The organism is Chromatocurvus halotolerans (genome assembly GCF_004340525.1).
GTDB lineage: Bacteria > Pseudomonadota > Gammaproteobacteria > Pseudomonadales > Halieaceae > Chromatocurvus > Chromatocurvus halotolerans.
Map to the genome: position 1 here is coordinate 1 of NZ_SLWX01000010.1, position 57,671 is coordinate 57,671.

Annotated in this window: 50 protein-coding genes and 2 tRNA genes (1 of these 52 running past the window's edge); 25 read left to right on the plus strand and 27 right to left on the minus strand. The window is 60.5% G+C overall.

Translation table 11 applies throughout. From position 1 onward, the window contains the following. Positions 1 to 265: 265 nt before the first annotated feature. A complete protein-coding gene (locus EV688_RS11600; RefSeq protein WP_117318613.1) occupies positions 266 to 1,498 on the plus strand; it encodes an ISL3 family transposase in 1,233 nt (410 codons plus the stop codon). Here EV688_RS11600 and EV688_RS11605 read toward each other — a convergent pair whose 3' ends face one another. From EV688_RS11605 to EV688_RS11615, 3 genes are all read right to left on the minus strand, one after another. After that, entirely contained in the window at positions 1,499 to 1,759 is a 261-nt protein-coding gene (locus EV688_RS11605; protein WP_117318611.1) for a hypothetical protein, read from the minus strand. A gap of 861 nt (positions 1,760 to 2,620) precedes the next feature. Continuing rightward, positions 2,621 to 3,022 carry a GFA family protein gene (locus tag EV688_RS11610; protein ID WP_117318608.1) on the minus strand — a complete coding sequence of 134 codons (402 nt, stop codon included), beginning with the start codon at positions 3,020 to 3,022 and terminating at the stop codon, positions 2,621 to 2,623. Positions 3,023 to 3,209: 187 nt separating this feature from the next. Next, entirely contained in the window at positions 3,210 to 4,322 is a 1,113-nt protein-coding gene (locus EV688_RS11615) for an alpha/beta hydrolase family protein (RefSeq protein WP_117318606.1), read from the minus strand. Between the two features lie 741 nt (positions 4,323 to 5,063). On the opposite strand from EV688_RS11615, the gene EV688_RS11620 reads away from it, so the two are divergent. Continuing rightward, positions 5,064 to 6,050, plus strand: a complete 987-nt coding sequence (locus tag EV688_RS11620; RefSeq protein WP_117318604.1) for an integron integrase — start codon at positions 5,064 to 5,066, stop codon at positions 6,048 to 6,050. A 3-nt stretch (positions 6,051 to 6,053) separates the two neighbouring features. Further along, the gene (locus EV688_RS11625) at positions 6,054 to 9,155 is read left to right on the plus strand and encodes an error-prone DNA polymerase (protein ID WP_117318602.1); all 3,102 of its coding nucleotides are present in this window, start codon (positions 6,054 to 6,056) and stop codon (positions 9,153 to 9,155) included. A gap of 47 nt (positions 9,156 to 9,202) precedes the next feature. Here the strand turns inward: EV688_RS11625 and EV688_RS11630 are convergent, their stop codons facing one another. The 3 genes from EV688_RS11630 to EV688_RS11640 form a co-directional block, all read right to left on the minus strand. After that, a complete protein-coding gene (locus tag EV688_RS11630; RefSeq protein ID WP_240624385.1) occupies positions 9,203 to 9,937 on the minus strand; it encodes an esterase/lipase family protein in 735 nt (244 codons plus the stop codon). 113 nt (positions 9,938 to 10,050) lie between these two features. Next, complete coding sequence (locus EV688_RS11635) at positions 10,051 to 10,623, minus strand: peroxiredoxin (protein ID WP_117318600.1); 573 nt, start codon at positions 10,621 to 10,623, stop codon at positions 10,051 to 10,053. 221 nt (positions 10,624 to 10,844) lie between these two features. Continuing rightward, complete coding sequence (locus EV688_RS11640; protein ID WP_240624388.1) at positions 10,845 to 11,024, minus strand: zinc ribbon domain-containing protein; 180 nt, start codon at positions 11,022 to 11,024, stop codon at positions 10,845 to 10,847. A 102-nt stretch (positions 11,025 to 11,126) separates the two neighbouring features. Between EV688_RS11640 and EV688_RS11645 the strand changes: the two genes are divergently transcribed. Beyond that, positions 11,127 to 11,948: a DUF6502 family protein gene (locus EV688_RS11645; RefSeq protein WP_240624387.1), complete on the plus strand. Its 822-nt coding sequence runs from the start codon at positions 11,127 to 11,129 to the stop codon at positions 11,946 to 11,948. Next, the gene (locus EV688_RS11650; protein ID WP_117318594.1) at positions 11,945 to 13,690 is read left to right on the plus strand and encodes a DUF5666 domain-containing protein; all 1,746 of its coding nucleotides are present in this window, start codon (positions 11,945 to 11,947) and stop codon (positions 13,688 to 13,690) included. Before EV688_RS11645 ends, EV688_RS11650 begins: the two co-directional genes overlap by 4 nt. A 77-nt stretch (positions 13,691 to 13,767) precedes the next feature. Here EV688_RS11650 and EV688_RS11655 read toward each other — a convergent pair whose 3' ends face one another. Then, a complete protein-coding gene (locus EV688_RS11655; protein ID WP_117318591.1) occupies positions 13,768 to 15,297 on the minus strand; it encodes a flavin-containing monooxygenase in 1,530 nt (509 codons plus the stop codon). A gap of 28 nt (positions 15,298 to 15,325) precedes the next feature. Next, entirely contained in the window at positions 15,326 to 16,546 is a 1,221-nt protein-coding gene (locus tag EV688_RS11660; RefSeq protein ID WP_117318589.1) for an argininosuccinate synthase, read from the minus strand. Positions 16,547 to 17,222: 676 nt separating this feature from the next. Here EV688_RS11660 and pyrC point away from each other — a divergent pair. Together pyrC and rnt are read left to right on the plus strand one after the other, a co-directional pair. Next, positions 17,223 to 18,263: a dihydroorotase gene (gene pyrC, locus EV688_RS11665; protein WP_117318587.1), complete on the plus strand. Its 1,041-nt coding sequence runs from the start codon at positions 17,223 to 17,225 to the stop codon at positions 18,261 to 18,263. Continuing rightward, the gene (gene rnt, locus EV688_RS11670) at positions 18,260 to 18,901 is read left to right on the plus strand and encodes a ribonuclease T (protein ID WP_117318583.1); all 642 of its coding nucleotides are present in this window, start codon (positions 18,260 to 18,262) and stop codon (positions 18,899 to 18,901) included. Before pyrC ends, rnt begins: the two co-directional genes overlap by 4 nt. A 15-nt stretch (positions 18,902 to 18,916) precedes the next feature. On the opposite strand, the gene EV688_RS11675 is transcribed toward rnt, so the two are convergent. The 4 genes from EV688_RS11675 to mpl are packed head-to-tail and all read right to left on the minus strand — an operon-like array spanning position 18,917 to position 23,826. Next, the gene (locus tag EV688_RS11675) at positions 18,917 to 19,534 is read right to left on the minus strand and encodes an LON peptidase substrate-binding domain-containing protein (protein WP_240624384.1); all 618 of its coding nucleotides are present in this window, start codon (positions 19,532 to 19,534) and stop codon (positions 18,917 to 18,919) included. Next, complete coding sequence (locus tag EV688_RS11680) at positions 19,531 to 19,788, minus strand: YkgJ family cysteine cluster protein (protein ID WP_117318582.1); 258 nt, start codon at positions 19,786 to 19,788, stop codon at positions 19,531 to 19,533. Before EV688_RS11680 ends, EV688_RS11675 begins: the two co-directional genes overlap by 4 nt. Before the next feature lies 1 nt (position 19,789). Continuing rightward, the gene (locus EV688_RS11685; RefSeq protein WP_117318580.1) at positions 19,790 to 22,444 is read right to left on the minus strand and encodes an efflux RND transporter permease subunit; all 2,655 of its coding nucleotides are present in this window, start codon (positions 22,442 to 22,444) and stop codon (positions 19,790 to 19,792) included. Further along, positions 22,441 to 23,826: a UDP-N-acetylmuramate:L-alanyl-gamma-D-glutamyl-meso-diaminopimelate ligase gene (gene mpl / locus EV688_RS11690; protein ID WP_240624383.1), complete on the minus strand. Its 1,386-nt coding sequence runs from the start codon at positions 23,824 to 23,826 to the stop codon at positions 22,441 to 22,443. Before mpl ends, EV688_RS11685 begins: the two co-directional genes overlap by 4 nt. 127 nt (positions 23,827 to 23,953) lie before the next feature. Between mpl and EV688_RS11695 the strand changes: the two genes are divergently transcribed. Together EV688_RS11695 and EV688_RS11700 are read left to right on the plus strand one after the other, a co-directional pair. Beyond that, complete coding sequence (locus tag EV688_RS11695) at positions 23,954 to 25,219, plus strand: 6-phosphofructokinase (protein ID WP_117318576.1); 1,266 nt, start codon at positions 23,954 to 23,956, stop codon at positions 25,217 to 25,219. A gap of 136 nt (positions 25,220 to 25,355) precedes the next feature. Beyond that, positions 25,356 to 25,994: an inorganic pyrophosphatase gene (locus EV688_RS11700; protein WP_117318574.1), complete on the plus strand. Its 639-nt coding sequence runs from the start codon at positions 25,356 to 25,358 to the stop codon at positions 25,992 to 25,994. Positions 25,995 to 26,043: 49 nt separating this feature from the next. Here the strand turns inward: EV688_RS11700 and EV688_RS11705 are convergent, their stop codons facing one another. Further along, complete coding sequence (locus EV688_RS11705) at positions 26,044 to 26,832, minus strand: M15 family metallopeptidase (protein ID WP_117318573.1); 789 nt, start codon at positions 26,830 to 26,832, stop codon at positions 26,044 to 26,046. Continuing rightward, a complete protein-coding gene (gene sfsA / locus EV688_RS11710; protein ID WP_240624382.1) occupies positions 26,829 to 27,563 on the minus strand; it encodes a DNA/RNA nuclease SfsA in 735 nt (244 codons plus the stop codon). The genes EV688_RS11705 and sfsA overlap by 4 nt, the downstream gene beginning before the upstream one ends. 195 nt (positions 27,564 to 27,758) lie before the next feature. Here sfsA and dksA point away from each other — a divergent pair, with 195 nt between their 5' ends. The 11 genes from dksA (at position 27,759) to acs (ending at position 40,811) form a co-directional block, all read left to right on the plus strand. Next, the gene (gene dksA / locus EV688_RS11715) at positions 27,759 to 28,262 is read left to right on the plus strand and encodes an RNA polymerase-binding protein DksA (protein WP_205686666.1); all 504 of its coding nucleotides are present in this window, start codon (positions 27,759 to 27,761) and stop codon (positions 28,260 to 28,262) included. A gap of 15 nt (positions 28,263 to 28,277) precedes the next feature. Further along, positions 28,278 to 29,171, plus strand: a complete 894-nt coding sequence (gene gluQRS / locus EV688_RS11720) for a tRNA glutamyl-Q(34) synthetase GluQRS (RefSeq protein WP_117318567.1) — start codon at positions 28,278 to 28,280, stop codon at positions 29,169 to 29,171. Between the two features lie 82 nt (positions 29,172 to 29,253). Then, on the plus strand, positions 29,254 to 29,430 hold the full coding sequence (locus EV688_RS17430) for a hypothetical protein (protein WP_162883934.1): 177 nt from the start codon (positions 29,254 to 29,256) through the stop codon (positions 29,428 to 29,430). Continuing rightward, complete coding sequence (locus EV688_RS11725; protein ID WP_117318565.1) at positions 29,420 to 32,398, plus strand: ATP-binding protein; 2,979 nt, start codon at positions 29,420 to 29,422, stop codon at positions 32,396 to 32,398. The genes EV688_RS17430 and EV688_RS11725 overlap by 11 nt, the downstream gene beginning before the upstream one ends. 67 nt (positions 32,399 to 32,465) lie before the next feature. Continuing rightward, positions 32,466 to 33,884, plus strand: a complete 1,419-nt coding sequence (locus tag EV688_RS11730) for a sigma-54-dependent transcriptional regulator (RefSeq protein WP_117318563.1) — start codon at positions 32,466 to 32,468, stop codon at positions 33,882 to 33,884. Positions 33,885 to 34,359: 475 nt separating this feature from the next. Further along, on the plus strand, positions 34,360 to 35,646 hold the full coding sequence (gene pcnB / locus EV688_RS11735) for a polynucleotide adenylyltransferase PcnB (RefSeq protein ID WP_240624381.1): 1,287 nt from the start codon (positions 34,360 to 34,362) through the stop codon (positions 35,644 to 35,646). Continuing rightward, positions 35,646 to 36,176 (plus strand): 2-amino-4-hydroxy-6-hydroxymethyldihydropteridine diphosphokinase, encoded by a 531-nt coding sequence (gene folK / locus EV688_RS11740; protein WP_205686665.1) that lies wholly within the window; start codon positions 35,646 to 35,648, stop codon positions 36,174 to 36,176. Before pcnB ends, folK begins: the two co-directional genes overlap by 1 nt. Continuing rightward, complete coding sequence (locus tag EV688_RS11745) at positions 36,173 to 36,859, plus strand: deoxynucleoside kinase (protein ID WP_117318559.1); 687 nt, start codon at positions 36,173 to 36,175, stop codon at positions 36,857 to 36,859. Before folK ends, EV688_RS11745 begins: the two co-directional genes overlap by 4 nt. A gap of 8 nt (positions 36,860 to 36,867) precedes the next feature. After that, on the plus strand, positions 36,868 to 37,659 hold the full coding sequence (gene panB / locus EV688_RS11750; RefSeq protein WP_117318557.1) for a 3-methyl-2-oxobutanoate hydroxymethyltransferase: 792 nt from the start codon (positions 36,868 to 36,870) through the stop codon (positions 37,657 to 37,659). Between the two features lie 218 nt (positions 37,660 to 37,877). Next, positions 37,878 to 38,762, plus strand: coding sequence for a pantoate--beta-alanine ligase (panC, locus tag EV688_RS11755; protein WP_117318555.1), 885 nt, complete (start codon positions 37,878 to 37,880; stop codon positions 38,760 to 38,762). A 114-nt stretch (positions 38,763 to 38,876) separates the two neighbouring features. After that, positions 38,877 to 40,811, plus strand: a complete 1,935-nt coding sequence (acs, locus tag EV688_RS11760) for an acetate--CoA ligase (protein WP_117318553.1) — start codon at positions 38,877 to 38,879, stop codon at positions 40,809 to 40,811. Between the two features lie 127 nt (positions 40,812 to 40,938). On the opposite strand, the gene pnp is transcribed toward acs, so the two are convergent. From pnp to EV688_RS11800, 8 genes are all read right to left on the minus strand, one after another. Further along, entirely contained in the window at positions 40,939 to 43,083 is a 2,145-nt protein-coding gene (gene pnp, locus EV688_RS11765; protein ID WP_117318551.1) for a polyribonucleotide nucleotidyltransferase, read from the minus strand. A 61-nt stretch (positions 43,084 to 43,144) separates the two neighbouring features. Then, the gene (rpsO, locus tag EV688_RS11770) at positions 43,145 to 43,414 is read right to left on the minus strand and encodes a 30S ribosomal protein S15 (RefSeq protein WP_117318549.1); all 270 of its coding nucleotides are present in this window, start codon (positions 43,412 to 43,414) and stop codon (positions 43,145 to 43,147) included. Between the two features lie 102 nt (positions 43,415 to 43,516). After that, positions 43,517 to 44,446, minus strand: a complete 930-nt coding sequence (gene truB / locus EV688_RS11775) for a tRNA pseudouridine(55) synthase TruB (RefSeq protein WP_117318547.1) — start codon at positions 44,444 to 44,446, stop codon at positions 43,517 to 43,519. A 3-nt stretch (positions 44,447 to 44,449) separates the two neighbouring features. Continuing rightward, positions 44,450 to 44,881 carry a 30S ribosome-binding factor RbfA gene (gene rbfA, locus EV688_RS11780; RefSeq protein ID WP_117318545.1) on the minus strand — a complete coding sequence of 144 codons (432 nt, stop codon included), beginning with the start codon at positions 44,879 to 44,881 and terminating at the stop codon, positions 44,450 to 44,452. Between the two features lie 20 nt (positions 44,882 to 44,901). Next, on the minus strand, positions 44,902 to 47,613 hold the full coding sequence (gene infB, locus EV688_RS11785; protein ID WP_117318543.1) for a translation initiation factor IF-2: 2,712 nt from the start codon (positions 47,611 to 47,613) through the stop codon (positions 44,902 to 44,904). 66 nt (positions 47,614 to 47,679) lie between these two features. Beyond that, complete coding sequence (gene nusA, locus EV688_RS11790; protein WP_117318541.1) at positions 47,680 to 49,173, minus strand: transcription termination factor NusA; 1,494 nt, start codon at positions 49,171 to 49,173, stop codon at positions 47,680 to 47,682. Between the two features lie 30 nt (positions 49,174 to 49,203). After that, a complete protein-coding gene (rimP, locus tag EV688_RS11795) occupies positions 49,204 to 49,659 on the minus strand; it encodes a ribosome maturation factor RimP (RefSeq protein WP_117318539.1) in 456 nt (151 codons plus the stop codon). A 112-nt stretch (positions 49,660 to 49,771) separates the two neighbouring features. Beyond that, positions 49,772 to 49,848, minus strand: a tRNA-Met gene (locus EV688_RS11800). Positions 49,849 to 50,274: 426 nt separating this feature from the next. On the opposite strand from EV688_RS11800, the gene EV688_RS11805 reads away from it, so the two are divergent. From EV688_RS11805 to pstB, 4 genes are all read left to right on the plus strand, one after another. Next, positions 50,275 to 51,258, plus strand: coding sequence for a PstS family phosphate ABC transporter substrate-binding protein (locus EV688_RS11805; RefSeq protein WP_117318537.1), 984 nt, complete (start codon positions 50,275 to 50,277; stop codon positions 51,256 to 51,258). A gap of 70 nt (positions 51,259 to 51,328) precedes the next feature. Next, on the plus strand, positions 51,329 to 52,261 hold the full coding sequence (gene pstC, locus EV688_RS11810) for a phosphate ABC transporter permease subunit PstC (RefSeq protein WP_117318535.1): 933 nt from the start codon (positions 51,329 to 51,331) through the stop codon (positions 52,259 to 52,261). Between the two features lies 1 nt (position 52,262). Then, the gene (gene pstA / locus EV688_RS11815; RefSeq protein ID WP_205686664.1) at positions 52,263 to 53,216 is read left to right on the plus strand and encodes a phosphate ABC transporter permease PstA; all 954 of its coding nucleotides are present in this window, start codon (positions 52,263 to 52,265) and stop codon (positions 53,214 to 53,216) included. 31 nt (positions 53,217 to 53,247) lie between these two features. After that, a complete protein-coding gene (gene pstB, locus EV688_RS11820; RefSeq protein WP_240624380.1) occupies positions 53,248 to 54,093 on the plus strand; it encodes a phosphate ABC transporter ATP-binding protein PstB in 846 nt (281 codons plus the stop codon). A 54-nt stretch (positions 54,094 to 54,147) separates the two neighbouring features. Here the strand turns inward: pstB and EV688_RS11825 are convergent, their stop codons facing one another. After that, the gene (locus EV688_RS11825; protein WP_117318533.1) at positions 54,148 to 55,197 is read right to left on the minus strand and encodes a class I fructose-bisphosphate aldolase; all 1,050 of its coding nucleotides are present in this window, start codon (positions 55,195 to 55,197) and stop codon (positions 54,148 to 54,150) included. Between the two features lie 204 nt (positions 55,198 to 55,401). Between EV688_RS11825 and EV688_RS11830 the strand changes: the two genes are divergently transcribed. Then, a complete protein-coding gene (locus EV688_RS11830) occupies positions 55,402 to 56,001 on the plus strand; it encodes a DUF4136 domain-containing protein (RefSeq protein WP_117318531.1) in 600 nt (199 codons plus the stop codon). A gap of 17 nt (positions 56,002 to 56,018) precedes the next feature. Here the strand turns inward: EV688_RS11830 and EV688_RS11835 are convergent. The 4 genes from EV688_RS11835 to glmM form a co-directional block, all read right to left on the minus strand. Continuing rightward, positions 56,019 to 56,104, minus strand: a tRNA-Leu gene (locus tag EV688_RS11835). A gap of 26 nt (positions 56,105 to 56,130) precedes the next feature. Further along, entirely contained in the window at positions 56,131 to 56,520 is a 390-nt protein-coding gene (gene secG, locus EV688_RS11840; protein WP_117318529.1) for a preprotein translocase subunit SecG, read from the minus strand. Positions 56,521 to 56,548: 28 nt separating this feature from the next. After that, positions 56,549 to 57,295: a triose-phosphate isomerase gene (gene tpiA / locus EV688_RS11845; protein WP_117318627.1), complete on the minus strand. Its 747-nt coding sequence runs from the start codon at positions 57,293 to 57,295 to the stop codon at positions 56,549 to 56,551. 81 nt (positions 57,296 to 57,376) lie between these two features. Then, positions 57,377 to 57,671, minus strand: the 3' portion of a protein-coding gene (gene glmM, locus EV688_RS11850) for a phosphoglucosamine mutase (protein ID WP_205686670.1). The gene runs 1,058 nt beyond the window's last position; the window shows 295 of its 1,353 coding nt (coding positions 1,059-1,353); the start codon falls outside the window, past its right edge; the stop codon is at positions 57,377 to 57,379.

Here is a 57,671-nt window from a genome sequence, read left to right on the forward strand (position 1 = left end):
CGCACTCAGAACCACCAGAAGCAAAACTAACAGCTTTGAACCGTTACCACGACTTTAAACCGTGTCTGTCGGACGTGAGTCCGACAGACTGCTAGGCGCTAACGCCGCTAACACGCGCAGCTTTGTAACGCAGGCGAAGCCGTAACGAAAAAGCTGTCGCTGTGATTCCATAAGTGCGCAAGCCGGATTTCTCTTTGCTGACGATGGTGTTGGTCTCTTTATTTGGGCCTTCACCAAATCGAGTGGGTAGATTAGCCTTGTGTGCATGAAAGATACACAGCTCTATAGCCAGATACTCGGTATCCAGAAGCCCTGGAAGGTGTCCTCCGTCAATGTCTCGCTCGCAGACGATGAAGTTGAGGTTGAGGTGAACTATGCCGGGGATAAACTCAGTTGCCCCAGGTGCGGAACCGCATGCCCGAGGTACGACAAGCGGCGGCGACGCTGGCGACACCTGGACACCTGTCAGTTGAAAACGCTGCTGGTGGCAGACGTGCCGCGAGTGGAATGCCAAGAACATGGCGTTGTGACGGTCGATGTGCCCTGGGCGGAACCGGGAAGCGGGTTCACAGCCCTGTTCGAGGCATTAGTGATCGATTGGCTGAAGACGGCAGCGGTCAGTGCGGTAGCCGAGCGACTGCGTCTGAGCTGGAACGCTGTCGATGGAATTATGCAGCGCGCTGTCCGGCGCGGCTTGTCGCGTCGGGAGGCCATGGCACCGAAGCGATTGAGCGTAGACGAGACCTCCTACCGCAAGGGCCACGATTACATCACGGTGGTGACGGATCAGGCGTCCGGCACTGTTCTTCACGTCGCCGACGATCGCGTAACAGCGAGCCTGGGTAGCTTCTACGAGCAACTGGATGAGGAGCAGCGCAACGGAATCGAGGCGGTCTGCATGGACATGTGGCCGGCCTACATCAAGGCAACGCGAGCGGCGATTCCTGATGCCGACCAGAAGATTGCGTTTGATCGCTTTCACGTCGCGCAGTACCTGGGCAAAGGCGTCGATCAGGTCCGCCGTGATGAGCATCGTCAGCTGGTCAAGGGCGGCGACCAGCAGCTGAAGGGTACCAAATACCAGTGGCTGCGAAACCGCGGCAACATGAGCTGGCATCAGCGGCGAGCGTTCACCACGCTGCGCCAGTCCAGCCTGAAAACTGCCCGCGCCTGGGCCATGAAAGAGTTCGCGGCGCAGTTATGGCATTACCAGCACCGCACCTGGGCGCTAAAGGGCTGGAAGCGGCTGATCAACTGGATGGTTCGTAGCCGCCTTGCACCCATGAAGAAAGTGGCGGGCACGCTGAAGAAGTCCCTGTGGGGCATTATCAACGCGGTGATACTGAAAGCCGACAACAGCTTTGCGGAGAGCATCAACAGTCGCATCAAGACGGTGAAGGTACGTGCCCGCGGATTCCGGAACAAGCAACGATTCCGCAACGCCATTTACTTCCACCTGGGTGGGCTTGAGCTTTATCCTGCCGGAACGGCGCGATGATTACCCACCATGACTGGGGAAGACCCCTTTATTTATGCTCACCAATTGGATTGTGTGGCGGCCCAGAGGAATGACTTTAAGAAAGTACAGCTTCAGCGAATACGGAATCCCGACTTGCCAGTCACCGGAAAGAGCACCTTGCTGCAAAGGCTCAAAGCTCACGAGCGGTGACGCGACGAACTGTAATGACTTTGGCTCGATGATCTTCCGCCAAAGATCTCGTTCCGAGCACGCCAGTCGAATAGAAATGCGGGCAATCATGGTTTTTCTTCTCTTCGTGCGGCTAACGCCCGCAACAGCGGTGCTGCGTTAGCAGCGCCCGTTGACTGAAAGGAGCAGACTGCTTGCACTGGTTAACTACCTGCAGGCCTATACAGTTCAAGAGCATTCTTCTCCAAGACGGCTGTTACTAAATCTGCTTCGATACTGTCTACTAATAGCAGCAAATCTTCATCTGTGTATAGTTTAGGCACCCTAGTCGATGGCTGGTCTGTTCCAAACATTAATGACTGTGGGTTTGCAGTGCAAATATCTCTTAGGGCCTGATGCACATCGAAATCAACCCGACCAAAGCCTGTTGCTTTTACTCTGACGCCTTTTTCCACGAATTTGAGAAGATTAGGTAGCAGGCAGAGCCCCGCAAAGATCATTGAACTCTTCGTAAGTCATCTCGGAGCGTGCAAGACTCATAACGCTGCAGGCAGCGGCGGCTAAGCCGCCCGCTGCCGTGCCTGGTTATTGAAGCTCAGAGAAAGGCAATCCGATTGCCACGTTGCCGGAGCGTAGGCGGAGGCCTCAACCCGACAGAAGCAGCGTGAACGAAACTGCTCGCCCCCCGTGAACGACTGACTTTGCAGGCGGCATCGTTGAAGACGAAGTAACGTCTCCGCGGAGACGTTTTTCCGTTATAAATGGCACCAGGAACAGACTCGCCGAGATATAAGCCAAACCAAGGTTTTGAGGCCGGGTTCCCTAATCGAAGTACCTGACTTGCCGTGACCTGCATTTCGCGATTCCTTGCGGGGATCGCTCAATAACGCCCGCATAAACGGTACCCGACTAGGGCGTCCGTTGGAGGCCCATCGGGCCGGAACGAATTTAATGCACTGGTTATGTGGTGATTCACGTTGGCAGGCCCTCGAACTTCGGTACCTCCGCCAACCGCTCATCCCAAACGGCTTTGCTGGATGAGAATATATGCGCCGTTGGCAACATCGTTAATTGAGAATCCAAACACCCTGCAGGAACAACGACTAAATTCGTGACTGGCGAATTCGGCAATGCTGAACCACACAACTTACAAAAGCTCCGGCTATGATCCGTATCTGGAAGCGTAAAGGAAGCCACGACATCTGCACCCGATTGCCAGATCAATTTAGCAGAATGCGAGAATAAATTTGCCGCATGGGCCGAACCCGTATCTTTTTGGCAATGCCTACAATGGCACAAGTAGAAGCTATCGAATTCACCTTTGACCCAAAAGCTCACCGTGCCGCACAGACAAGAACCGAAATGATCAGTCATCAGAACCTCTTCCGTGGCCTAGAGGTGAAATGCGCATAACGCCCGCCATAAACGGCGCGAGCTTGCGAGCGTCCGGCGACGGAAGGGAGCGAATTTAATGGCTTGGTTATGCGCCAGCTTCTGACACTCCGTTTGAGTGATATCAGCATCTCACCCGATCACCTACACCTGAAACACCCTAACGACATCAATTGGATGAACCGCTTTCTAAAACGGTTTCTAAAAGCCATTTTAGTTGCACATCGTAATATCCGTCACTCTTTATAGGGCTTTTCATATTCTGCATCTCGCGGATGCTTCCAGTCTCAGAAACATGAAGGTTATGATCAGCATCTTCAAATGATGCGACTACCAGCGAAGCTTTCGGGTTCTGACCGATGGTGGCTTGGTACATTTTGGAGGTCTTGTGCCAATCAACATTCAAATCCCGCTCACCGAATATCGCTAACGTGTCGACTTCCAGAGAAGATAGCATGGCTTCAAAATTCTCAATAAAGACATAGGAGCACATATCGTCGTCGATATTCGCGCAGGTGCCGGCATTGCAGGCTAGTTGTTGCGCTTCATACTGTGCGCGGCTTTGCCATTCGCCGCGCATTTGCTTGATGTATTCATTCGCGCGTAGTTGTTGAGTGGCGCTCTGATAAAGATCAAAGCTCCCTCCGGAGCGAAAGATATTACATCCAGCGCGCCATTCTTCCGCTAACTTTTCAGCTTGCTCAACAGTGCCACCTTCATGAGGTAAATTTGACAACAGTAAATAAGAAAAATTGTCTTCTGCGGTCGTACCGCTAACCGATATCCAAAAATTGATATTTGAGTCTGTTGATAACGCAATTGGCGCGATCCAGCCGGCACGGCTAATACCCCAAATACCGATTCGATCGGATCCAGGAGCGTTGACCTGCCGAAGATAGCTCACCGCGTCCAGTACTTCCTCAGCACTGCTAAACACGGATTGGTTAATATCGAACGCGCCTTCGCTTTGCCCTTGACCGGGTTTATCCCAGACTGCTGTGGCAATGCCGATCTCATTAAATCGCTGACGCAGGTCAGCATAAGAGTTCCGTCCACGGATATCTGACCCACCGTAGCCATGTACGAATATGATTAACGCCTCGCTCACGTTTTTGGCGGGAGTGTCGAAGATACCGGATAAAGTTAGACCGTTCGAGTCAAATGTGAAATCTACGGTAGTACCTGGTATAAAACGGACTTCTGGTGTTGTCTTCTTTTGTTCTTGCTCAGTGGTACAGGAACTAAGGACAACTACAATAACGGCAATAATCAAGTTTCTCACAACTTTTCTCCTCGCGTATCAATCAACTCGATCCAAAATCCATCCTGATGCGATTATGATTTCGCCGCAATTTACGAGGCTGCTCCTGCCTTTCGGCATAACGCTGCAGGCAGTGGCGGCGACGCCGTCCGCTGCCCTGCCTGGTTATTGCAGCGCCTATAAAGGCATTCCGGAGCGTAGGCGGAGGCCCCAGCTTAACAGAAGCACCGTGAACGAAACTGTTCAACCCCCGTGAACGGCTGACTTTGCAAGCGGCATCGTTGAAGACGAAGTAACGTCTCCGCGGAGACGTTTTTCCATTATAAATGGCACCAGGAACAGACTCGCTGAGATATAAGCCAAACCAAGGTTTTGAGGCCGGGTTCCCTAATCGAAGCACCGGACTTGCCGTGAACTGCATTTCTCGATTCCTTGCGGCGAGCGCTCAATAACAGCTAAGTATACGAACCCAACCGTATAACACGCTTCCGATTAACACCATCGTCATCTCTATTTTCAGTCGGCAATCAAACATGAAATCAACGTCCTACACATAGCCGATATTAATTTCACAAGATAACCGGAACAGTCCCGTTGAACCGTTTCATCATATAAAACCATCACGGTTTTCCCATTCCAATGAAATATCAATCTGTTGCTGAACCTACCTCAATAAATCTCACACCCTCCCGCTGAAAACCGGCTTGAAAATCCGGGAACATATTATACTGTATATACGTACAGTATAAGTGGTACTCTGCCATGGACGACATTCGGCCAAGCATACCCCGGGAACCGGTACGCCTTCTGGATCAGGTGCGCCGGCATATGCGTGATGCAGGCTACGCCTGGAAAACGGAAAAGACCTACATCCACTGGATGCGGCGCTTCATTCTGTTCCACGGAAAGCAGCACCCATCTCGCATGTCGTCAGAGCATATCAACGGCTTTCTGAGCAGCCTGGCGAATGAACGCAACTGCTCTCCAGCCACGCAGCGGGTTGCGCTGAATTCACTGATCTATTTGTTCACAAAATTCCTGGGCGCCAATCTTGACCAGTTGTATTTCAACAGAGCATCGCCGAAGCGTCACCTGCCCACCGTACTCACACATACTGAGGTGATGCATATTCTTGAGCACACCGCGGCCAATCATCGGCTCATGCTCGAGTTACTGTACGGCACTGGCTTACGCCAGAACGAAATGCTGAGCCTGCGCATCAAGGACCTGGACTTCGAGCTGTCAACCATCACCGTGCGTTCTGGTAAAGGCGACAAGGATCGCGTCACGCTGTTACCTGAAAAGCTCAAGCCCTACCTGCAGGAACAGATCAGAAAAGCAGAAAAACAGCATAGACGCGATCTGGAAGATGGGTTTGGCGAGGTCTACCTTCCCTACGCACTCGCAAGAAAATACCCCAATGCTGCAAAGGAAACGGCCTGGCAATTCCTCTTTCCTTCCTCATCCATAGGGCCGGACCCGCGAACGGGTGTATTGCGCCGTCACCATCTGCACGAGTCATCTCTGCGGAAAGCCCTGACCAACGCGCGCAGGGCGTCTGGTATCTGCAAGCCGGTCAAGTGCCACACGTTCCGCCACAGCTTTGCGACGCGGCTTCTGCAGCAGGGATACGATCTGCGAACCATTCAGAAGCTGCTTGGGCACAGCGACGTAAGAACCACTGAGATATACACCCATGTGCTCGGGCGCGGCGCCATGGGCGTCCGCAGCCCGCTCGACATCCCCTGACCCATGCCCTACACCGAACTCCACTGCCTCACCTGCTACAGCTTCCTGCGCGGCGCTTCCCACCCGCACGAACTGGTCGAGCGCGCCGCGCACCTGGGTTATGCGGGCCTGGCCATCACCGACGAGTGCTCCCTGGCCGGAGTGGTGAAGGCGCATGTCGCCGCGAAAGAGGTGGGTCTAAAGCTCATCATCGGCAGCGAACTGAACCTGGTGGAAGGCGTCAGACTGGTGGCGCTAGTCCCTTCCCGGGCCGCCTATGGGGAGCTTTCCGGACTGATCAGCATGGCCCGGCGGCGCAGCCCCAAGGGCAGCTATCGGGTGACGCTGCGCGATATCATTTTTCATCTCAAGCGCTGCCTGCTGATCTGGCTGCCGGAGGACAGCAGCGACGAGACCCGCGCCTACGGCCTGCAGCTGCGTCGCCTGTGCAAAGGTCGCGTGTGGCTAGGAGTGCACTACCTGCTGGGCAACGGCGAGGTGGAGCGCTACCTGGCCCTGCAGCGACTGGGACAGGAACTGCAAGTGCCACTGGTGGCCTGTGGCGATGTACAGATGCACCGCGCCTCGCGCAAGGCCCTGCACGATGTCATGACGGCGCTGCGCTATAACACCTCGGTGGATCAGCTCGGCATGCGTCGCCTGCCCAATGCACAGCAGCACCTGCGCACGCTGGCGCACCTGCAGCGCCTGTACCCGGTGGAACTGATGCAGGAGTCGGCGAACATTGCCGCACGTTGCGATTTCAGCCTGGACGAACTGCGCTATGAGTATCCGGAAGAAGTCGTGCCGGAAGGCCATACCGCCGCCAGCTATCTGCGCGAACAGGTAACAGCGGGCATGCAGCGACGCTGGCCGCAGGGCGTGCCCGACGCCATCGGCGAGCGGATCGAGACGGAGCTGTCGCTGATACACGAGCTCAACTACGAGTACTACTTTCTCACGGTGTACGACATCGTGCGCTTTGCCCGGGAGCGGGACATCCTCTGCCAGGGCCGCGGCTCGGCGGCCAACTCGGTGGTGTGCTACTGCCTGTTCATTACCGAGGTCTCTCCCGAGCAGGTGTCTCTGCTGTTCGAGCGCTTCATTTCCCGGGAGCGGGACGAGCCCCCGGATATCGATGTGGATTTCGAGCACGAGCGACGCGAGGAGGTCATCCAGTATATCTATGATAAGTACGGTCGCCGGCGCGCCGCACTGGCCGCCACAGTCATTACCTACCGCGCCCGTAGTGCGGTGCGCGATGTCGGCAAGGTGCTGGGGCTGGATCCGATCTTCGTCGAGGACCTCGCCAAGTCGATGGCCTGGTGGGACAAGACCCGCGACCTGGAGAAGCGCTTTGCCGAACAGGGCGTAGCCTCCCACAGCCAGATGGCGGAGCTGTTCTACGCCCTGGTGCAGGAACTGCTCGGCTTCCCCCGCCACCTGTCGCAGCACGTGGGCGGCTTCGTGATCTCCCGCGGACCGCTGTCAGCCATGGTGCCGGTAGAGAATGCCAGCATGCCGGAGCGCACCGTCATCCAGTGGGACAAGACCGACATCGAGTCGCTTGGACTGCTCAAGGTGGATGTGCTCGCCCTGGGCATGCTCTCGGCCATCCGCAAGACGCTGCAGCTGGTACACCGTTACCAGCCGACCCTGCGCGCTATCGGCGATGTGCCGAAGGAGGACGCCGCCACCTACCGCATGCTGCAGCAAGCGGATTCCATGGGCGTATTCCAGATCGAGTCCCGCGCGCAGATGACCATGCTGCCGCGGCTGAAGCCGCAATGCTTCTATGACCTGGTGATCGAGATCGCCATCGTGCGCCCCGGGCCGATTCAGGGCGACATGGTGCATCCCTACCTGCGGCGCAAGCAGGGGCTGGAGCAGGTCACCTATCCGGACGATAAAATCCGCGCCGTGCTCGACCGAACCCTTGGCGTACCCATCTTCCAGGAGCAGGTCATCCGCCTGGCGATGGTGGCGGCGGGCTTTACCGGTGGCGAAGCCGATTCACTGCGCCGCGCCATCACCAACTGGGGCCGTGACAGCAAGCTTCTCACCTTCGAGAAAAAGCTTACCGAAGGGATGATCGAGCGTGGCTACGATGAAGACTTCGCGCACCGCCTGTTCGAGCAGATCAAGGGCTTTGGCGGCTATGGCTTTCCCGAGTCGCACTCCGCCAGCTTCGCCCTGCTCGCCTATGTTTCAGCCTGGCTCAAGTGCCACCACCCGGCGGCGTTCTACACCGGGCTGCTGAACAGCCAGCCGATGGGCTTCTATTCACCCTCGCAGTTGCTGCAGGACGCGGCCCGACATGGCGTTTGCACCTTACCCATCGATATCAACGCCAGTGACTGGGACCACACGCTGCCGCAGGATGAACACAACCTGCACCCGGCACAGGGGCCGATCCGTCTGGGCCTGCGGCTGGTCCGCGGCCTGTCCCGCGACGGCGCCCGTCGCCTGCTCCAGGCACGTCGCCAGCAGGCGTTCACCCAGGTCAGGGACCTGCGCGAACGCGCCGGCCTGCATCGAGACGACATGCAGGCACTGGCGGCGGCAGATGCCCTGGCCAGCATCAGCGGCCATCGGCACCAGTCCCAGTGGCAGGTGCTGGCCATGGAGTCGCGCAAGCCACTACTGCAGTACGAGAGCAGCGAACCGGTTCGCGCCCTGGATGACGGCGTCATCCTTGAGGCCCCAAGCGTCGCGGAGGACGTGCTCGCCGACTACAGCGCCATCGGGCTGACTCTGCGTAGCCATCCCATGCTGCTGCTGCGTGATCGTCCGCCCTTTGACCGCTGCAAGCGCCAGTCTGATCTCGTCGACGTACCCCATCGGGGCTTTGTGCGTATCGCCGGCCTGGTCACCTGCCGACAGCGGCCGGGAACGGCCTCGGGCGTGCTGTTTCTGACACTGGAGGATGAAACAGGTAACAGCAACATCGTGGTCTGGCCGCGGGTTCAGGAAAACTTTCGCCAGGCTCTGATGACGGGGAGGCTATTGCTCATCAAAGGCACGCTGGAAACCCGGGAAAACGTCACCCATGTTATCGCCGGGGCATTGTATGACTACACGGCAGAACTGGCAGGGCTGGGCGTGAAGTCGCGGAACTTCCACTGACAGACGGGCGACGACCGGAGGTCAACGCCACGGTTCACACCGACGTGTCAGTCAGCGGCATGCCGCCCCAGCGTGTCCAGCACCACCTGCCAGACAGACGGATCAATACCCATGGAGAGGTGCGTCGACGTCACCTCATAGTGCACAACCCTTGTGCTGAAGCGATCTATACAGGCAGGCCAGGACACAATCGTATCGCCACGGCTGAAAATCACCGACATCGGGACGCCGATTGGCTGATCTTTTGCCCGCTGATGGGAGACGCCAGCAATACGTTCGCATTCATCGCGACCGTAAGAGGACGCGGCCACCGAATAGGTGGGCCCGCCTACCACCGGGCTGCCGTAAGTGATCACACAGCTCACCGCGCCGGGAACGACACGCGCGATTTCGCGTGCAATCACACCACCCAGGCTCCAGCCCACGAGCGCGACACGACCGCTGCGCTCCTGCGCCAGCGCTTCGACTTGCGGCACCAGCACCTCGAGGTAGCGCTCAACCTGGCCCCTGTTCACGCCCAGGCCCCAGTGCCTCGCATCGTAGCCCTTGCGCAACAGCAGGCGCCGCAGCGGCGCCATGCTTGCCTCGGGCGCCTGCCAGCCGGGTACCAGCAGCACGGTTTCGCCATGCCCTCTACCCGCCCTGAACAGCCTGCGCGCGGAAAACGCCAGCCGCAGCGCTTCGCGGCCGATACGCCACTCACCGCGCAGATCCGGAAAGCGCACCGGCTTCGGTGGCGGCGCCTCCGGTGGGGACTCATGTACGATGGCGTCAAGTGGCATCGCGCGACTCACGGCGCCTTGGCGTCAGGCCCGGGCACCGGACCTGACGCCAAGGCACAAGGCAAAAAAAAGGCGAGCCACCTGGCTCGCCTTTTCCAGAGCAGCGGTCACCTTCAGCCAACGAAGGATTTACGCGGCTCGGAAACACCCGCAGGCTCCTGACCTTTCAGGTAGGCCAGCATGGTGTCCGCATCCGACACTTCGAAGGGGTCTGTCGGGCAGTTGTCACCAAAGTCCGGCTCGACAAACATCTTTTCGATCACGCCATCGTTGACCAGCATGCTGTAACGCCATGAACGCATGCCAAAGCCCAGATTGGATTTATCGACCAGCATGCCCATCTTGCGGGTGAACTCGCCGTTACCGTCGGGCAGCAGGAAAATGTTCTTGTTGCCCTGCTCCTTGCCCCACTTGAACATGACAAAAGCATCGTTCACCGACACACAGATAATCTCATCGACGCCCTGTGCCTTGAACTCCTCGTACAGTTCATCGTAACGAGGCAGGTGATTCGATGAACAGGTGGGCGTGAAGGCGCCGGGCAAGGAGAAGACAACAACCTTCTTGCCACCAAAAATGTCTGCAGTGGTCTGATCCTTCCAGTCATAGGGGTTGTCACCGCCAATAGACTCGTCTCTGACGCGGGTCTTGAAAACAACGTGGGGGACTCGGGTTACTGCGCTCATGAAAACCTCCTTGCTTGTGGCATGGGAAAAAGCCCGGCACGCGCACACGCTTCGGAACGCACAATCCAGGCCTTCATTAACTACTCGATAATATTACGTGATCGCCAGCAATCGATAAAACTCTTTTTCTAGATGGCGCTCATTTATAAATTCGATCAACCAGCGCCACTCTCGTCAACGCCCACGTGATGCTGCATTCAGGCTCCTGGCAGGCTGACGTGTTACTCGTCCTCCCGCATCACCGCGAGATCAACCATGCCCTCACCCGCATCCTGCGGCAGCAACACCATGGGTTGACAACACACCTGGCAATCCTCGACATAACTCACGCCGATATTCTCGGGATCGACAAGTGCGGACTGCGATTCGCCGCAGTACGGGCAACTGATCACCTGCTCCATCACTTCCACGGCTGACCTCCACCACTGCGACTCACTTCACACCTCCATGACTCACGCCGGAATATCATTGACTGGAGAGGCGAATGGGATTATTTTCCCATGATGCCAGAGACCATACAAACAGCGTTACGCTCGGCCACCCTGCGCCTTTTACGACCCCTCGTTCGCGTCCTGCTGCACCATGGTATGGCGTACGGCACATTCGCAGAACTGGCTCGCAAGGCCTATGTCGAGGAAGGTTTCATCCACATTGGCAAAAGCGGTCGCCGTGCAAGCATTTCCAGCGTGTCGGCGCTCACCGGCCTGACGCGTAAGGAAGCCAAGCGCCTTATCGAGCTCGACATTCACAGCGGACATGATAGCGACCAACGCTACAACCGCGCAATTCGCGTTGTCAGTGGCTGGCTGGCTGACCCACGCTTCCACGACGCCAGCGGGCAGCCAAGATCGCTGCCGATGGAGGGCGAAAACAGCTTCTCCACCCTGACCAAGGACTACAGCGGGGATATCCCCCCAGCGGCGATGCTCGGCGTGCTTGAAGCGAGTCACACCGTGAGCCGAACTGCCGACTGTGTCCGTCTCCTGGAGCGGGCGTACATGCCTTCTCACACGCCGGTGGAACGCATTCACATCCTTGGACGTGACCCGGGAGAGCTGATCGGCACCATTTCGCATAATCTCGCCGCTGAGAAGCCAGCGCGCGTTTTCCAGCGCAAAGTCTCAAATCCCGCCGTTCGCGAAGACGCACTGGAAGCCTTTCGCGAGATGGCAAACCGCAAGTCGCAGGAACTGCTTGAGGATTACCATCGCTGGCTATCGGCGCACGAGGTAGACGCCGATGATCCGAAAGCCGGTAAACCGCATTATGTCGCCGTGGGCATTTATTACTTTGACGACACGTTGAACAAGGATACTCCGTCATGAACCTGTCCCGCCTTGGAATCCTCGTAATCGCATCGGCATTCGCTATCGTCAGTGCCTGCGGCGGCGGTGGTGGCGGCCTCGCCGTGTTATCGCCATCGCTACCCATCGGCGGAGGCAGCAGCGGCGGTATTGGTGGATCGGGGTTCACCACCAGCGGCACCATTGACGGCACCGGCAGCATCTTTGTCAACGGCGTGCGCTTTGATGTCAGCGGGGCCGACATCCGCATTGATGGCGAGAGCGCCCGAGAGGAGGACCTGGGGCCCGGTATGGTGGTGACCGTGCGCGGCTCGCTCGATGACGATGATCCGGGCAGGGGCATCGCCGAGGAGGTGGACTACGAACGCGAGCTCGTCGGGCCGATAGACAGTATTGAACTCAGCAGCGATGGCAACAGCATGCGCCTGCGCATTCTCAATCGCAGCGTCATCGCCGAGCGCGTGAACACGGTTTTCAGCGGCCTTCGCTTCAGCACGATCGCCCTTGACCAGGTTGTCGAAGTCTCGGGCTTCGTTGACGCACAGAACCGTATCCGCGCCACGCGTATCGCCCTGAACCCCGATTTCGTGGCCGGTCAGAGTGAAATCAAGCTGCAGGGTACGGTTGCCCAGCTCGAGGGCACCGAGTTTCAAGCCGGCGATCGCATTGTGCGGGCCGGCAACGCCACCCTGGTGAACCTGCCGGGGGGCACACTGGCGAATGGCCAGCAGGTGGAGGTGACCGGAACGCTTACTGGCAATATCATTACCGCCAGCCAGATAACGCTGGTCGGGAGTCTCACGGACAACCTGCAAAACGGCGACCAGTTGCGCATTCAGGGCACCATCACCGACTTTGCGAGTCGCAGCAACTTCCGTGTCCGGGATATTCCCGTCAGCGCGGCGAGCGCCGACCTGCAGCTGGCTGGCGACGGTCTCCGAGCGGGTCTTATCGTGGAAATCGAAGGACCCTGGAACGGCTCTGTACTGGACGCCACGTCAGTCAAGACACGTCGCGGACGCATCCGGGCCGAGGCGCGTCTCAGCGGCATCGATGCGGAGGCACGTACCCTGACGCTGCAATTCGCGACCGGCAGCATAACGCTGACATCAGATGACCGTACCCTGTTCACGGACGACGATGAGGATTTCCTGTCCTTCGGCGCTATTCGTACCGGCGCCTTCATCTCGGCAGAGGCTGTCCTCAATGGCAATACCATGCTGGCCACCCGCGTGCGGCGCGAGGATGACGACGATGATGAGATCCTCCAGGGGCCCGTCGAGCGATTCGTCAGCGGCGTCAGCGTCACCATTCTGGGTGTGACCTTCGACACTACCGGCGCTGACTTCGAGACTATTGACGATGAGGATGTCGGCTCAGACGTTTTCTACGCCAGCATCAGCATCGGGGATCTGGTTCGCGTGGAAGATGAGGCACCTGCCAACGGCATCGCTGATGAGGTGACCTTCGAATCGGCGCTCAATCTCGACGGCGATATCGAGTTTCCGGAGGATGATTCCGACGACGATTCACAGGACGTCGAAGGCGATCCCGGCGAAGAGGACGATGAGGCCGAATCCCCGGAGGCTGACGACGACCCCGATGTGAATGACGATGATGACGAAGCCGAATCCCCGGAGGCTGACGACGACCTCGATCCCACTGACGATGCTGAGTCACCCGGGGACGACAATGACGACAATGACGACAATGACGACGATGACGATGACGATGACGATGACGATGTAACCGTCGACGAATAAACGATAGTAGCCTCAGGAACTACCGGAACTGCCCGCTAGCCGCGGTCTGCCATGATTGCCTGCGACGGGGAACCGCGTCAGGCAACGACCTGCGTGTTGCGCACACGACCACTGTCCTGCGTCTCTTCAGACAAGGAGGTTGGCGCCGGGGCGAAATAAAGCGATCCGTCATCAATGGGTGACTTGAGAAACAGCTCGCGGTCGCGCCGGTAATCCTGCGGGTTGACCCAGGGCGCACGATCCCCCTGTCGCGGGAATCGGTGCATGACACGACGCATATAGCCGGCAGAAAAATCATCGATCCAGTCGCGGTCCGGCATCGACTGGAGCTCCTCGGGCACACGCGGCACCGCCACATCGACGCCGTCATCACGCATATGATTCAACAGACGACAGAACCACTCCGCCGTCAGGTCTGCACGCAGTGTCCATGACGCGTTGATATAGCCAAAGACCGATACCAGGTTGGGCAGATCACTGCACATAATCCCCTTGTAGGTCCAGGTGTTCGCGAAATCCACCGCCTTTCCGTCCACGCTGAATGCGGCATCACCCATGATGACCAGCTCCAGGCCTGTCGCCGAAACAATCGTATCCGCCTCCAGCGTTTCTCCCGACGCCAGCTCAATGCCGGACTCGGTGAGGCGGGAGATGTGATCGGTGACCACGCGGGCGCGACCTCCCCGCAAGGCATCAAACAGATCATCGTCCGGCACCAGACACAGGCGCTGGTCCCAGGGGTTGTAACTTGGCGTGAAGTGACGATCCACATCCACCGTGTCACCCACCTTCTTGCGCACCTCACCAATAAGGTAGTTCTTCAGTTGCTCGGGGGACTTGCGGGAGCGCCGATACAGCCACTGCTGCATGGTGGTGTTTTTCCAGCGAGTGGCCGCATACGCCCAGCTTTCCGGCAACAGTCGGCGAAGCATGTTGGCCACCCGGTCCCGCGCGGGTCTTGTGATCACATAGGTCGGCGAGCGCTGCAGCATGGTCACTTCCGCCGCGGTTTTCGCCAGCTCCGGCACCAGCGTCATTGCCGTGGCACCCGAACCGATCACCACAATTCGCTTGCCGTGGGCGTCGAAGGCTTCGGGCCAGAACTGCGGATGAATGAAGTCACCGCGAAAGGTCTCGCGACCCGGAAATTCCGGCTGGTGGCCCTGACGATAGCTGTAATAGCCGGCGCACATCAGCAGGAAACGCGAGCGCAGCGTGATTGTGACGTCATTGGCCACATCTTGCACGGTGAGCGTCCAGCAGGCGGTCTCGCTGCACCAGTCGGCAGCCTTCAGCCAGTGCCCGTAGCGGATCAGTGACTCAATGCCGTGGTCCTGCGCCGTGCGCCGGATGTAGTTGAGAATGGACGGGCCATCAGCAATGGCCTTGGCCTCCCGCCAGGGCCTGAAATTGTAGCCCAGCGTATGCATATCGCTGTCTGAGCGGATGCCCGGGTAACGAAACAGATCCCAGGTTCCCCCCATGGCTTCGCGACCTTCCAGAATCAGTACGCTGCGATCGGGGCAGTGCTCTTTCAGATGGCAGGCGGAACCGACCCCGGAAAGGCCCGCCCCGACAATAATGATGTCGGCGTCCAGAGCATTCATCGTCGCACCCCAGTGTTGGCTTGCGTCCCTACAGCATACCCCGGCCGCGATTGGCCGCGATGCGCAGGCGCAGCGCATTCAGTTTGATAAAGCCTTCGGCATCTTTCTGGTCATAGGCCCCGGCGTCATCCTCAAAGGTGGCGATGCGATCGTCAAACAGGCTGTCCGAAGACTGCCTGCCACAGACAATGACATTGCCCTTGTAGAGCTTCAGACGCACCGTGCCGTTCACGTACTCCTGCGACTGGTCAATGGCGGCCTGCAACATCCTGCGCTCCGGCGACCACCAGTAACCGTTGTAGATAATGTGCGCGTAGCGCGGCATGAGCTCATCCTTCAGGTGCGCAACCTCGCGATCCAGGGTCAGCGACTCCATGGCGCGGTGGGCGCGCAGCATGATCGTCCCACCCGGCGTCTCGTAGGCACCGCGGGACTTCATGCCGACGTAGCGGTTCTCGACGATATCATCGCGGCCAATACCGTTCGCGCCGCCCACCCTGTTCAGGTGCTCGAGCACTGTCGCCGGAGACATGGACTCGCCGTCGATGGCCACGATGTCGCCCCGCCGGTACTCAAGCTCGATGTAGGTGGGCGTATCCGGCGCGGCTTCAGGACTGACGCTCCAGCGCCACATGGGCTCCTCTGCTTCCTGCCAGGGATCCTCGAGGACGCCGCCTTCATAGGAGATATGCAGCAGGTTGGCATCCATGGAATAGGGAGACTTGGTTTTCTGCCTGGCAAAATCTACCGGGATGTCCCGCGCCTCGCAGTACTCCATGAGTTTCTCGCGGGAGGTCAGATCCCATTCGCGCCAGGGCGCGATCACGCGGATGCCGGGCTTCAGGGCATAAGCACCCAATTCAAAGCGCACCTGATCATTGCCCTTCCCGGTTGCGCCATGGGAGATAGCGTCGGCACCTGTCTCATTCGCAATCTCGATCAGGCGCTTGGCAATCAGCGGCCGGGCAATCGAGGTGCCCAGCCGGTACTCGCCTTCGTACAGCGTGTTGGCGCGGAACATCGGGAATACGAAATCACGCACGAACTCCTCGCGCAGATCATCGATATAGATTTCCTTCACCCCCAGGGCCTCTGCCTTGGCCCGCGCGGGCTCGACTTCCTCGCCCTGCCCGATATCGGCCGTGAACGTGACAACCTCGCACTGGTAGGTATCCTGCAGCCAGCGCACGATCACCGAGGTATCGAGACCGCCTGAATAGGCCAGAACCACTTTGTTGATGTCGGACATGCGTGCTCCAGAGACTTGGCGTTAAAGGGTTTCGAGTTTACCGGGGGTGGTGGGGAAATCACAGGGGGGCTGCCGCACCGGAACCTTCGCCGCTTCACCCGCCGGCGGACACGCCGAGATCCCATCCATGGGGGCTCACTCGTCGGACCTTTCACGGTGCTATCCGGTGGCGGACACGCCGAGATCCCATCCATGGGGGCTCGGCTGCGGCCGTCCTGGCCGCAGACGGTCCGCCACCGGATAGCACCGTGAAAGGTCCTTACCCCGCGCAAGATTCGGCGTGCAGGAACCACCGGCAGAGGGTTCCGGTCGAGGGTGTGGGTGGGACGGCCAATCGGGTCGCGCTTTGCGGGGAGGGCGGCAGCGGGGTTTCTGCGAGCACTGTCTGAGTTCAGCAATCGCACAGCGATTGCTGAACGAGTTGCGCAGCGGCCGCTGCCGCTCTCCCCGCAGCGACCGGCCGTCCCACCCACACCCTTGATCGGAACCCGCCCCCGCAGCGACCGGCCGTCCCACCCACACCCTCGACCGGAACCCGCCCCCGCAGCGACCGGCCGTCCCACCCACACCCTCGACCGGAACCCGCCCCCATACCCCCACAACCCGACCATTTCAGCCAACCCGCAATTGCGGTAGCATCGCCCCTCCCCGACAGCAGACCGAAAGGCCAACCCGCTTGGACTCAATCACCCTCCGCCGCCCCGATGACTGGCACGTTCACCTGCGCGACGGCGACATGCTTCGCCACACCTGCGCCGACATGGCGCGCTACATGGGTCGCGCCATCGTCATGCCGAACCTGACGCCCCCCGTCACAACGGTAGCGGCCGCCGAGGCTTACCGCGCGCGAATCGTTGACGCGATGGCAGGACTGCCGCGACAGTTTGAGCCCCTGATGACCCTGTATCTCACAGACAACACCAGCGCCGACGAGATCCGCCGCGCAGCGGAAAGCGATTGCGTGCACGCCGTGAAGCTCTACCCCGCCGGCGCGACCACCAACTCCGCCGCCGGCGTCAACGCGCTGGAGTCGCTCTATCCGATACTCGAGGTCATGCAGGAGGTCGATCTGCCACTGCTGGTGCATGGCGAGGTCACCGACCCCGAGATCGATATCTTTGATCGCGAGGCGATTTTCATCGAACGCCACCTGGCACCGATCGTGGCACGATTCGACGCACTGCGCGTGGTGCTCGAGCACATTACCACCGGGGATGCGGTGCACTTTGTCGCCGGTGCCCGCGCCGGGGTGGCCGCCACTATCACCGCACATCACCTGCTACTGAACCGCAACGATCTGCTGGTCGGCGGCGTGAAGCCTCATTATTACTGCCTGCCGGTACTCAAGCGGCAGCGCCACCAGGAGGCCCTCATCGCAGCCGCCACCAGCGCCGATCCGCGCTTTTTCCTGGGAACTGACTCTGCGCCGCATACCCGAGGCAGCAAGGAATCCAGCTGTGGCTGTGCCGGGGTCTACACCGCACACGCATCGCTGGAACTATACGCCGAGGTTTTCGAGGCGCAGAACGCCCTGCCCGCGCTTGAGCTGTTCGCCTCGCTCCATGGGCCCGCGTTCTACGGCCTGCCGGCGAATGACGATACCGTGACGCTGGAGCGAGGCGATATGCCGGTACCGGAAGAGCGGGCGCTGGGTGAGGAGACGCTGGTTCCGCTGCGCGGCGGCGAGTCCCTGCGCTGGCGGGTCGTGACCTCATGACGGAAGCGGGTAAGGACAGTCTCATCCGGCAGCGCTTCCGCGGCTTTCTCCCGGTGATCATCGACCTGGAAACCGGCGGCTTCAACTGCGCCACCGACGCCATCCTCGAAATTGCCGCCACTATCGTTCGCATGGACGACGATGGCGTGCTCGGCGTGCACCGTACCTACAGTCACAACGTGGCACCGTTCGAGGGCGCGAACCTCGAACAGGCGGCACTCGACTTTACCGGTATCGACCCCCACCACCCCTTTCGCGAGGCGATTGACGAGACCGAGGCCCTGACCGAGATCTTCCGGGTCGTGCGCAAGGAAATTCGCGACCAGGGCTGCAACCGCAGCATTATTGTCGCGCACAATGCGCATTTCGATGCCGGATTCATCAACGCCGCCGTGGCGCGAAACGAGATCAAGCGCAACCCCTTCCACCCGTTCTCGCACTTCGACACGGCTACCCTTGCCGGTCTCGCCTTCGGCCAGACGGTACTGGCCAAGGCCTGCGCCGAGGCGGGCATTGCGTTCGACAACGCCGAGGCACATTCAGCCGCCTACGACGCGGAGCGCACCGCCGAGCTGTTCTGCGACATCGTCAACCGATGGCGGGAAATGGGCGGCTGGCTGGATGCGCCGCCGGCGTAGCGAGCCCCAGGTCGACTACGCCTCCGGCGTATCGTCCTCACCGCTGATTTCGTTGAGCAGCGTATCCAGTTCCAGCATGACGTCCTCAACGCTGTCGTAGCCCAGCCAGCGGTACTTCAGCCGCTCGTCAATCGGCAGCAGCTGCAGCAGGTTGCAGGCGACCGCCCAGGCGTTCCCGTGGTCAATCTGAAGCTGCAGTTGCTCCACGTGCGGGTGAGTTTCCAGCGACTGCAGCACCGCCACAAGCCCCTCCCATTCCGGTTGCACCGGCGTTGGCGGCAGCGCCTCCCGGAAGGTGACGCTGCCCATGATAAGCTGACTGGCCAGGCGTTCCGCGCCGTGCAGGTCAAAGCGCTCACCCCCTTCTATGGTGACGCCAAGCAGGCCATTGGGCAGCTGATCATAATCCACGATCCGCGCATAGGTGCCGTACTCTCCAAGCTGCGGCTCGCCGCGACCTGCAACTTCTCCGCCGCCGCTGGTCCAGATCACGCCAAAACCGGTTCCCGATCGCGCACAACTTTTGATCATGTCGAGATAGCGCTGCTCGAAAATCTGCAGCGGCATGCGTGCATGGGGGAACAGCACGGACGACAGTGGAAACAGGGGTATATCTTCAGGGGTATCGCTCACGCGGGCTCACTCTCCAGTTCCAGGGTTTGCAGAAGCACCAGCGCTTCCTCGCGCGAACCGCCACAGACTTCCGGCTCGGCGAGAAACTGCCGGCAGAACAAGGGCCGCTCGGGCGCGCCGAACAGCCCACAACGATTGTCAGCGTCGAGGTGCACACAGCGTTCGCCGGCGGCCTTGCCATGGGGCATGCCGTGAAAAGCCTGCACGATGCGCGGCGCGATGCAGCAGGCGCCACAGCCGACGCGACAGTCCATGTCAGACCGCCTCCCTGCCCAGAGGCTTGAACAGGATAATCAGGCGCGGCAGTAACAGCAGGGCGCCGATCACGGCGGCCACCATGGCGACGACTGTCAACAGTCCAAAATACAGGCTTGGGTTGAAGTTGGAGAACGTCAACATGGAAAAGCCGATCACCAGCGTCACGGTCGTGTAGTACAGGGCGCGACCGATACTGCCGTGGCAGCGATACATGGTCTTGCGATAATCGCGATCAACGGGGAATTCACGCCGGAAGCGATAGACATAGTGAATACAGTTATCGACGCCAATCCCGACCACGATCGCAGCGATTGTGATGGTCATGATGTCCAGGGGAATGCCGAGAATCCCCATGATGCCGAGCACAAGGCCCGCGGCCAGCGTGGTCGGGGCGAGCGCCAGCAGCGCCAGCCAGAGTGATCGAAAGAGCAGCCAGAACATGGCCATAATGGCCAGGAACACGGTTCCGAGGGTCATGATCTGCGATTTGAACAGGCTTTGCAGCACGTTGTTGTAAAGCACCAGCATGCCAGTAAAGTGCACCTGCTCCGCGCTGAGGCCATCGAGGCCTGACAGTTTGTCATGCAGCTGGCGCAGGAAGACATCCCGCTGCAGCTCTTCGCTGGTTTCCTTGACACGCACCGTGATTCGCGCCTCTTCGCGCTCTGCGTCAAAGTACGGATCGACCATGAGAGCCGCGGTTTCAGGCGGAAAACTGCGCTGCACCAGCGCTAGCTCGACGCCGCCGATGTCATTACCGATCAGCGACTTGACGAGGCTGAAGGTGGTGGAGAGAGACAGCACCTTGCCGGTCTCAACGCGTCCTTCCACCTCGGCATGCGCGGCATCAATCGTGTTCATCCCCTGAAGCGAGAACCAGTAACCGGGTGTAAAGTCGCCCTCAGCTTCAGCATCGCCAAAACCACTGTCGAAGCCGTCGTCCCAGTCATCGAACCCCGCATCATCGGCAAAGTCGCCGCCTTCATTACCCGAGCTCTCGGCGCCGCTCTGCGCATTACCGCTGTTCGCAGCGAAGCTGTCCACGTCATCCGCAAAAGGATCATCCGCCGCGAGCTCCGCCGACGGCTCGGACGAAGCGCCCATGTTTTCCAGCCCCGGCAACGGCGCGTTCCTGTCGGGTGCCTTGATGATAATATCCAGCGGAATGGTGCCGCCCAGCCTGGAATCGAGCAGCTCCATGCCCTGGTAGATTTCCGTGCTTTCCTTGAAGTAGTCAATGAAGCGGTTCTCGACTTTCAATTGCGACACACCGACACCCACGAGCACGCAAAGCAACGCGCTGGTAACCAGTACGGCACTGCCGTGGCGGTCTGCGACCCCCGCCAGTCGGACCGTCAGCGGCGTGCCGCTCTCCACCGGAGCCATCGCGCGTCCCTGTGGCCAGAGCTGCATCAGCGAGGGCACCAGCGTAAAGGCGACCACAAATGCCGTGCAGATACCCACTGTCATCATCAGACCGAAGTCGATCACCGGCTGTATCGCCGAGACAATCAGGGAGACGAACGCGACCATGGTGGTGATCGCGGTGTAGAAACAGGGCACCGCCATGAGCCGGGTTGTCTCGCGGACCCGCTGGTAAAGATCGCCCTGGGGATCCTGGGCATGCAGCTCCCGGTAGCGCACCACCAGGTGAATGGACAGCGCGAGGGTAACAATCAGCAGCACGGCGACGAAGTTGGAGGAGATCACCGTCATCCGCCAGTCCAGGAACGCCAGCAGTCCCAGCATCATCGTGACAGTGACGGTACAGGTGGCCAGCGGAATCACGACCCAGCGTACGCGTCGGAATATCAGCCCGAGTACAACGACCATCACCCCGAGAATGGCGCTGCCGAAAAACACCAGATCACTGCGTACGAATCTGACCATGTCAGCAGCGATCATCGGCACGCCGCCGACAAACAGGTTGGCGTGCTCGCGGTAACGGTCAGACACATTCCGCACCGACTCGACCAGCTGCGCCTGCTGTTCGAGCATCAGGGCACTGCGCTGCTTGAAATCCTGCTCGACCCGCGCCAGCTCGCGGGCCTCCTCGTCGGAAAGGCCATCCTCGTCGCGCTGTGCGCGGAGTGATTCGCGCCGCTGGAGCAGCTCGAAATACTGCTCATCCCGCTGCAGATTGATCTGAACGGCGGTAACGCCACCATCGCTGCTCACCAGGAGATCGGCGTAGAGCGGACTGGTGGTGAACTCCTCCAGCGCCAGCTCGCGATCCACCTCAGTGTTTTCCAGTGTCGGCAGCGGCTCACCGGAGGTGACGTCCGACAGGCCCACCGGCGGGCTCTCGAGCAGCGGCACATCCAGAATTGTGGTCACCGATGACACGCCGGACAATGCTCTCAGCTCGTCACGCATTCGCCCCAGCGGCTTTAACGAGTCATCGCTCAGCAGGGGCGCCTCGGGCTGCCAGGTGATGACCAGGAACTCTTCCGCGCTGTAGCGTTTTCCCACCTCGCGAAAGAAGTCGAGTGCCGGATCTCCCTGCAGTAGCAGTGAATCGGCCGAGGCATCCAGACGGATCTTGCCGAGCTGCGTAGCCGCAAGTCCGGTAATCAGGGCCAGCAGCATGACCACCAGCACGGGACGGCGCAGGACGGCGCTGTCATAGCCTGCCATGACGAGATTTCTCATTCAGTAACTCCCTGTTGCAGCCGTTGCAGGAGCTTGCCGTGAATACCGGCGAAGCCACCATTGCTCATGATCACGATACGGTCCCCCGCGCCTGCCTGTTCAACCACGGCCGCGATCAGGCTTTCCACACTGTCGTGGACACTGGCACCGTCGTGGCCGTCCGCTACGTCATCTAAAGACCAGTCCATTCCCGGCGGCTGAAACCAGAAAACGCGATCGGCGAGGGACGCGGATGCGGCCAGCTCCGCCCGATGTCTGCCCATGCGCATGGTATTGGAGCGTGGCTCGATGAGTGCCAGCAGACGTCCTCTCTGTGGCGCGCTGTCGCGCAGGCCCTGAAGCGTCGTCGCGATCGCCGTGGGGTGGTGCGCAAAATCATCGTACACGCGCACCCCACCAATCTCACCCAGCAGCTCCAGGCGCCGCTTGACGCCAGCAAACTGCTGCAGCGCCTCGACCGCCACCGCGGGAGGCACGCCGACATGCCGCGCCATGGCAATGGCCGACAGCGCATTCTCCGCGCTGTGGCGGCCCAGCTGCCCCCAGGCCAGGCGGCCGACCGGCTGCCCCGCATGCAATATGGAAAGCGCCGCGCCGTCGGGCGTCAGCAGACGTGCCTGCCAGTCGGCGCCGGGTTCATCCCCGGCGATGGCAAAGGTCTCCACGGGCGTCCAGCAACCCATATTGAACACCGTGTCAAGCGCATCTGCGCGGCCCGGTCTGACGATCCGCCCATTGCCGGGCACGCAGCGCAGCAGATGATGAAACTGTCGCTGTATGGCAGCGAGGTCCGGGAATATGTCGGCGTGATCATACTCGAGGTTGTTGACGGCCAGGGTACGCGGCCGGTAGTGCACGAACTTGGAGCGCTTGTCGAAAAACGCGGTGTCGTACTCATCCGCCTCGACGACGAAGAAATCGCTCGCGCCCTCACGTGCGGAAACCCCGAAATTCGTCGGCACGCCGCCGATCAGAAAGCCCGGTGCGAGACCGGCGTAATCGAGAATCCACGCCAGCATGCTGCTGGTGGACGTCTTGCCGTGAGTGCCCGCCACAGCCAGCACCCATTTGTCGCGCAGGATGTTTTCAGACAGCCATTGCGGCCCGGAGATGTACGGGATGTTCCGGTCGAGCGCATATTCCACCGCGGGGTTGCCCCGCGACAGGGCGTTGCCGATTACCAGCTGGTCCGGCGCTGGCTGCAGGTGTTCAGCTGAATAGCCTGCGCACAGCGCTATCCCCGCAGCCTCAAGCTGCGTGCTCATCGGCGGGTAGACGTTGCTGTCAGAGCCCGTGACGCGAAAGCCCAGGCGCTGCGCGAGCAGGGCGATCCCGCCCATGAAGGTGCCACAGATACCGAGAATGTGGATATGGCGTGACACGAAGGTCTCCAAAAAGTGTGAAATGTTAGCACGAGTGTGACGCCTGCCCCATGTCGCCTGTGTCTGCGCCGGGCAAATCACGTATGATGTCACCCACGCTGCCGGCAACCCGCGGGAAATGGACTTCATGGCCAAGAAAAACGCTTTTTACGCGCAATCCGGCGGTGTCACCGCCGTCATCAACGCATCGGCCTGCGGCGTCCTGGAAACAGCCCGGGAGCATCGTGGCCAGATCGGCAAGGTGCTGGCCGGCCGCAACGGCATTATCGGTGCCCTGCGCGAAGACCTGATCGACACCGGCAAGGAAAGTCGCGCTGCCATCCGCGGACTGCTCACCACGCCATCAGGCGCGTTCGGATCCTGCCGCCACAAGTTGAAGTCCCTCGAAGACAACCGCGCGGAATACGAGCGGCTGATCGAAGTCTTCCAGGCCCACAATATCGGTTATTTCTTCTACAACGGCGGCGGCGACTCTGCCGATACCTGCCTGAAGGTGTCACGCCTGAGTGAATCCATGGGCTATCCGATACAGGCCATCCACGTACCCAAGACCATCGACAACGATCTGGCAGAGACCGACAACTGCCCGGGCTTCGGCTCGGTGGCCAAGTATGTCGCCATCTCCACTCGGGAGGCCGCCATGGATGTCGCGTCCATGTGCGAGACCTCCACCAAGGTATTCATCCTTGAAGTCATGGGTCGCCACGCCGGCTGGATCGCCGCCGCAGCCGGTCTGGCCGCTGAAGAGGATGGCGACGCGCCACACATCATTCTGTTCCCGGAAATCAGTTTCTCCCGCGACAGGTTCATTGCCCGGGTGAAGCGCACGGTCAGGAAACACGGCTACTGCGTCATCGTGGCATCAGAGGGCACACAATACGCCGACGGCACGTTTCTTAGCGAGGCCGGCACACGCGACGCCTTTGGTCACGCGCAACTCGGCGGACTCGCGCCCGCACTGGCGGAGATGGTGAGCACTGAGCTGGGCTACAAGTATCACTGGGCGGTTGCAGACTACCTGCAGCGCTCCGCGCGCCATATCGCATCCCAGACCGATGTCGACCAGGCCTACGCCCTGGGAAAAGCGGCGGTCGAGATGGCGCTCGCCGGCAAGAATGCCGTCATGCCCTGCATCGTTCGCGGCAGCGGCAAACGCTACCGATGGTCGGTGGGCGAGGCACCGCTGGAGCAAGTGGCCAACCGCGAGAAGAAAATGCCGCGGAATTTCATCACCCGCGACGGCTTTGGCATCACGCCTGAGGCGCGTGAGTATCTATCGCCACTGGTCGTCGGCGAGGCCTATCCGCCCTATCGCAACGGTCTGCCCCAGTATACGCGCCTGAAAAACATCAGCGTGCCCCGAAAACTGCGCAGGCGCTTTACCGTGTCGTGAGCTGCGAGGCGGGTTCGTGCGTTCTCAGCCGCGCCGCAATTACCGCGCACCGGGACAACACGTATCAGTCTGGAGATTTTAACGGCCGCCAGAGTTACAATCTGCGGCCTTTACCCCACAACAGAGAGGTCGAGACATGTACAGGAACGAACAATTCAACCGCTGGCGCCGTCACCCCTGGCACGGACTGCATGCGCGCGCCGACGGGGCGCCGGAGGATATCGTTCAGGTGTACATCGAAATGCTGCCCACAGACGTGGTCAAATACGAACTGGACAAGGGCTCGGGCTTCCTCACGGTAGACCGCCCGCAGCGCACCACCTCAAGCCCGCCGGCACTCTACGGTTTCATTCCACGCACCTACTGTGCCGAGGAAGTCGCCAACCTGTGCCCCGATGCGGATGAAGCGGATGGCGACCCGCTGGACATCTGCGTGTACTCCGAGCGCCTGATCAACCGGGCCGACATCGTGCTGAACGCACGCGTTGTCGGCGGTATTCAGATGATCGATGACGGCGAGGCCGACGACAAGATTATCGCCATTCTTGACGGCGACAATATCTGGGGCGGCGCCCGCGACATTGCGGACCTGCCAGACATCAAGGTCGAGCGACTGCAGCACTATTTCTCCACCTACAAGATGCAGCCCGGAAAAAACATCAATATCAAGGTCGATCACGTCTACGGCCGGGACGAGGCCCTCAAGGTCATCGCCGCATCCGAGAAGGACTACCACAATCACTACGGTCATCTGCTGCAGCAGAAGACAGAGTAACTCCCCCGGCTCTGCAGCGGGACCCGACCCCACGGGTCCCGCTGCAGAGTCACCCCCGTCGAATCACACCCTGTGCCCAGTCCGGCGACACGGCGACGTAACGCGCCAGCAGCCCCGACAGATCCCGCTCCACCTCATCACGACCGGCAAGCTCCACACGCTGCCATGCCCGCTGCAGTAACGCGGGCGTCAGCCTGTGCTCCAGATGGCGCGATAAAGGCGCAAAGCTGAGGTGCCAGCGCTCGGGGGCGACACCGCCACGGTCATGTGCATAGGGACGAAAGAACCCGTGTGACCGGCCACAGGCCATGCGCTCATCAAGCCAGCAATGCAGTGCATCAAAGCACCCACCGGCGCGCACCTCCGACGGGACCAGCTGCACGGAGTCACCGGCGGGCAGCGCCGCCGCATCGAAAACGTCGAGATCGGTGCCCCAGTGATGCCGGGAAGCGCCGGGCAGCGCGGAGAAGCGCAACACGGCGGCAATCCTGTCTGCGCCGGTCAGCGCCGACAGGTCCAGCAACTGCCCCCGGTCATCGTGGACCGGACGCTCACCGCGCAGCTTGCCATTCCAGATAAGCGCCTGCCTGTCGAACGAGCGGAAGCTGCTGGCAACTGCCAGATCAAATCCAGCGGCTCGGGCATCTGTCTGCAGCGCTGTGAACGCCGATGCAACCAGCGGATGCATCGCGTGCCGCGCGTCGGTCGGGCGGACATGAGAGTCATCCCTGCCAGTGAGCTGCGCATCAGTGATACCGCCGGCAGCGTCCGCCGCCGCCTGCAGGCCGGGCGCCGAAACGCCATAATGCTCCACGCCTTTCTCCCGTCCGCGCGTCATGCCGCGGAGTCCAGGCTGAAAGGCAGCAACTCGCGCACGGCAACCGCCGTCGGTGAGACGTCGCAACCCAGCGCGACAACCTCTACGCCGGCCCGCATGGCCTCCTCCAGCGCAGCGCGATACGCCGGGTCGATATCGCCGGCAACACAGACGCGGTGAATGCCGGTATGCATGGCGCAGAACACCAGGAGCGAGCGGGTCCTGGGACCCAATACGTCCTGCAGCGCGAGAACGTGCTTGCGCCCGCGACTGCTGACCGCATCCGGGAAGGCGCCCCAGCCACCGTCCCGGCAGAGCGTGACGGACTTCACCTCGACGACGACGCGACCGGCATCGCCCTCCAGCACCATATCGGCGCGCGTGCCCGGCACCACCACCACCTCGCTGCGGCAGTGCGCGTAGTCCGCAAGCCCCGGCAGCATGTCAGCAGCCAGCGCCTCCCTGACCACGGCATTGGCCCTGGCCGAGTGGATACAGACCGTACCGGTACGCGTCGCGGCGACCTCCCAGGTATGGGCGTACTTGCGCCTGGCCGAATCGCTGGTCGATAACCACACTGCGGCGCCCTCTTCGACACAGCCGGTCATCGCCCCGGTATTCGGGCAGTGAACCGTCAACTCCTCTCCGTCTGCCAGCCTGACGTCAGCAAGAAAACGCTTGTAGCGACGCAGGAGACGCGCCTCGACAAGACCGGAAAACTGCATGCCCGAATCCTTTTCCATGGTCAACATGGCGGCAGAATACCGCGTGCAAAGAACCCCTGCACAGCGTCGTGATCATCGCCCATCAGAGTGCCCTGTCTGCGCCGTAATTTTTTCTGGATCAGGGTCGAATAATCTGGTAGTTTCACCGCCCCTTGGCGTCGCAGGGTTGCTACTGACCCTGTATCCGCCAACGAAACCGAGATGTTTTGTATGGAAACCGCCATGCCAGCAAAGACAGCGACGAAAAAACCTGCAGCGGCAACAACTGCCCCTGCGAGCAAGAAAACGACCGCCAAAAAGGCACCCGCAGCCACGGATTTCAAGAACTTCGAGCCGTACAAGCCAAAACGCGGCGAAGAATACATGAGCGATGCACAGCTGGCGCATTTCAAGAATATCCTGCGCAAGTGGAAAGCGGAGCTCATGCAGGAAGTTGATCGTACCGTCATGCACATGAAGGATGAAGCCGCCAACTTTCCCGACCCGGCCGATCGCGCGACGCAGGAAGAAGAGTTCAGTCTGGAGCTGCGCACCCGTGATCGTGAGCGCAAGCTGATCAAGAAGATCGACCAGACCATCGAGCGCCTGGAGCAGGACGACTACGGCTTCTGCGATGCCTGCGGCATCGAGATCGGCATCAAGCGTCTCGAAGCGCGTCCCACGGCAACACTGTGCATCGACTGCAAGACCCTGGCCGAAATCAAAGAGCGCCAGGAAATGGGTTGAGGCCGCGCCGTGTGAATGGCAACCGCCACGTCGCACAGTACTGACAGTTACCGGGGGCGCTTTGCCCCCTCCCCTTCCGGTCCGCTGCATCAGGGATCACTGCTCACGGCTCTCGCCAGCTATCTGGATGCCCGCCACGCTGGCGGTCACTGGCTATTGCGAATTGAGGACATCGATCCGCCGCGGGAACCTCCGGGTGCGGCCGACGCCATTCGCCGCTGCCTGACCGCACACGCTCTCCACCCCGACGAACCGGTGCTGTACCAACACACGCAAAGCGCGGCCTATGACCGCGCCCTGGAGACACTTGACGCGCAGGGCTGGCTTTTCCGCTGCAGCTGCACGCGCCGACAGCTCGGGCCTGGTGGCGCCTGCGGCGGGCGCTGTGCCGACGGCGCCACCGCCGCGGCAGGCCCGACCTCGCTTCGCGTGCGGGTCACGGCAGATTTTGATGCGTTTTTCACGGACCTTGTACAGGGCGGGCAATTGCTGCAACAGGAAGACGTGCCGCGCGATTTCGTGGTGCGGCGCAAGGATGGCCTGTACGCCTACCAGCTGGCCGTCGTGGTCGACGAGGCACACCAGGGAATCACCCACGTTATCCGGGGCATGGACCTGCTGCCGACCACGTTCCAGCAGCGCTATCTGCAGCAGGCGCTTGGGCTGCCGCTGCCGGCTTACGGGCATATTCCCGTCATCACGGACACCACGGGCCGCAAGTTGAGCAAACAGAACCGGGCACCGGCCGCAGACCTTGCAAGGCCACTGGCCAACCTGCAGCAGCTGCTGCAGCTGCTGCGACAGCCCGTGCCGAAGGCAGACACGCCGGAGGCGCTACTTGAGGCCGCGGCAAAAGGCTGGGACAGGGAAGCGCTCAACGGTATGACACGCCTTGTCGTGACGCAGTGATCCGGGGTTGGCCAGGGCGCTGGCTTTACCCCTCCGGGGCCATTGCGTAGACTCCGTTTTCCCTAACGCGAGCTCGACGCCCATGTATATCGACCGCGCCCTGCTGCTGGTGTTTGGCCTTGCGCTGGTGTTCTTCCCGACGCTGGAGGGGTGGGTATTTGCGGATGCAGAACACTGGTATCGACCGTTTCTGATCTGGTTCGGTGTCGTGCTCGCCGCCTTCTGGAACCAGTATCGCCGGGGGACTGATGAACTTTAGCCCCGATCAGATCCTGCTCGCCACGATCGCCTACCTCTTCGTGCTGTTCATGGTCGGTTACGCCGGTGACCGCGGGACAATTCCCTCGGGAATCATCCGCCACCCGGCCACCTATGTGCTTTCCCTCGGCGTCATCGCTGGCGGCATGGCGAGTAACGGCGTGCTGGCCCTGGCGGCAGAGTACGGTTTTCATTTTCTCCTGTACTACCTGGGTATTGCACTGATGTTTCTCCTTGCGGTGCTGCTGCTGCGGCCGCTGCTGCGACTCTGCAGGGTTCATCACCTGGCATCGCTGGCGGACGTTCTCACGTTCCGGTTCCGCAGCCCGTGGGTAGGCGCCGCGATCACTCTCGCGATGTGCTTTACCCTGCTGCCGCTGCTGGCCCTGCAGATCCGCACCGTAGCCGACAGCATACAGGTGCTGTCGGGCAGCAACGCCGACACAATGGTCGGCACCCTGCGCGGCGAGGGACTGGCGTTTCTTTTCTGCCTGATCATCACGATTTTCGCGATTCTCTTCGGCACCCGCAACGCAGCAAACCCCAACCACAATCCGGGCCTGGTTGCCGCTATCGCGTTCGAGTCGCTGGTGAAGCTGTTCGCGCTGCTGGCGCTTGCCGCTATTGTTGTTGCCCAGGTTTTTGGTGGCCCGGCAGGGCTGCAGGACTGGCTCGCCTCACAGCCCAGTGCACTGCCTGACGCCGGTGAGTCCCTGTCGGCTGTCGCGGCACGCACCATGCTGCTGCTTTTCTTTGCAGGCGCGGTCTGCATGCCGCACATGTTCCACATGGCCTTTGCCGAAAACAGCAACAGCCGGCACCTGCGCGCCGCCAGCTGGGGGCTGCCACTGTATCTTCTGTTGCTGGCCCTGCCGATCCTGCCGATTCTCTGGGCCGCCGTTGCCTCGGGACAGAGCGCACCGTTCGAATACGCCGGCATCGCCCTGGGACTGGCGCTGCACTCGCCCGCAGCGAGCGGACTCGCCTTCGTCGCCGGGCTGTCGGCGGCAAGTGGCGTGATCATCGTCACCACCCTGGCACTCGCCAATATGTGTCTGAACTACCTGGTACTCTCCAACAACCTTCTTCGCCGTTTCAGTGAGCAGAGTCTTTACAAGCAGCTGAAATGGATGCGCCGGGTGCTCATCACGGCGCTGATCCTAGGCGGCTATACCTTCTATATGCTCCTCAGCGGCGCGCAGTCATTGCCACAGCTGGCCATTCTTGCCTTCAGCGGCACCCTGCAGTTTTTTCCCGCCGTGGTCTTCACACCGTACTGGCCAAGGGCCAACCGAACGGGATTGCTCGCGGGACTGGCGACCGGACTGGCAATCTGGTTCGTCTCACTGCCGCTGCCGGTGCTGAGCGACAACACGCTGGGACTGACCGCGGATGACGGCAATGCCTGGGCCATGCGCTGCCTGGTTGCGGTGCTGGCAAACACCGCCGTCTTCATTGTGGTTTCCCTGCTGACACCGCGCTCCCGCGATGAGGCCATCGCCGCTGAAATCTGCTCGATGGAGTCCCGCATCAGACCCTATCGCCGCAGTCTGGTGATCAACAGCGCCGGTGAATTCAGCGCCCGACTGGCCCCTGCACTGGGTGACAAAACGGCTCAGGCGGAGGTTGAGCGTGCGCTCAACGAGCTGCGCTTTGACGCTCGCGAGGCTCGTCCCTACGCCCTGCGACATCTGCGCGCGCGGATTGAGGCCAATCTCTCGGGCATGCTGGGACCGGCTGTGGCGCTGGACATCGTCGACAGCTGTCTGCCGTTTGCCAGCAGCTACGCGGCGGCAGAGGACTTTACGCTGCTCGAGCGCCGCCTGGAAAAGGCCCAGGGCCGCTTTACCGGGTTGGCGGCAGACCTTGACAATCTGCGGCGGCACTATCGACAGACCCTTGACGAACTGCCCGTCGGACTGTGCTCCCTGGGAGGGGACGGCGAGGTACTGCTGTGGAATCGCAGCATGGCGGAACTCACCGGCATCAGTGCCGACACGGCCGTAGGCTCGCGCTGGCGATCCCTTCCCCCGACATGGTGCAACGCGCTATCAGCCGTGCTGGACGAACAACCGGATTTCATCATCAAGCGCGAATTGCCCGGCGAACAGGGCGCCTCACGCTGGATCAGCCTGCACTGCAGCCGGCCGGTGGCAGGCAGCGATGATCAGCTCGTGCTGCTCGAGGACATCACCGATTATCAGCGCCTGCAGGATGAGGTGCTGCACAATGAACGTCTCGCCTCCATCGGACGACTCGCAGCGGGCGTTGCCCATGAAATCGGCAACCCGGTCACGGGGATCGCCTGCCTTGCACAGAACCTCGGTTACAGCGAGGACCCGAGCGAGATCCGTGAGGCCGCCGACGACATTCTCCGCCAGACCGAAAGAATCTCGCGGATTGTAGAGTCCCTGGTGAATTTCTCCCATCTCGGCTCAGGTCGGGGCGACCTGCGCGCAGAGCCATGCAACCTGGCGGACTGTGTCGACGAGGCCATCCACCTGCTGTCACTGGATCGCGATGCCCGCCCTGTGGCGTTCAACAATACCTGCGACCGCGAGCTGCTGGTGCTGGGTGATAATCAGCGATTGCTGCAAGCCTTCATCAATCTGCTGGGCAACGCGCGCGATGCGTCGCCGCCAGACGGAGAGATCAGCATCAGCGCGGCGAAGCAAGGCAGCGACGACAGCGTACTCATCCACATTGACGATCAGGGACACGGCATACCGGCGCACCTGCTGCAGCGAATCATGGAGCCTTTCTTTACCACCAAGGACGTCGGCCAGGGCACCGGCCTGGGACTGCCGCTGGTGTACAGCATCATCGAGGACATGGGCGGTTCCCTGCGCGTGGAAAGCCCGGGGCCCGATGAAACATGCAGCGGCACCCGTGTCACGCTGCGTCTGCGACTCGCACACTACGCGTCGGCTGCAGAGCTCATGGCGATGGCGTCCGGGGCACCCCATTGACCCGGCAACTGGATAAACACACCGGTAAGCGTTATGTTGTCCACCTATGCGGTAAGGGCAGATCTGTATGCACCAGATACTCGTAGTCGAAGATGAATCTGTTATCCGTGGCGCTTTACGACGACTCCTGGAGCGCTCCGGATACACGGTTGAGGAGGCAGCCTCGGTTGCCGAGGCCGGGTCGTACAACCTCGCCGACTTCGATCTGATCATCAGCGACCTGCGTCTTCCCGGCGCTCCCGGGACCGACCTGATCCGCAAGGGCGGCAAGGTGCCCGTACTGATCATGACCAGCTACGCCAGCCTGCGCTCCGCCGTTGACTCCATGCGCATGGGAGCGGTGGATTACATTGCCAAGCCGTTCGATCACAACGACATGCTGAATGCCGTGAAGCGCATCATCAGCGATCATCCGCAGCAGAAAGAGCAGGATCAACCGGCCGCGGCAGATGAACCGGGGGGAACATCGGAGCTGGTGGGCAACTGCGCCGCCATGCGAAAGCTCATGCAACACATCGAAAAATTCGCACCTACCGAATCGACGGTGCTGGTGCTGGGTGAAACCGGCACCGGCAAGGAACTGGTTGCCCGCAGCATACACCGGCTGAGCCCTCGCGCCGGCAAACCGCTGGTCTCCGTCAACTGCGCGGCCATACCGGAAACCCTGATCGAGTCAGAGCTCTTCGGTTACGAAAAAGGCGCTTTCACGGGAGCCAACACCAACCGCACCGGTCTGATCGAGGCGGCAGACGGCGGCACCCTGTTTCTCGACGAAATCGGGGAACTGCCGATGGAAGCGCAGGCACGGTTGTTGCGATTCATACAGGAAGGCGAAATCCGCAGGATTGGTGCAGTCGACTCACGACAGGTCAATGTCAGGCTGATCTGCGCCACACATCGTGACCTGCATACACTCGCTGCAGAGGGCTTGTTCAGACAGGATCTCTACTACCGTATCAATGTCCTGAGGCTGTTCCTGCCGCCGCTGAGGGAGAGAGGCAAGGATATCCTCTACCTGGCCGAAACCCTGCTGGAGAGGCAGATCGAGAAATTGAAGCGCAAGCCGATTGCACTGTCGCCACGGGCAATACAGGCGATAACCACCTATCAGTGGCCGGGCAACGTGCGCGAACTGGAGCACGCGCTCGAACGCGCCGTGATCCTCACGGATGGGGATGAAATTGATAATGAGGCACTCGGCATTGACCTCGAACTGGTCAATATCAATCGCATCCGTGGAGAACGCTTCAATCCGGCTGCAGCCAAGAAGCGTCACGCCAGTCATAACATCACCAGCGATCCGCAAGAGGATCTGTCCCTTGAAGACTACTTCCAGCGTTTCGTTATCGAGCACCAGGACTCCATGAGCGAAACGGAGCTGGCCCAGAAGCTGGGAATCAGCCGGAAGTGCCTGTGGGAAAGACGTCAGCGCTTTGATATCCCGCGCAAGAAATCTGCCAGCAGGGTAAAGAAAGCGGCGTCCTGAGCGTTACTCGCCGATTGCGCTGTAACAATACGCAGTGAATAAAGGTAACAAAGCACCCCCCCTGCACACATTCGAAAACATCTAAAAAATCCTAAACCACTGTTTTTAAAAGATTTATCCGATAGTGGCACAAGCACTGCAGTGTATTGTGGTGTAAGCAAAAATAACAATAAGACTGCATCAATAACAATAATGATGATAACAATGGACCTGGATGGGGAAGTCTTCTTCCCCTCGTTCATTTATTAAAACGCCTTGTAATAATGCCTGTTCAATAACGCTAAAGACATCTTCAGGATTCGAGAATAACCACAAGCAGAATCATGACGACCTGCACGGGGCAAACCGCCCCGTGGTTCTCCTACTGACAACACCCCGGGTACGAATTCCGGTGCAACAACACACCGCACTGGCAGTCAGGCTTCCCTGTGATACCATCTGGTGTTTGACGCCCACAGCCACGAGATTCTCCCGCTTGAAGGTCATTCCGCGCACCGAGCACTGCATTTCCCGCCGCAATATCAGCAGTAGCGCCCTCAAAGTCATGTCGCGATTGCGGAAACAGGACTTCGAGGCCTATCTCGTTGGCGGCGCTGTTCGCGATCTGCTGCTGGGAGGCCATCCCAAGGACTTTGACATAGCGACCGACGCCACGCCGGAAGACGTCCATAACCTGTTCCGGAACTCGCGCATCATTGGCCGACGCTTTCGCATTGTCCATGTCCGCTTCGGGCGCGAGATCATCGAGGTGACAACGTTCCGTGGTCACCACGACAGCGACGGGGATAGCGATACAGCCACCGATCAATCCAGACAGTCCAAGCGGGGGCTGCTCCTGAGAGACAATGTTTATGGCACCCTGGACGAGGATGCGATTCGCCGTGACCTGACGATCAATGCACTGTACTACTGCAGTGAAACCTTTGCTGTTTACGATCACGCCAAGGGCATGCAGGACCTGGATGCCAGACGCGTACGAATCATCGGCAACCCCCTGCAGCGCTATCGGGAGGACCCCGTGCGGATGCTGCGCGTCGTTCGCTTCGCCGCAAAACTGGGTTTCAGTATCGAGCACGACACCCAGAACGCGATTGCCGAGGGCGCCGCGCTGCTCAACGATATCCCCTCTGCCCGACTGTTCGACGAAATTCTCAAGCTGTTCCTGGCAGGCCACGCCGCCGCCACCCTCGACCTGTTGCGACAGCATCGCCTGCTGCAGCACCTGTTCCCTGAGCCGGCACACCTCATGGACCGCGATCCTCGCGCGGCAGCCCTTGTGAGCTGCGCCATGGCCAACACCGACAAGCGTATACGCGCCGACAAGCCCGTGACGCCGGCGTTCATCCTGGCCGCGATACTGTGGCCGGTGGTTGCACTGCGCGCCGAGCAGCTTCACGATCGCGGCGAACCGCGTGTGCCGGCCATGCATAGCGCCGGCCAGCAGGTGGTGGCGGAAGCCTGCCAGCGCGTTGCCATCCCCAAGCGCTTCAGCCAGCCCATGCGCGAGATCTGGGAATTTCAGGACCGGCTCGAGCGACCACGCGGAAAAAAGGCCGCGGAACTGGTCGAGCACAGGCGCTTCCGCGCGGCCTACGATTTTCTGCTGCTACGCGAAGAGGCAGGAGAAGAGTGTGATAATCGCGGTCAATGGTGGACAGACTTCCAGACACTCGACATGGATGCTCGCCTTAAGAAGCTGGACGATGACGCCGTGACGACCCACGGACGGCGCAGCGGCAGGAAAAAACGCGCCGCGCGTTGATGATGCTGCGCTGCTTCGTCGGTCTTGGCGCCAATATCGGCAACCCCCTGGAACAGCTTCGGGAGGCCTCAGAGGGGCTGCGCCGCCATGGCGAGTTGAAAAATGTTGCCGTATCCGCAGTCTATCGCAGCCGCCCCATGGGACCACAGGATCAGCCGGATTACCTGAATGCGGCCGCCCGTTTCGATACCGCACTTACAGCGCCGTCTCTGCTGCGCGAACTGCAGTCGCTGGAACGCCGCGCCGGACGTGTTCGAAGCCAGCGCTGGGGGCCCCGGACGCTGGACATTGACCTTCTCCTGTACGGTGACGAGTGCATCAACAGCGACCAGCTGATCGTCCCCCACCCCGGCCTAGAACACAGGGTCTTTGTGCTCGTGCCTCTGCTGGAGCTGGCCGGCGCGGAGTTCCGCCTGCCCGGCGGCAAACGGCTGAGCCACGCGCTCGCACACTGCCCGGACAGCCCCATGGAGAAGGTTGCAGGACCGAGCCAGCTGCTGGCACCGCAGCCAGGATACTGCCAGCCATGAGTGCCAGTCAGAATCAGATAGCAGGCGTGGACCTGCGCGGGCGACGGCCGCCGGGCTACATTGCCGTGGAGGGGGCCATCGGCGTCGGAAAAACCACCCTGGCGCGCAGACTGGCGGCCACCTTCAACTATGAAATGCTGTCTGAGGATGCCGACGAAAACCCGTTTCTCGGGAAGTTCTACAACAATCCACGTCAATCGGCGCTCGCAACCCAGCTTTTTTTCCTGTTCCAGCGCGCTCAGAAGATCGCCGACCTGCGGCAGCGGGATATTTTCCAGCCGGTGCGGGTAGCAGACTTCCTCATCGAGAAGGATCCCCTGTTTGCCCGCATCACCCTGGATGCCGATGAATACGCCCTTTACGAGAAGGTGTATCAGCAGCTCACTATCGACGCGCCGGTGCCGGATCTGGTGATCTATCTTCAGGCGTCGACGGATATCCTGCTGCAGCGCATAGAGCAGCGCGGGATCATCTATGAGCAGCGCATCGATAATGCCTACCTGGAGCGGCTGAACGACGTGTACAGCCAGTTTTTTCTGTACTACGATAAAGCGCCGCTTCTGATCGTCAATGCCAGCGCGATCGACCTCGCTGACAGCCAGCGCGACTACAGCCAACTGGTGGATTACCTGCTCGATATCCGCAGCGGCCGCCACTATTTCAACCCCACATTTTTCGGATAGGCAGCGCCATGGCGAGGGTCACGATCAGCACGCTCAACAAGATGAAGGCGAAGGCCGAGAAGTTTGTGTGCGTTACCGCCTATGACGCCACCTTTGCCTCACTGGTCAGCGCGGCCGGCGCCGAGACAATCCTCGTTGGCGACTCCCTCGGTATGGTGCTGCAGGGCCATGACAGCACGGTGCCGGTCACCATCGACGACATGGCCTATCACACCGCCTGCGTGGCACGTGCGCAAACCGAATCGCTGCTGATCGCCGACATGCCTTTCATGACCTACACCACGCCGGAACAGACACTGCACAATGCCACCCTGCTGATGCAGGCGGGGGCGCAAATGATCAAGATGGAAGGCGGTGTCTGGCTGAGTGAGAGCATCAGCATGCTCGTTGAGCGCGGCATTCCCGTCTGCGCGCACCTCGGCCTGACGCCGCAGTCTGTCAACGCGTTCGGCGGCTTCAAGGTGCAGGGCCGAACCCCCAAGGAAGCCAAATCGATTCTCGCCGACGCCGTCGAAATCCAGGATGCAGGCGCAAGCCTGCTGGTGCTCGAATGCATTCCCGCGGCGCTGGCGGCCGACATCAGCAGCAAGCTCGACATCCCGGTGATCGGTATTGGCGCCGGCGCCGGTACCGATGCGCAGGTGCTGGTGCTCCACGACCTGCTGGGCCTGTCAGCGCGCACGCCACGCTTCGTTCGCAACTTCATGCAGGGCGAGGACAGCGTGCAAGGGGCTCTCGCCGCCTTTGTCGCGGCCGTCAAGTCGGGGACATTCCCCGCCCGGGAGCACACCTACGAATAACGGCGGCGGTGACCCGTATGCGTGAAAATAACCGCTTTTTATAACCAAAATACTCACCACGCGCTTCTTTTGGTAACAAAATACTGCTCCCGTCCGCCCGTTGTGCGTATTGCCCGGACACAGGGCTTGCGGCATACTCGGCTCTCCCTGAGGGGAGACGACACAATACCGGGGTCGCAACAGGCCTCTTCCCTGACCGCAAGCGGGGGCGTTACACCATGCGAACAACTGGCAACAAGGGTCAGCTGCAGGCGCGACTTTCCGAGGTTCGCAATAAAGGGCAGCGGATTGCATTTGTACCGACCATGGGCAACCTGCACGAGGGTCACATCCAGCTTGTGCGCCGCGCCCGGGAAAAGGCGGATGTCGTTGTCGTCAGCATCTACGTGAACCCACTGCAGTTCGGTGCTGGAGAGGACCTCGAGAACTACCCGAGAACACTCGCTGCCGATAAGGAGAAGCTCTTCGGTGAGGGCGCGCATCTGCTTTATACCCCCGATACGGCAGACATCTACCCTGAAGGCCTGCAGCGCCACACACAGGTTGAAGTGCCCGATCTCTCCGAGACGCTGTGCGGCAGCAGCCGGCCCGGGCATTTCAATGGCGTGACCACTATTGTGGCGAAGCTGTTCAACATTGTGCGTCCGGACATCGCCCTGTTCGGCGAGAAAGATTTCCAGCAGCTGTCCATCGTCCGCAAGATGGTCACCGATCTGTGCATGCCAGTGGAGGTCATCGGGGTGCCCACGGTGCGCGACATCGACGGACTTGCGCTGAGTTCCCGCAACAGCTACCTGTCGCCGGCACAGCGACGCATTGCCCCGCTGCTGCATGAGACCCTCGCCAGCTGCCGGGACGCGATAGCCTGTGGCTTTGACAACTTCCTGCAGCTCGAGTCGCATGCGCGCATGAAGCTTCTGCAGGCAGGGTTCACACCCGACTACTTCGCCATCCGCGACGCACACACGCTGCGCAATGTCACTGAAGACACCGAAGAAATCGCCATTCTCGCCGCAGCCAGGCTTGGCAGAACACGACTCATCGACAACGTCCGACTCAGCCTCAATCCCGCGTCCGACTGGGGCATGCTCGCAAGCCCCTGACGACCCCGTGCCGCAGTCATCGGCCAGACTGTGGCAGCACTGCGGACAGGATCCTTGCGCTCCCGGTCAGGAGCACTATCATGGCCGCATCACGTTCCCGCAGGAGATCCGTACATGTCTGAGTTTCCCGTCCATCCGGTTCCGGAATCCTTCAAAGGCGCGCACATTACGGCAGACAACTATGCGGCCATGTACCGTGAGTCCATCGAGGATCCCGCGACGTTCTGGGGCGAGATGGCGACGCGCTTCCTTCACTGGCACCAGCCCTGGAATGAGGTCGTCAGCTATGATTTTCCGAAGGGCGAGGCGGCGTGGTTTTCGGGCGGAAAACTGAACGTCTCGGTCAACTGCATCGACCGTCACCTGCCGGAAAAAGCGCAGCAGCCAGCTATCATCTGGGAGGGCGATGACCCCACTGACAGCCGTATCATCACCTACGCCGAACTCAAGGACGCGGTGTGCCGGCTTGCCAACGTGCTGAAAAGCCGCGGCATCCAGCGGGGGGATCGCGTATGCATCTATATGCCCATGATTCCCGAAGCGGCTTTCGCCATGCTGGCCTGCACCCGCATCGGCGCCATTCATTCGGTGGTGTTTGGCGGCTTTTCACCCGAGGCCCTCAAGGACCGCATTCTCGACAGCAGCTGCAGTGTCGTTATCACCGCCGATGAAGGTTTGCGGGGCGGCAAGCGTGTCGCGCTCAAGCGCAACGTCGACAAGGCTCTCGATGCCTGTCCGGACGTCCACAGCTGTATTGTTGTCGCTCGCACAGGTGCAGAGGTCGACTGGCATGACACACGTGATGTTGACTACAGCCAGGCCAGCGCTGCCGCGGACAGCGACTGCGAAGCGGAGGTCATGGACGCAGAGGACCCTCTCTTCATTCTCTACACCTCGGGATCCACCGGAAAGCCCAAGGGGGTGCTGCACACGACGGGCGGCTACCTGCTCCACGCCGCGTCGAGCTTTCACTACGTATTCGACTACCGGGATGGCGAGGTTTTCTGGTGTACCGCAGATGTCGGCTGGGTCACAGGACACAGCTACATTGTCTATGGGCCTCTGTGCAACGGCGCGACGACAATGATATTCGAGGGCGTCCCGACCTATCCGGACCCGGGCCGCTTCTGGCAGGTGATCGACAAGCACCAGGTCAACATTTTCTATACCGCGCCCACGGCCCTGCGCGCTCTGCATGCGGTCGGCGACGAGCCGGTGAAACGCACATCGCGCTCCAGCCTGCGATTGCTGGGCTCTGTGGGCGAACCCATCAACCCGGAAGCGTGGGAATGGTACTACCGCGTCGTTGGCGAGTCCCGCTGCCCGATCGTGGATACCTGGTGGCAGACCGAAACCGGCGGCATGATGATCACGCCCTTCCCCGGTGCAACCCCGCTCAAGCCGGGCTCTGCCTCCTTCCCCTTCTTTGGCGTGGACCTGGCGCTGTTGAATGAGGAGGGCGCTGAAATCGAGGGAGCCGGCGCCGGCTACCTGGTAATCCGCGCCTCCTGGCCGGGACAGATACGCACAGTCTACGGTGATCACCAGCGCCTCATCGACACCTATTTCAGCACCTACCCCGGTTACTATTTCACCGGTGACGGCGCCACGCGTGACGAAGACGGCTATTACTGGATTACCGGTCGCGTGGACGACGTTCTCAATGTCTCCGGCCACCGCATGGGCACTGCAGAAGTCGAGAGCGCGCTAGTGCTCCACGACAAGATTGCCGAAGCTGCGGTGGTGGGCTTTCCCCACGATATCAAGGGCCAGGGGATCTACTGTTATGTCACGCCGATGCAGGGCGTGACGCCCGATGATGCCCTGAAGGCCGAGCTGATAGCACTCTGTGTCGAAGAAATCGGACCCATCGCAAAACCGGATATCATCCAGTGGGCGCCAGGGCTGCCGAAAACGCGTTCCGGCAAGATCATGCGCCGTATTCTTCGCAAGATCGCCGAAAACGAGCTGGACAGTCTCGGCGATACCAGCACCCTGGCGGATCCCGAGGTTGTGGAGTCCCTGATCGCCGAACGCCAGTCGCACTGAGCCGCCCATGAGCGTCCCGGGCACAGAAAGCGGGGACAAAAAAAGGCCGGCCCGCTATTACCGCGGCCGGCCTGTTTCCGTTTGCTGTCTGGAACAATGCTACCCGCAACGGTCGCGGGCAGGCACGTCAGGCATCCTCGTTGGGAGCCTCGGCGTCGTCGGCTGACGCCTCTTCCGCGGCAGGCGCCTCGTCCTCAAGCAGCTCTTTGATGGAGAGCTTGATGCGGCCACGCTGATCGACATCCAGCACCTTCACCCGGACATCCTCGCCTTCCTTGAGGTAGTCGGACACGTTCTCTACCCGCTCATTGGCGATCTGGGAGATGTGCACCAGACCATCCTTGCCTGGCAGAATGTTGACGAAGGCGCCGAAATCGACAATGCGCGCCACCTTGCCGGTGTAGACCGCACCCACTTCGGCCTCGGCGGTGATTTCCTCGATCATGCGGATCGCCGCATCCCGTGCGTGCTGATCCTGGCCGAAAACGCGGACCGTCCCGTCGTCATCGATATCCACCGTCGCGCCGGACTCCTCGGTAATCATGCGGATTGTCGCACCGCCCTTGCCGATGATGTCGCGGATCTTGTCTGCATCCACTTTCAGCGTCAGCATGCTCGGCGCGTTGGCAGACGTGACCTTGCGCGGCTCCGACATGACCTGGTTCATCTGGCCGAGAATATGCAGGCGCGCATGCTGTGCCTGCTCAAGCGCGATCTCCATGATCTGCTCGGTAATACCCTCAATCTTGATATCCATCTGCAGGGCAGTCACGCCATTTGCGGTACCGGCCACCTTGAAATCCATATCGCCAAGGTGATCCTCATCACCCAGAATGTCCGTGAGAACGGCAAACTGGTTGCCCTCCTTGACCAGACCCATGGCAATACCGGCCACCGGTGCCTTCAGCGGCACCCCTGCGGCCATCATCGCCAGCGAGCCCACACAGACAGATGCCATGGAGCTTGAACCGTTGGACTCGGTAATCTCCGAGACAAGACGGATGGTGTAGGGGAACTCGTCTTCCTTCGGCAGCACCGCGGCAAGACCGCGACGGGCCAGGCGACCGTGACCGACTTCGCGACGGTTGGTGAAACCCACGCGCCCGGCCTCGCCCACGGAATAGGGAGGAAAGTTGTAGTGCAGCATGAAAGGATCGCGACGCTCGCCTTCCAGCGCATCGATGATCTGTGCATCCCGGGTGGAGCCCAGCGTGACCGCACCGATCGCCTGGGTCTCGCCACGGGTAAACAGCGCCGAGCCGTGTACCTTGGGCAGGATGTCGACTTCGCAGGCAATCGGACGCACCGTGCGGGTGTCGCGACCGTCAATACGTGGCTCACCGTTCAGTATGTTCTCACGGACCAGCGCCTTCTCCACCGCCTTGAACACATCCTTGACGTCATCGGCTGACGGGCCACCTTCTACGGCCAGAGCATCGGTACAGGCACTGCGGATCTGCGACACCTTCTCGTAGCGCTGCGCCTTGTCGGTAATCCTGTAGGCCTCGGCGAGCCCGGCCTTTGCCTGCGCCTCAACGGCCGACACCAGCTCCGCGTCAGGCTCTACGGGCTCCCAGTCCCAGCGCGGCTTGCCAGCTTCCGCCACCAGTTCGTTGATGGCCTGAATGACAACCTGCATTTCCTGATGGGCAAAGAGTACCGCGCCCAGCATCTGGTCTTCTGTCAGCTCTGCAGCCTGGGACTCTACCATGAGGACCGCATCCGAGGTTCCGGCTACCACCATGTCCAGCTTGCTATCGCCAAGCTTGGCGTAAGACGGATTGAGAAGGTAACCCTCGGATTCGGTGAAGCCAACGCGCGCGCCACCAATGGGGCCGTTGAACGGGCAGCCGGAGATGGCCAGCGCGGCCGAGGTACCGATCATCGCCGGAATATCGGGATCAATATGCTTGTCCGCTGACATGACGGTACAGATCACCTGCACCTCGTTCATGAAGCCGTTGGGAAACAGCGGTCGGATAGGCCGGTCGATCAATCGCGACGTCAGCGTCTCTTTTTCGCTGGGACGTCCCTCGCGCTTGAAAAAACCACCGGGGATCTTGCCGACAGAATACGTTTTCTCGACGTAATGGACTGCCAGGGGGAAAAATGGCTGTCCCGCGCGGGCAGTTTTCTCCGCCACCACCGTGACGAGTACCGAGGTGTTCTCTACCGTGACCAGCACTGCGCCGGTCGCCTGCCGGGCGATGCGCCCGGTCTCCAGCGTAACGGTCTGCCCGCCGTACTGGAATGTCTTGGTTACTGGATTCACTGTCTTCTCCTGTTCTTTACATGACTACCGGGGCACCCGGCCCCGGTAGAGTGGGCAGCGCTTATCGACGCAGGCCCAGACGCTTGATCAGATCAAGGTAACGCGACGCATCTTTGCGCTTCAGGTAATCCAGCAGCTTACGACGCTGATTCACCATGCGAATCAGACCGCGTCGTGAGTGGTGATCGTGCTTGTGTGTCTGGAAGTGATCACGCAGCTGTTCAATATTCGCCGTCAGCAGAGCGACCTGCACTTCCGGGGACCCTGTGTCACCCTCTCCACGCTGGTATTCCTGTACGATTTCCGATTTCTTCTCAACTGTTAATGCCATTGTCATATCCTCTTGTAATCTGCCGGGGTGGCCGCCTGAAAGCGGGCTGTATACCCCGATTGCTAAAGAGCCTGTCCGTGCAGATTGACAGACAGGTTCGCGTCACCTCGTGGTGACCATCAGTCGACGCGGCGCAACCCGCCCGTCGTCCAATATTTCGCCAATACCCAGAAATTCTCCATCCTCCAGAGAACAGCGCACCATACCATCGCAGGGTGCATTTGGCACGAGCACTGCCTGACCCTGGCGCAGGTAAAACCCGGCCGATTCGCTCAGAGTGACCTTGGGCATTCCCAGCAGGGCACGCTGGGACGGCAGCAGCAGCGCATCCATCGCGGACAAATCACCACTGCCCTGCAGACTCTCCAGCACGGGAAGGGAAACCGACTCGTCGAGTGAAAAAGGCCCGGACTTGACGCGACGCAGCCGCGAAACATGCGCGCCGCAGCCAAGGCTCTCGCCCAGATCCTCTGCCAGGGAACGGATATAGGTTCCTTTACTGCAGTGCACCCGCACATCGACTTCGGCAACCGGACCCGGGCGGAACGCGAGGAGACTGTAGCTGTAGAGAGTAATGCGGCGTGCTTTTCGGGGTACCTCGATACCCTTGCGGGCAAGCTCGTAAAGCGGTCGCCCCTCGTGCTTTATGGCCGAGTACATCGACGGTATCTGCTCGATACTGCCGCAGAAAGGCGCCATGGCCGCCTCGACCTGATCCCGCGTGATAGCGCTGGCATCCGCACGCGAACGTTCCTCGCCCTCGGCGTCTCCCGTCGTGGTGGCAACACCCAGGGTAAAGGTGCTCTCGTAGATCTTGTCCGCGTCGAGCAGATACTGCGACAGCTTGGTAGCCTCGCCAAAACACAATGGCAGGACACCCGTGGCGAGTGGATCGAGGCTGCCCGTATGCCCGGCCTTGGCCGCATTGAACAGGTGCCTGACACGCTGCAGGGCCTTGTTGGAAGAAAGGCCAGCAGGCTTGTCGAGAATGAGAATGCCATCGATTGGCCGACCACGCCGCCGTCGAGCCATGCCTCAGTGCCCGCCCTTGTTGTCGTCGTCGGCACTGGCGTCGTCGCCGGCATCGCCGCGCAGGGCGTCCAGCGCCCTGTCGCTGGCTTTCGCCTCGCTGATCAGGGACTCCATCTCACGACCTCGACCCACGCTGCGGTCAAAGCGGAAAGTCAACTTAGGCACGCTGCGCATGGTCGCTTCCCGGGACAGCAGGCTGCGCAGAAACCCACTCGCCCGGTTCAGGACCTCACTGGTTTCCTTCGCGTCTTCCTCGCTGTCTACCCCGAGCTGGGTGTAATAGATCTTCGCGTAGCCGAGATCGCGACTGACGTCGACACTGGTAAGACTGATCATGCCCAGCCTGGGATCACGCAGTTCCTGCTGGATCAGGGTCGCCAGCTCACGCTGCAGATAATCTGCAACCCGCTGCGTGCGACTGAATTCCCGTGCCATCGGTCGATATCACCCGCCACTTACAGTGTGCGGGCAATCTCCTTGACTTCGAACACTTCGATCTGGTCGCCCACCTTGACGTCGGTGTAGTTCTTGACGCCGATACCGCACTCCATGCCATTGCGCACTTCGCTGGCATCGTCCTTGAAGCGGCGCAGTGACTCCAGCTCACCTTCATAGATCACCACGTTGTCACGCAGCACGCGGATGGGCTTGGAGCGGTAGACCGTGCCTTCCGTGACCATGCAGCCGGCAATCTGGCCGAACTTCGGCGAGCTGAAGACATCGCGCACTTCGGCAATGCCCACGATTTCCTCGCGCATCTCCGGCGCCAGCATGCCGGTAAGCGCCAGCTTGACGTCGTCGATAAGATTGTAGATCACGTTGTAGTAACGCAGATCCACACCCTCGGCCTCCACCAGTCGCCGCGCCGAGGCATCGGCGCGCACGTTGAAACCGAAAATAACCGCATCGGATGTCATGGCCAGTGTGACGTCGGTTTCGGCGATGCCGCCAACGCCGCTGGATACGATGTTCACCTGCACTTCCTCGTTGCCAAGATCGAGCAACGCGGTCTGGATCGCCTCGAGGGAACCGCGGACATCCGCCTTGACCACAACATTCAGCGTGCGCTTCTCGCCCGCCGTCATGCTCTCGAACATATTGTCGAGCTTCGCCGCCTGCTGCCGCTGCAGCTTGTTGTCGCGGGTTTTTTCCTGACGGAAGGCCGCGACGTCGCGGGCACGCTTCTCGCTTTCGACAACCGCGAACTGGTCACCGGCATCCGGCGTACCGTCGAGGCCCAGTATCTCCACCGGAATGCTCGGACCGGCTTCCTCGATACTGACGCCGTTTTCGTCCAGCATGGCGCGAACGCGACCATAATGTGAACCGGCGAGCACGATATCACCCTGTCGCAGGGTACCGCTTTGCACCAGCAGTGATGCCACCGGGCCACGCCCTTTGTCGAGGCGCGACTCGATCACCAGACCCTGGCCGGGCACGTCCCGCGGCGCCTTCAGCTCCAGCAGCTCTGCCTGCAGCAGCACCGCATCCAGAAGATCCTCAATGCCGTCGCCGGTAATGGCGGAAACCGGTACGAACTGCGTGTCGCCCCCCCACTCTTCCGGAATGACTTCCTGCGCAGACAGCTCGTTCTTGACGCGATCGGGATCGGCACCTTCCTTGTCCATCTTGTTGACCGCCACAATCAGCGGCACCCTGGCGGCGCGTGCGTGCTGCACGGCCTCGATGGTCTGCGGCATGACGCCGTCATCTGCTGCCACTACCAGGATCACGATGTCCGTGCTCTTGGCACCCCGGGCGCGCATGGCGGTAAACGCCGCGTGGCCCGGGGTATCCAGAAACGACACCATGCCGTGACCGGTTTCCACGTGGTAGGCACCAATGTGCTGCGTAATACCCCCTGCCTCACCCGAGGCCACGTGAGCCTTGCGGATGAAGTCGAGCAGGGACGTCTTGCCGTGGTCCACGTGACCCATGACGGTGACTACAGGCGCCCGTGGTTCGGGGGTGCCATCGTGCTGGGACAGCGTTTCGGTCAGATCATCCTCGAGTGCATCGGCGCTGATGTGCCTCACATTGTGCCCGAGTTCCTCCACGACCAGCGTCGCGGTGTCGCGATCAATCATCTGATTGATGGTCGCCATCACGCCGAGCTTCATCAGCTCCTTGATCACTTCGCCGGATTTCACGGACATCTGCTGCGCAAGTCCGCCCACCGTGATCATGTCTGCGATTTCGACATCGTAGACTTTCTTCTCTGTGGGCATCTCGAATCCATGTCTGCCGTGTTCTTCGTGGGTGGCCTTCATCTTCTTGCGCCCGCCACGGCGACGCAGGCGTCCGCTTTCAGCCGCCTCAAGATCGGACAGTGACAGATTGTGACCACGCTGCTTGCCACGGCCAAGCGTGTCACTGCGGTTCAGGCGTCCCCGTGTACTCTTGTTGCGTCGCGGCTCTTCACGCGCCGCCGGCTCGGTTGGTGCCGCATGCAGCCGCTTGGGCTTGCGCGAGGCTTCCTCGCGGGCCTTGCGAGCCGTTTCCGCGGCCTCCTTCTGCTCTTCCTCAGCCTTGCGTGCTGCAACCGCAGCCTCGCGGGCCGCGGCTTCTTCCTGCTCCTTTTTCTGGCGGCGCAGTGCGGCGCGCTGGCGGAGCACTTCCGGATCCAGATTGGCGGGATCAAGGTCTTCTTCGTCAGGCTCGGGTTCAGGCTCGGGCGTGGGTTCGGGCGCCGTTTCAGGCTCTGTCACCGTCGGCGCCTCTACCGGCGGCTCGACAGGTACCTCAGGCGCAACCTCCGCCGCCGTCACTGTTTCCGTACTGGACGTCGCGGGACCTTCACCGGCAGCCTCGCTCAGCGTCTCCGCTGCAGGCGAATCCACCACATCTTCCGGTGCGCTCTCGGCCTCGTCGTCACGCTTGATATAGGTGCGCTTCTTGCGGACCTCGACGTTCACGGTCTTCTTGCCCTGTGACCCACCGGTGCGCAAGGTGCTGATCGTCTTGCGCTTGAGCGTGATCTTGCGCGGTGCATCCGTGGATTCACCGTGGTTACGCTTCAAAAAAGCCAGCAGCGTCTGCTTGTCCTCATCGGACACCACCTCATCGGCACCGTTGTGCGGCAAACCGGCGTCCTTCATCTGCTTGAGCAGACGCTCAACCGATGCATTCACGGATTTCGCCAGTTGCTCTACTGTCACCTGCGCCATTCAATACTCTCCTTTGGTACCCTGCCGACTGAAAACCACATCCGTCCTCGCAACCCGACGTCGCGTTTACTGTGCGTCTTCCTCGAACCAGGGTTTGCGCGCCGTCATAATCAATTCGCCCGCGCGCGCTTCCGTCATCTCTTCAATATCCATCAATTCGTCGACACCCTGTTCGGCGAGGTCTTCCATTGTCACCACACCGCGGCTGGCCAGGACATAGGCAAGATGGCGGTCCATCCCGTCCATGCCAATCAGATCTTCCGCCGGCTCGTTCGAACCCAGCTGCTCCTCGGACGCGATCGCCATCGTCAACAGCGCGTCCTTGGCTCTCGCCCTGAGCTCTTCGGCGATATCCTCGTCAAAGCCCTCGATAGCGGTCATCTCATCCAGGGGCACGTAAGCCACCTCTTCCAGGGTAGTAAATCCCTCTTCGACCAGGATGTCCGCAACGTCTTCGTCAATGTCCAGCTGATCCATGAAGTTCTGGATAATCTGGCCCGCTTCGGCCTCATGCTTCTCGGCCGCCTCTTCATTGCTCATGACGTTGATGGTCCAGCCGGTGAGCTCGCTGGCGAGACGAACATTCTGACCCGAGCGGCCGATGGCCTGTGCGAGATTGCCCTCGGACACTGCCACGTCCATGGTGTGGCCATCCTCATCGACAACGATGGACTCCACTTCCGCCGGCGACATGGCGTTGATGACGAGCTGGGCAGGATTATCGTCCCAGAGGACGATATCCACACGCTCATTGTCCAGCTCATTGGATACTGCCTGCACGCGCGAACCGCGCATGCCCACACAGGCTCCCACCGGGTCAATGCGCTGGTCGTTGGTTTTCACTGCGATTTTTGCCCGCGAACCCGGATCGCGGGCGGCGCTGCGAATCTGGATAACCTCTTCCGCGATCTCCGGCACTTCGATCTTGAACAGTTCAATCAGCATCTCGGGGCACGAGCGGCTGAGAATAAGCTGGGGCCCACGGGTCTCGCTGCTGATTTCGCGCAGAATGGCCCGCACCCGGTCGTTGACCCGGAATGTCTCGCGACCGACCAGCTGATCCCGCGGCAGCAAACCCTCGGCGTTGTTTCCAAGATCCACGATGACATTGTCGCGGGTGACTTTCTTCACGGTGCCAGCCACCAGCTCACCCACTCGACTCTGATACGCCTCAACCACCTGCTGACGCTCGGCATCGCGGACTCGCTGTACGATCACCTGCTTGGCTGTCTGGGCGGCAATACGCCCGAAGCTCACGTTTTCCACCTGCTCTTCGAAGATATCGCCGGGCTTCAGTGCCGGATCCTTCTCAATGGCTTCCTCGGTGGTGAGCTGCGTGCCGAGCAGTGCTATTTCGTCATCGGGAACCACAAGCCATCGACGCACGGTTTCGTAGTCACCGGTCTTGCGATCAATGGTGACCTCGATGTCGGCGTCCTCGTCGTAGCGCTTCTTGGTGGCAGTCGCCAGGGCGAGCTCAATGGCCTCGAAGATGATATCCTCGGATACGCCCTTTTCGTTGGATACCGCTTCTGCAACCAGCAGGATTTCTTTCGTCATCAGTCACCTTGCCCCAGGCCGACGCCAAGGCTACGCCTTGAGCTCTACACGTGCCTTGTCTATTTGATCAAACGGCAGCAGGTACTCGTGATCTTCTACCTGCACCACAACATCCTCGCCCTCTATGCCCTTGAGAACCCCACGAAAACGGCGCTGGCCCTCATAGGGCGTGCGCAATCTCACGTCCACCGCCTCTCCGCTGAACCGGTCATACTGCGGGAGACTGAACAGACGGCGGTCAAGGCCCGGCGATGAGACCTCGAGCGTGTAATCGCCGGCAATGGGGTCCTCGACATCCAGCACGCTGCCGACCTGGGCACTGACCAGTGCGCAGTCGTCAACGCTAATGCCGGCATCGCGGTCGATATACAACCTGAGCACACTGTGGCGCCCCTGAGACAGGTGCTCGACTCCCCATAGCTCGAAGCCCAGCGCCTCCACTGTCGGCTGCAGCAGCTGCCGCAATGTCTCTTCTCTGCTGCTCACGGATCTCCCGTCAAGCCTTTACATCATCTACGAAAAAGACGCCATATACGAAAAAGCCCCATAAAGGGGCTTTTCACGTCGCATCACTGGTATCGGAGCAAGTGATGCAAATTGGTAGCGGGGGCCGGATTTGAACCGACGACCTTCGGGTTATGAGCCCGACGAGCTACCAGGCTGCTCCACCCCGCATCAAAACACGCTCATGATAGAAACGCATACCTACTGCTACCTGCGTTACTACCCCGGAAACCGCCCTCAAGCTGCCTCCGTTGAGGTGGCGTAGTATAGGTATGCGTCGATAGCGGGTCAACCGGTTTCGACAAAAGAATCCGCCGTCGCCACACGTCGGCATGGCGCCTGCCAACTGACGACCACGAACAATCAGGATACACTTCACGCGACACAACGGTTGCTCGGATCCGCAATGCCGCCAGCATACCGTGGCCACCGGTATCGAGGGATGACGGCGGTATGCGACGATCCGTCATATTTCTGTAACAATTTGCAGGCATCCTGTCCTGCCGGGCAGTGCTGGCCAGCATTCCGACTGGAGCCCCGTCAGCAATGTCAGACTGCGTTACCTGTATCCACGGCGATTGAAAGCCAGAGGAGTTTATGACCACATACCGATCGATCCTTACTGTCTCGATCCTCAGTGCCACGCTGGCTGTCGCTGCAGCGGCACGGGAAGTCATTTCCATTGATGGATCCTCCACCGTGTTCCCGATTTCCGAGGCTTTCGCGGAAGAATTCCAGATCGAGACGCGCACGCGCGTGACGGTCGGCCTGTCTGGTACCGGCGGCGGATTCAAAAAATTCTGCCGCGGCGAAACGGACTTTACCGGGGCGTCAAGACCGATTCGCAAGGGTGAATTGGAGGAATGCCGTGAAAATGGGGTTGAGTTCATAGAGCTGCCCATCGCCATGGACGCTCTCGCCAACGTTGTCCATCCGGACAACGACTGGGCGCAATGCATGACTGTCGACGAGCTGCGTCGCATGTGGGAGCCCGAGGCCCAGGGCACGATCACCAACTGGAACCAGATACGTGACACCTTCCCGGATGCGCCGTTGCGCCTGTTTGGCGCCGGGGTGGACTCGGGCACTTATGACTATTACACGTTTGCGCTCACCGGCGTGGAGCATTACTCGCGTGGCGACTTTACCGCGACGGAGGACGATAACGTCACCGTTCAGGGCGTCTCCTCGGATCGCAATGCCTTCGGTTTCCTTGGCCTTGCCTACCTCGACGAGAACCGCAGCCGTCTCCGTGCCGTGACGATCAGACAGGAAGACGGCAGCTGCGTAGGCCCCAGCGTCGAAACTGCGCGCGACGGCAGCTACCAGCCGCTGTCACGGCCACTGTTCATGTACGTCAACGCCTCCGCCCTTGATCGGCCTGCGGTGCAGGCTTATGCCGATTACATGATGGATCCCGAGAACGGCGTATTCCTGGTTGAGGAAGTGGGCTATGTCCCACTGCCGGAAGAAGCGTTCGAAATGGGCCGTGCGAAGATCAAGGCACGCAAGACAGGAAGCTATTTCGATGGCGGCTCGGAAGTCGGCGTGATGATAGAGGACCTGCTGGCAATCGAGTAAGCTCTGACGCACCGGGGCGAGTGGTCACAGAGGCCACTCGCCTTTCTTGTTTTTGAGGCCAGGGGGACGCATGGCTCCAACCAGAATTCCAAATGCGACGGAACTGGTTGCATCGGGATTTGTCGCCCGACGCAAGCTGCTGAGTCGGGTGATGTCGGTGCTTCTTTTTCTGTGCGCCGCACTGTCCGTGTTTGTCACAACGGCAATTGTGGTGATTCTTGTCTCGGAGTCCTGGGAGTTTTTTGCCCAGGTGTCGATTATCGATTTCCTGACGGGCACCATGTGGACACCGGTGTTTGCCAATCCCCAGTTCGGCGTGCTGCCTCTGCTGCTGGCGACCCTGCAGACCGCGGCACTGGCCATGATGATCGCCGTACCGATGGGGCTGCTCATGTCCATCTACCTGAGCGAGTACGCCAACCCGAAGGTCCGGGAAATCATGAAACCGGCGCTGGAACTGCTTGAGGCGGTGCCGACCGTGGTCTACGGCTACTTCGCGCTACTGGTCATGACTCCATTCCTGCAGAAATTCATCCCGGGGCTTGCCGGCATCAATCTGCTGGTTCCGGGCATCATCCTTGGCATCATGATTCTGCCCTACGTGGTCTCGGTCAGCGAGGACGCCATGCGGGCGGTGCCCAACGGGCTCCGCGAGGGCGCCTATGCGCTGGGCATGTCCAAATGGCAGGTGGCGCTGCGCGTGGTCGTGCCCGGCGCCTTTTCGGGCATTACTGCCGCGTTCATCCTCGGCATGTCCCGCGCCGTGGGCGAAACCATGGTTCTCGCCATCGCGGCGGGACAGAACCCCAACCTGACCTTCGACCCGCGCGAAGGCGCCGCCACCATCACCGCCTATATTGTGCAGGTCAGCCTGGGTGACCTGCCCCATGGTTCGCTGGCCTACTCCACCATCTTTTCTACCGGTCTTGTGCTTTTCATCATGACGCTCGGCTTCAATCTCGCCGGGTTCTATCTGCGCAAGCGCTTCCGCGAGGCTTACTGATATGGCGTTTACCAGCAGCGGAAACCTGTCCTCGGCAGAGATGTCAACACGCGACGCCATCGGTGCCGTCAATCGCGCCAAACGCATCGACAAGATATTCGCCGTAGGCGGCATACTGGTCATGGTTATCGCCATGGGTCTGCTGTTTGCCCTCATCGGCGACCTCGTGGTGCGCGGTCTGGGCCGCATCGATTACGACTTCCTGACCAGCTTTCCGTCCCGCCGCGCCGAGCGCGCTGGCATACTGTCTGCCTGGGTCGGCTCTATCCTCGTGATGCTGACAACGGCATTTCTCGCCATCCCCGTTGGCGTGGCGGCGGGCCTGTATCTCGAGGAGTATGCGCGCAAGGGCTGGCTGTCGAATATCATCGAGATCAACGTGTCCAACCTGGCCGGGGTACCTTCAATCATTTACGGTCTGCTCGCACTCGGGCTGTTTGTGTATGGCCTGGACCTGGGCAAGACCATCCTTGTCGCCGGTATGACTCTGGGCCTGCTCATTCTGCCTATCGTGATCGTATCGACCCGGGAGGCGGTGCGCGCCATTCCGCGAGTGATCAAGGAAGGTGCCTATGGCCTCGGGGCCGACCAGTGGCAGGTCATGTGGCACTACATCATCCCCGCGGCGCGCCCCGGCATTCTCACCGGTGCCATTGTCGGCCTGTCGCGGGCAATCGGCGAGACGGCACCCATCATCACTATCGGCGCCCTGACGTTCATTGCCTTCCTGCCGCCGGCACCGGTTTCAGGGGACTTTCCGTTCATCAACTTCGACTGGCTGACCGACGGTTTCACGGTACTTCCGATCCAGATGTTCAACTGGATTTCCCGTCCGCAGGCCGATTTTCACGTCAACGCCGCCGCCACCGGGGTGGTGCTGATGGCGCTCACCCTGTCCCTGAACGGGATTGCGATATGGATCCGCTACCGTCTGCGCCGCGAGCACCACAATTGAATACACCGAATCGCCAAATCTGGAACCTGCGATGACCAATATGCCCGACAAGAGAGCTGCGGAAGCCACGACAGATGCCGACCAGCCACCCATTCCGCCCCGCAAAGAAAAAGCGCCCTTGAGAGCGCGGGTGGAAAACCTCAATTTCTACTACGCCGATGGTTTCCAGGCCCTGCGCAACGTTTCAATGCCGATTCTCGATCGACAGGTGACGGCACTCATCGGACCGTCCGGCTGCGGCAAGTCGACCTTGCTGCGCTGCTACAACCGCATGCATGATCTCTATCCGGGCAATCGTTATGAAGGATCGGTGATTCTGGAGCCGGAGGGAGAAAACCTGATCGGCCCGGATGCCGACCCGGTGCTGGTGCGTCTGCGCATTGGCATGGTATTCCAGAAGCCCAACCCCTTTCCCAAATCCATTTACGAAAACGTCGCCGCTGGCCTGCGGGTGCGCGGTGTCCGCAACCGGGCGCTCATCGACGAAGCCGTTGAAACCGCGCTGCGCCGTGCCGCCATCTGGGATGAGGTAAAAGATCGGCTGGACGGATCCGCCTACGATATGTCCGGTGGCCAGCAGCAGCGCCTGTGTATTGCCCGCGCGCTGGCCCCGAACCCGGAAATCCTGCTTCTGGACGAGCCCACGTCAGCACTGGACCCCATTGCCACGGCAAAGGTCGAGGATCTGGTGCAGGAGCTGTCGAAAGATGTGACGGTGGTCATCGTGACGCACAACATGCAGCAGGCCGCGCGAATCTCGAATCGCACGGCCTTCATGCACATCGGCCAGCTGATGGAGTTCGACGAGACCAGCAAGATCTTCACCAATCCCTCGCACCCGCGCACAGAGGCCTACATCACGGGCCGCTACGGCTGATTCGACACCCGTCAGCTTTTTTCAAGCGCTTCGCCCGGCGGTCCGGGCCGGGCATCAGGCCACCGTCACGCCATCGCAGAGATAGACGTCCTGGATGGCGTGCAGTAGCCGCACACCTTCCGCCATGGGTTTCTGGAAAGCCTTGCGACCCGTAATCAGCCCCATGCCGCCGGCGCGCTTGTTGATCACCGCTGTACGCACGGCCTGATGAAGATCGTCACTACCGGAGGCGCCGCCCGAGTTGATCAGCCCGATACGTCCCATGTAGCAGTTGGCGACCTGGAAACGGGCGAGCTCGATCGGATGATCGACAGCCAGCTCCGAATACACCCGCTCATGGGTCTTGCCGAAATCCAGCGCCTTGAAACCACCGTTCACCGTCGCCTGCTTCTGCTTGACGATATCGGCACCCACCGTTACCGCCAGGTGATTGGCCTGCCCCGTGAGGTCCGCCGACGTATGATAATCGGTCCCTTTGTCCTTGAACGCCGGATTGCGAAGATAGGCCCACAGCACCGTCACCAGGCCCAGTTCATGGGCGCGGGCAAACGCAGCGGACACTTCCTCGATCTGCCGGCGGGACTCGGGCGAACCGAAATAGATGGTTGCGCCCACGGCCACGGCTCCGAGCTCAAACGCCTGCTCAACCCCGGCAAACAGCGTCTGATCGTAATGATTCGGATAGGTCAGCAATTCATTGTGGTTGAGCTTGACCAGAAACGGAATCCTGTGGGCGTAGCGCCGACTCACTGAGGCCAGAACGCCGTAGGTGGAAGCAATGGCATTGCACCCACCCTCCATCGCCAGTTCGACCAGGTTTGCTGGATCAAAATACAGTGGGTTGGGGGCAAATGATGCCGCAGCAGAATGTTCCACCCCCTGATCGACCGGCAGAATCGAGACATAACCCGTATGCTTCAGCCGTCCATGACCGAGGATTGCCTGCAGGTTGCGCAGGACGGCGTTGGAGCGATCGCTGTCCGACAGCACACGAGAGACGTAGTCGGGGCCCGGCAAGTGCAGTTGGTCACGACCAATGCCGTGACACCTGTAGCCGAGCAGCGCGTCTGCTTCATCGCCAAGAATGCGCTCAATGTCGCTCATCGATTACCTCCCACCATTCTGACTGTCGATGTGGCCATCAAGAGTAAAAAAGTCGCCGGGAGAAATCATCCCTGTGGCCGAATTAACGCGCTGCATGCCTTTGGTCTCTCGCAGGGCACAAGCCCCCACGAAATGCATGGTGTATATTGAGAAGTGTTTGCACTACTATTCTCAGCGCTAGTTTTGTCGCGGGGAGAGGCAGGTATGAGCAACATGTTAAACGCGGTACACAAACGCATTTTTGGCACCAGCGTCATGCTTTTCTGTATGGGCCTACTCGGTGCCTGCAGTGGTGTCGACATCACTCCGGCGGCAACGGAGACATTCGCGGCCACGAACTACACGCGCTACGCCTGGCGCAGTGAGCCACTCTCGCAAACCGGCTATAGCAAGGATATGCTGGCGATAAAGAGCCCGTCTATCCGCGCCGGTGTCGAAGAAAAAATGGCGCAACTCGGTTACCGACGCGTCGACAGGGCCGAGGCCGAATTCCTTGTCGAGTACTTTGCCACCCCCGGCTACAACGATGGGCAGCTGTCGCACGGCGGATCCAACGACATGCTGTACGGGAGTTCCGTCAACCGCCAGATTGATGGCGCGTCAGCCAACAATGCCCTCGCTCTGAGTCGCCCGGTGGAGACCGGAGACATGCAGCTGGTGTTTTTTGATGCCGCGACAAACGATGTGCTGTGGCGGGTTCAGATCAGTATCGTCGTCGAGGATGCGAATCGTATTGATCATGACGAGGTGCGCAACGCCGTGGGGAAAGGCGTGTCTGCGCTCCCGCCGGTGCGGGACCTTTAATCCGCGCTTACTGTGTATGGTGCCGAAGGCGGGACTTGAACCCGCACGAGCATAGCTCACTACCCCCTCAAGATAGCGTGTCTACCAATTCCACCACTTCGGCTGGGGACGCGTATGATACAGCGCAATTTACCGTTCGGGAACGTCTCCCGACGAGGAATTTCCGTTTTCGACGGCCGTCGGGACATCCTCGTCCACCGCAGGCACGTCGGAGGTTGGGGCCTGCTCGCGAGCAGGCTGCTGCACGGACGGTGGAATGACGAGATCCAGATCATCAGACACGCGGGTCTTCTGCGTGGCGATCATGGCCAGACCGAAACTCGTGGCGAAGAACAGCGCTGCAAGCCAGGCGGTCGCCCGGGTCAGTACGTTACCACTACCGTCACTGCCAAACAGGGTCTGCGACGCGCCGGCACCGAAGGACGCGCCCATGTCGGCGCCTTTTCCCTGCTGAAGGAGAATCAGACCAATGATGGACAGTGCCAGCACCAGATGCACGATGAGTACTATTTGTTCCATACTTCCTCTGCCCTCAGGGCGTTATTCATCAGGCCGCAGCAGCGGCGCTCACGATAGTGGCGAAATCATCGGCGTGAAGTGAAGCGCCGCCGACCAGTGCGCCGTCGATATCCTCGCAGGCAAACAGCGCTGCCGCGTTCGTGGCCTTCACGCTGCCACCGTACACGATTCTCGTTCGCTCACCGCTGCCCGTGATGGACTGCAGCTTGGTGCGAATAAACGCGTGCATTTCCTGAGCCTCGTCCGCCGTTGCGGTCAGACCCGTGCCAATCGCCCAAACGGGCTCGTAGGCAATGACCAGGCCAGGTATTGATGGCAGGTCGGCGAGTACGTCACGCAGTTGACCCAACACTACCATTTCCGCTTCACCGGCCTCGCGCTCCTGCCGGGTTTCCCCGACGCAGAAGATGGGTGTCAGTCCGGCCTCAACGGACACCGCCATCTTCGCCGCAAGAAGGGAAGACGACTCCTGGTGGTACTGCCTGCGCTCAGAGTGGCCAATGATCACCCAGTCGCAGCCGAGGTCCGCCAGCATTGGCGCTGCTACCTCACCCGTGTAGGCGCCTTCCTGCATGTGGCTGCAGTCCTGCCCCCCTGCACGCAGATTGGTACCCTGGCACAGTGATGTGACCTGCTGCAGATACGCATAGGGAGGGCAGATAACGACGTCCACACCAGCAGGCAGCTTCGCCTGCGCCAACGCTTCCAGAAGCACCTGATTGGCTGCCAGACAGCCATGCATTTTCCAGTTCCCGGCGACCAGTTTCCGTCGCATCAGAAGCACCCGAACTGCAAAGGGGCGCAATAGTACCCAAGAAGGCCGGAACTGACAATAGCTGAGGTTATGCGCATGGAATCACGCGCCGATGCAGCTTTCAACCGTGCCGGCGAGACGCGAGCAAAGCGAGGCAACACGCTGCGCATCGCGCCCCTCAACCATGACTCGAATCACAGGTTCGGTCCCGGAGGGTCGCAACAGGACGCGTCCATCAGCACCCAGCTCTGCCTCGGTTTCCGCCACCGCCGTCGCAATAGCCGGGTAGTCACCGACATCACATTTTTCCCGAAGGCGCACATTCAACATGGTCTGGGGCATGCGCGTCATGCCGGCAACGAGATCAGACAGCGGCATGTCGGCGTGCGCCAATGCC

Coding starts and splice junctions, on each gene's coding strand:
- folK (WP_205686665.1), top strand. CDS start 35,646: ATGATGCTGCGCTGCTTCGTCGGTCTTGGCGCCAATATCGGCAACCCC.
- rpsO (WP_117318549.1), bottom strand. CDS start 43,414: ATGGCATTAACAGTTGAGAAGAAATCGGAAATCGTACAGGAATACCAG.
- rbfA (WP_117318545.1), bottom strand. CDS start 44,881: ATGGCACGGGAATTCAGTCGCACGCAGCGGGTTGCAGATTATCTGCAG.
- pstC (WP_117318535.1), top strand. CDS start 51,329: ATGGCTCCAACCAGAATTCCAAATGCGACGGAACTGGTTGCATCGGGA.
- EV688_RS11700 (WP_117318574.1), top strand. CDS start 25,356: ATGTACAGGAACGAACAATTCAACCGCTGGCGCCGTCACCCCTGGCAC.
- EV688_RS11620 (WP_117318604.1), top strand. CDS start 5,064: ATGGACGACATTCGGCCAAGCATACCCCGGGAACCGGTACGCCTTCTG.
- tpiA (WP_117318627.1), bottom strand. CDS start 57,295: ATGCGACGGAAACTGGTCGCCGGGAACTGGAAAATGCATGGCTGTCTG.
- secG (WP_117318529.1), bottom strand. CDS start 56,520: ATGGAACAAATAGTACTCATCGTGCATCTGGTGCTGGCACTGTCCATC.
- rnt (WP_117318583.1), top strand. CDS start 18,260: ATGACGGAAGCGGGTAAGGACAGTCTCATCCGGCAGCGCTTCCGCGGC.
- EV688_RS11660 (WP_117318589.1), bottom strand. CDS start 16,546: ATGTCCGACATCAACAAAGTGGTTCTGGCCTATTCAGGCGGTCTCGAT.
- EV688_RS11600 (WP_117318613.1), top strand. CDS start 266: ATGAAAGATACACAGCTCTATAGCCAGATACTCGGTATCCAGAAGCCC.
- EV688_RS11655 (WP_117318591.1), bottom strand. CDS start 15,297: ATGAATGCTCTGGACGCCGACATCATTATTGTCGGGGCGGGCCTTTCC.
- EV688_RS11825 (WP_117318533.1), bottom strand. CDS start 55,197: ATGAGCGACATTGAGCGCATTCTTGGCGATGAAGCAGACGCGCTGCTC.
- EV688_RS11730 (WP_117318563.1), top strand. CDS start 32,466: ATGCACCAGATACTCGTAGTCGAAGATGAATCTGTTATCCGTGGCGCT.
- acs (WP_117318553.1), top strand. CDS start 38,877: ATGTCTGAGTTTCCCGTCCATCCGGTTCCGGAATCCTTCAAAGGCGCG.
- EV688_RS11680 (WP_117318582.1), bottom strand. CDS start 19,788: ATGGACTGTCGCGTCGGCTGTGGCGCCTGCTGCATCGCGCCGCGCATC.
- EV688_RS11645 (WP_240624387.1), top strand. CDS start 11,127: ATGCCAGAGACCATACAAACAGCGTTACGCTCGGCCACCCTGCGCCTT.
- EV688_RS11805 (WP_117318537.1), top strand. CDS start 50,275: ATGACCACATACCGATCGATCCTTACTGTCTCGATCCTCAGTGCCACG.
- truB (WP_117318547.1), bottom strand. CDS start 44,446: ATGGCTCGACGGCGGCGTGGTCGGCCAATCGATGGCATTCTCATTCTC.
- EV688_RS11625 (WP_117318602.1), top strand. CDS start 6,054: ATGCCCTACACCGAACTCCACTGCCTCACCTGCTACAGCTTCCTGCGC.
- EV688_RS11695 (WP_117318576.1), top strand. CDS start 23,954: ATGGCCAAGAAAAACGCTTTTTACGCGCAATCCGGCGGTGTCACCGCC.
- gluQRS (WP_117318567.1), top strand. CDS start 28,278: ATGGCAACCGCCACGTCGCACAGTACTGACAGTTACCGGGGGCGCTTT.
- EV688_RS11745 (WP_117318559.1), top strand. CDS start 36,173: ATGAGTGCCAGTCAGAATCAGATAGCAGGCGTGGACCTGCGCGGGCGA.
- EV688_RS11610 (WP_117318608.1), bottom strand. CDS start 3,022: ATGACTGATCATTTCGGTTCTTGTCTGTGCGGCACGGTGAGCTTTTGG.
- EV688_RS11650 (WP_117318594.1), top strand. CDS start 11,945: ATGAACCTGTCCCGCCTTGGAATCCTCGTAATCGCATCGGCATTCGCT.
- dksA (WP_205686666.1), top strand. CDS start 27,759: ATGCCAGCAAAGACAGCGACGAAAAAACCTGCAGCGGCAACAACTGCC.
- EV688_RS11630 (WP_240624385.1), bottom strand. CDS start 9,937: ATGCCACTTGACGCCATCGTACATGAGTCCCCACCGGAGGCGCCGCCA.
- EV688_RS11705 (WP_117318573.1), bottom strand. CDS start 26,832: ATGACGCGCGGACGGGAGAAAGGCGTGGAGCATTATGGCGTTTCGGCG.
- EV688_RS11830 (WP_117318531.1), top strand. CDS start 55,402: ATGAGCAACATGTTAAACGCGGTACACAAACGCATTTTTGGCACCAGC.
- EV688_RS11635 (WP_117318600.1), bottom strand. CDS start 10,623: ATGAGCGCAGTAACCCGAGTCCCCCACGTTGTTTTCAAGACCCGCGTC.
- EV688_RS11725 (WP_117318565.1), top strand. CDS start 29,420: ATGAACTTTAGCCCCGATCAGATCCTGCTCGCCACGATCGCCTACCTC.
- panB (WP_117318557.1), top strand. CDS start 36,868: ATGGCGAGGGTCACGATCAGCACGCTCAACAAGATGAAGGCGAAGGCC.
- pstB (WP_240624380.1), top strand. CDS start 53,248: ATGACCAATATGCCCGACAAGAGAGCTGCGGAAGCCACGACAGATGCC.
- infB (WP_117318543.1), bottom strand. CDS start 47,613: ATGGCGCAGGTGACAGTAGAGCAACTGGCGAAATCCGTGAATGCATCG.
- EV688_RS11685 (WP_117318580.1), bottom strand. CDS start 22,444: ATGAGAAATCTCGTCATGGCAGGCTATGACAGCGCCGTCCTGCGCCGT.
- EV688_RS11605 (WP_117318611.1), bottom strand. CDS start 1,759: ATGATTGCCCGCATTTCTATTCGACTGGCGTGCTCGGAACGAGATCTT.
- EV688_RS17430 (WP_162883934.1), top strand. CDS start 29,254: ATGTATATCGACCGCGCCCTGCTGCTGGTGTTTGGCCTTGCGCTGGTG.
- EV688_RS11640 (WP_240624388.1), bottom strand. CDS start 11,024: ATGGAGCAGGTGATCAGTTGCCCGTACTGCGGCGAATCGCAGTCCGCA.
- nusA (WP_117318541.1), bottom strand. CDS start 49,173: ATGACGAAAGAAATCCTGCTGGTTGCAGAAGCGGTATCCAACGAAAAG.
- panC (WP_117318555.1), top strand. CDS start 37,878: ATGCGAACAACTGGCAACAAGGGTCAGCTGCAGGCGCGACTTTCCGAG.
- pstA (WP_205686664.1), top strand. CDS start 52,263: ATGGCGTTTACCAGCAGCGGAAACCTGTCCTCGGCAGAGATGTCAACA.
- sfsA (WP_240624382.1), bottom strand. CDS start 27,563: ATGTTGACCATGGAAAAGGATTCGGGCATGCAGTTTTCCGGTCTTGTC.